The organism is Streptomyces sp. NPDC002306 (assembly GCF_053593435.1).
The window spans coordinates 1-55,600 of record NZ_JBSFCK010000033.1; the positions used below are offsets into that span (position 1 = coordinate 1).

The 55,600-nt window shown below is 68.9% G+C and carries 54 protein-coding genes and 6 pseudogenes (1 of these 60 cut by a window edge); 32 read left to right on the plus strand and 28 right to left on the minus strand.

Features of this window, described 5'->3' with window-relative positions:
• Nucleotides 1-524 precede the first annotated feature (524 nt).
• Nucleotides 525-731: a hypothetical protein gene (locus tag ACWCQK_RS34290; RefSeq protein ID WP_451161828.1), complete on the minus strand. Its 207-nt coding sequence runs from the start codon at nt 729-731 to the stop codon at nt 525-527.
• A gap of 661 nt (nt 732-1,392) precedes the next feature.
• Here ACWCQK_RS34290 and ACWCQK_RS34295 point away from each other — a divergent pair.
• Nucleotides 1,393-1,584: a KOW motif-containing protein gene (locus ACWCQK_RS34295; protein WP_451161830.1), complete on the plus strand. Its 192-nt coding sequence runs from the start codon at nt 1,393-1,395 to the stop codon at nt 1,582-1,584.
• Nucleotides 1,585-1,779: 195 nt separating this feature from the next.
• Here the strand turns inward: ACWCQK_RS34295 and ACWCQK_RS34300 are convergent, their stop codons facing one another.
• Nucleotides 1,780-2,700, minus strand: a complete 921-nt coding sequence (locus ACWCQK_RS34300) for an LmbU family transcriptional regulator (protein WP_451161832.1) — start codon at nt 2,698-2,700, stop codon at nt 1,780-1,782.
• A 96-nt stretch (nt 2,701-2,796) separates the two neighbouring features.
• The gene (locus ACWCQK_RS34305) at nt 2,797-3,336 is read right to left on the minus strand and encodes a winged helix-turn-helix domain-containing protein (protein WP_451161834.1); all 540 of its coding nucleotides are present in this window, start codon (nt 3,334-3,336) and stop codon (nt 2,797-2,799) included.
• Between the two features lie 2,267 nt (nt 3,337-5,603).
• On the opposite strand from ACWCQK_RS34305, the gene ACWCQK_RS34310 reads away from it, so the two are divergent.
• Together ACWCQK_RS34310 and ACWCQK_RS34315 are read left to right on the plus strand one after the other, a co-directional pair.
• Nucleotides 5,604-6,272 (plus strand): TetR family transcriptional regulator, encoded by a 669-nt coding sequence (locus tag ACWCQK_RS34310; protein ID WP_451161836.1) that lies wholly within the window; start codon nt 5,604-5,606, stop codon nt 6,270-6,272.
• Nucleotides 6,191-7,399, plus strand: coding sequence for an acyltransferase family protein (locus ACWCQK_RS34315; RefSeq protein ID WP_451161838.1), 1,209 nt, complete (start codon nt 6,191-6,193; stop codon nt 7,397-7,399). The genes ACWCQK_RS34310 and ACWCQK_RS34315 overlap by 82 nt, the downstream gene beginning before the upstream one ends.
• 426 nt (nt 7,400-7,825) lie before the next feature.
• Here ACWCQK_RS34315 and ACWCQK_RS34320 read toward each other — a convergent pair whose 3' ends face one another.
• The gene (locus tag ACWCQK_RS34320; protein ID WP_451161840.1) at nt 7,826-9,409 is read right to left on the minus strand and encodes a SpoIIE family protein phosphatase; all 1,584 of its coding nucleotides are present in this window, start codon (nt 9,407-9,409) and stop codon (nt 7,826-7,828) included.
• 444 nt (nt 9,410-9,853) lie between these two features.
• Nucleotides 9,854-10,065: pseudogene (locus ACWCQK_RS34325) on the minus strand (VOC family protein); the annotation flags it as partial.
• Between ACWCQK_RS34325 and ACWCQK_RS34330 the strand changes: the two are divergent.
• The 3 genes from ACWCQK_RS34330 to ACWCQK_RS34340 all read left to right on the plus strand — a co-directional run bounded on the left by ACWCQK_RS34330 (nt 10,064) and on the right by ACWCQK_RS34340 (nt 11,499).
• A complete protein-coding gene (locus ACWCQK_RS34330; RefSeq protein WP_451161842.1) occupies nt 10,064-10,213 on the plus strand; it encodes a hypothetical protein in 150 nt (49 codons plus the stop codon). The pseudogene ACWCQK_RS34325 and the gene ACWCQK_RS34330 overlap by 2 nt on opposite strands.
• Nucleotides 10,214-10,278: 65 nt before the next feature.
• A complete protein-coding gene (locus ACWCQK_RS34335; protein WP_451161844.1) occupies nt 10,279-10,860 on the plus strand; it encodes a dihydrofolate reductase family protein in 582 nt (193 codons plus the stop codon).
• Between the two features lie 414 nt (nt 10,861-11,274).
• Nucleotides 11,275-11,499, plus strand: a complete 225-nt coding sequence (locus tag ACWCQK_RS34340; RefSeq protein ID WP_451161846.1) for a LexA family protein — start codon at nt 11,275-11,277, stop codon at nt 11,497-11,499.
• 344 nt (nt 11,500-11,843) lie between these two features.
• Here the strand turns inward: ACWCQK_RS34340 and ACWCQK_RS34345 are convergent.
• Nucleotides 11,844-12,190: pseudogene (locus tag ACWCQK_RS34345) on the minus strand (aldehyde dehydrogenase family protein); the annotation flags it as partial.
• A gap of 198 nt (nt 12,191-12,388) precedes the next feature.
• Nucleotides 12,389-12,457: pseudogene (locus ACWCQK_RS34350) on the minus strand (SDR family NAD(P)-dependent oxidoreductase); the annotation flags it as partial.
• A 251-nt stretch (nt 12,458-12,708) separates the two neighbouring features.
• Here ACWCQK_RS34350 and ACWCQK_RS34355 point away from each other — a divergent pair.
• Both ACWCQK_RS34355 and ACWCQK_RS34360 read left to right on the plus strand, forming a co-directional pair.
• The gene (locus tag ACWCQK_RS34355; protein WP_451161848.1) at nt 12,709-13,230 is read left to right on the plus strand and encodes a hypothetical protein; all 522 of its coding nucleotides are present in this window, start codon (nt 12,709-12,711) and stop codon (nt 13,228-13,230) included.
• Nucleotides 13,231-13,654: 424 nt separating this feature from the next.
• Nucleotides 13,655-14,137: a hypothetical protein gene (locus tag ACWCQK_RS34360; RefSeq protein ID WP_451161850.1), complete on the plus strand. Its 483-nt coding sequence runs from the start codon at nt 13,655-13,657 to the stop codon at nt 14,135-14,137.
• A 172-nt stretch (nt 14,138-14,309) separates the two neighbouring features.
• On the opposite strand, the gene ACWCQK_RS34365 is transcribed toward ACWCQK_RS34360, so the two are convergent.
• Together ACWCQK_RS34365 and ACWCQK_RS34370 are read right to left on the minus strand one after the other, a co-directional pair.
• Complete coding sequence (locus ACWCQK_RS34365; protein WP_451161852.1) at nt 14,310-14,834, minus strand: GNAT family N-acetyltransferase; 525 nt, start codon at nt 14,832-14,834, stop codon at nt 14,310-14,312.
• A gap of 139 nt (nt 14,835-14,973) precedes the next feature.
• Entirely contained in the window at nt 14,974-15,528 is a 555-nt protein-coding gene (locus tag ACWCQK_RS34370) for a YrhB domain-containing protein (protein WP_451161934.1), read from the minus strand.
• Nucleotides 15,529-16,285: 757 nt separating this feature from the next.
• On the opposite strand from ACWCQK_RS34370, the gene ACWCQK_RS34375 reads away from it, so the two are divergent.
• Nucleotides 16,286-17,020 carry an alpha/beta hydrolase gene (locus tag ACWCQK_RS34375; protein ID WP_451161854.1) on the plus strand — a complete coding sequence of 245 codons (735 nt, stop codon included), beginning with the start codon at nt 16,286-16,288 and terminating at the stop codon, nt 17,018-17,020.
• An 863-nt stretch (nt 17,021-17,883) separates the two neighbouring features.
• Here ACWCQK_RS34375 and ACWCQK_RS34380 read toward each other — a convergent pair.
• Nucleotides 17,884-18,315: a DUF6281 family protein gene (locus tag ACWCQK_RS34380; protein ID WP_451161856.1), complete on the minus strand. Its 432-nt coding sequence runs from the start codon at nt 18,313-18,315 to the stop codon at nt 17,884-17,886.
• A 1,068-nt stretch (nt 18,316-19,383) separates the two neighbouring features.
• Here ACWCQK_RS34380 and ACWCQK_RS34385 point away from each other — a divergent pair.
• The 4 genes from ACWCQK_RS34385 (at nt 19,384) to ACWCQK_RS34400 (ending at nt 22,051) form a co-directional block, all read left to right on the plus strand.
• Nucleotides 19,384-20,220 carry an alpha/beta fold hydrolase gene (locus ACWCQK_RS34385; RefSeq protein ID WP_451161858.1) on the plus strand — a complete coding sequence of 279 codons (837 nt, stop codon included), beginning with the start codon at nt 19,384-19,386 and terminating at the stop codon, nt 20,218-20,220.
• A 22-nt stretch (nt 20,221-20,242) separates the two neighbouring features.
• Nucleotides 20,243-20,776, plus strand: coding sequence for a TetR/AcrR family transcriptional regulator (locus ACWCQK_RS34390; protein WP_451161935.1), 534 nt, complete (start codon nt 20,243-20,245; stop codon nt 20,774-20,776).
• A gap of 143 nt (nt 20,777-20,919) precedes the next feature.
• Entirely contained in the window at nt 20,920-21,204 is a 285-nt protein-coding gene (locus ACWCQK_RS34395) for a hypothetical protein (RefSeq protein WP_451161860.1), read from the plus strand.
• A 160-nt stretch (nt 21,205-21,364) separates the two neighbouring features.
• The gene (locus ACWCQK_RS34400; RefSeq protein WP_451161862.1) at nt 21,365-22,051 is read left to right on the plus strand and encodes a class I SAM-dependent methyltransferase; all 687 of its coding nucleotides are present in this window, start codon (nt 21,365-21,367) and stop codon (nt 22,049-22,051) included.
• A 235-nt stretch (nt 22,052-22,286) separates the two neighbouring features.
• Here ACWCQK_RS34400 and ACWCQK_RS34405 read toward each other — a convergent pair whose 3' ends face one another.
• Entirely contained in the window at nt 22,287-22,820 is a 534-nt protein-coding gene (locus tag ACWCQK_RS34405) for a 2'-5' RNA ligase family protein (protein WP_451161864.1), read from the minus strand.
• A gap of 293 nt (nt 22,821-23,113) precedes the next feature.
• Between ACWCQK_RS34405 and ACWCQK_RS34410 the strand changes: the two are divergent.
• A pseudogene (locus ACWCQK_RS34410) lies at nt 23,114-23,542 on the plus strand (transposase); the annotation flags it as partial.
• 41 nt (nt 23,543-23,583) lie between these two features.
• On the opposite strand, the gene ACWCQK_RS34415 reads toward ACWCQK_RS34410, so the two are convergent.
• The 6 genes from ACWCQK_RS34415 to ACWCQK_RS34440 form a co-directional block, all read right to left on the minus strand.
• Nucleotides 23,584-23,889 carry a barstar family protein gene (locus ACWCQK_RS34415; RefSeq protein ID WP_451161866.1) on the minus strand — a complete coding sequence of 102 codons (306 nt, stop codon included), beginning with the start codon at nt 23,887-23,889 and terminating at the stop codon, nt 23,584-23,586.
• A 9-nt stretch (nt 23,890-23,898) separates the two neighbouring features.
• Nucleotides 23,899-25,194 (minus strand): HEAT repeat domain-containing protein, encoded by a 1,296-nt coding sequence (locus tag ACWCQK_RS34420; RefSeq protein WP_451161868.1) that lies wholly within the window; start codon nt 25,192-25,194, stop codon nt 23,899-23,901.
• Between the two features lie 957 nt (nt 25,195-26,151).
• Nucleotides 26,152-27,174, minus strand: a complete 1,023-nt coding sequence (locus ACWCQK_RS34425; RefSeq protein WP_451161870.1) for a DUF5914 domain-containing protein — start codon at nt 27,172-27,174, stop codon at nt 26,152-26,154.
• Complete coding sequence (locus tag ACWCQK_RS34430) at nt 27,171-28,199, minus strand: phytoene/squalene synthase family protein (RefSeq protein ID WP_451161872.1); 1,029 nt, start codon at nt 28,197-28,199, stop codon at nt 27,171-27,173. Before ACWCQK_RS34430 ends, ACWCQK_RS34425 begins: the two co-directional genes overlap by 4 nt.
• The gene (locus tag ACWCQK_RS34435; RefSeq protein WP_451161874.1) at nt 28,196-29,728 is read right to left on the minus strand and encodes a phytoene desaturase; all 1,533 of its coding nucleotides are present in this window, start codon (nt 29,726-29,728) and stop codon (nt 28,196-28,198) included. Before ACWCQK_RS34435 ends, ACWCQK_RS34430 begins: the two co-directional genes overlap by 4 nt.
• Entirely contained in the window at nt 29,725-31,074 is a 1,350-nt protein-coding gene (locus ACWCQK_RS34440; RefSeq protein WP_451161876.1) for a polyprenyl synthetase family protein, read from the minus strand. Before ACWCQK_RS34440 ends, ACWCQK_RS34435 begins: the two co-directional genes overlap by 4 nt.
• Before the next feature lie 665 nt (nt 31,075-31,739).
• On the opposite strand from ACWCQK_RS34440, the gene ACWCQK_RS34445 reads away from it, so the two are divergent.
• The 7 genes from ACWCQK_RS34445 to ACWCQK_RS34475 all read left to right on the plus strand — a co-directional run bounded on the left by ACWCQK_RS34445 (nt 31,740) and on the right by ACWCQK_RS34475 (nt 38,767).
• Nucleotides 31,740-32,933, plus strand: coding sequence for a lycopene cyclase family protein (locus ACWCQK_RS34445; protein ID WP_451161878.1), 1,194 nt, complete (start codon nt 31,740-31,742; stop codon nt 32,931-32,933).
• Nucleotides 32,934-33,193: 260 nt separating this feature from the next.
• Entirely contained in the window at nt 33,194-33,925 is a 732-nt protein-coding gene (locus ACWCQK_RS34450; protein WP_451161880.1) for a methyltransferase domain-containing protein, read from the plus strand.
• 53 nt (nt 33,926-33,978) lie between these two features.
• Entirely contained in the window at nt 33,979-35,490 is a 1,512-nt protein-coding gene (locus ACWCQK_RS34455) for an FAD-dependent oxidoreductase (RefSeq protein ID WP_451161882.1), read from the plus strand.
• A gap of 536 nt (nt 35,491-36,026) precedes the next feature.
• Nucleotides 36,027-36,242, plus strand: coding sequence for a LexA family protein (locus tag ACWCQK_RS34460; protein WP_451161884.1), 216 nt, complete (start codon nt 36,027-36,029; stop codon nt 36,240-36,242).
• Between the two features lie 616 nt (nt 36,243-36,858).
• Nucleotides 36,859-37,404 (plus strand): DUF4142 domain-containing protein, encoded by a 546-nt coding sequence (locus tag ACWCQK_RS34465; RefSeq protein WP_451161886.1) that lies wholly within the window; start codon nt 36,859-36,861, stop codon nt 37,402-37,404.
• Between the two features lie 355 nt (nt 37,405-37,759).
• Nucleotides 37,760-37,951 (plus strand): KGG domain-containing protein, encoded by a 192-nt coding sequence (locus ACWCQK_RS34470; protein WP_451161888.1) that lies wholly within the window; start codon nt 37,760-37,762, stop codon nt 37,949-37,951.
• A gap of 255 nt (nt 37,952-38,206) precedes the next feature.
• Complete coding sequence (locus ACWCQK_RS34475; RefSeq protein ID WP_451161890.1) at nt 38,207-38,767, plus strand: hemerythrin domain-containing protein; 561 nt, start codon at nt 38,207-38,209, stop codon at nt 38,765-38,767.
• A 289-nt stretch (nt 38,768-39,056) separates the two neighbouring features.
• Here the strand turns inward: ACWCQK_RS34475 and ACWCQK_RS34480 are convergent, their stop codons facing one another.
• From ACWCQK_RS34480 to ACWCQK_RS34490, 3 genes are all read right to left on the minus strand, one after another.
• A complete protein-coding gene (locus ACWCQK_RS34480; protein ID WP_451161892.1) occupies nt 39,057-39,440 on the minus strand; it encodes a hypothetical protein in 384 nt (127 codons plus the stop codon).
• On the minus strand, nt 39,440-39,886 hold the full coding sequence (locus ACWCQK_RS34485) for a hypothetical protein (RefSeq protein WP_451161894.1): 447 nt from the start codon (nt 39,884-39,886) through the stop codon (nt 39,440-39,442). Before ACWCQK_RS34485 ends, ACWCQK_RS34480 begins: the two co-directional genes overlap by 1 nt.
• 212 nt (nt 39,887-40,098) lie before the next feature.
• A complete protein-coding gene (locus tag ACWCQK_RS34490; protein WP_451161896.1) occupies nt 40,099-40,674 on the minus strand; it encodes an RNA polymerase sigma factor in 576 nt (191 codons plus the stop codon).
• Between the two features lie 154 nt (nt 40,675-40,828).
• Here ACWCQK_RS34490 and ACWCQK_RS34495 point away from each other — a divergent pair, with 154 nt between their 5' ends.
• From ACWCQK_RS34495 to ACWCQK_RS34530, 8 genes are all read left to right on the plus strand, one after another.
• Nucleotides 40,829-41,317 carry an Asp23/Gls24 family envelope stress response protein gene (locus tag ACWCQK_RS34495; RefSeq protein ID WP_451161898.1) on the plus strand — a complete coding sequence of 163 codons (489 nt, stop codon included), beginning with the start codon at nt 40,829-40,831 and terminating at the stop codon, nt 41,315-41,317.
• Nucleotides 41,318-41,371: 54 nt separating this feature from the next.
• Nucleotides 41,372-41,539: a hypothetical protein gene (locus tag ACWCQK_RS34500; RefSeq protein ID WP_451161900.1), complete on the plus strand. Its 168-nt coding sequence runs from the start codon at nt 41,372-41,374 to the stop codon at nt 41,537-41,539.
• Entirely contained in the window at nt 41,536-41,928 is a 393-nt protein-coding gene (locus ACWCQK_RS34505; RefSeq protein ID WP_451161902.1) for an Asp23/Gls24 family envelope stress response protein, read from the plus strand. The genes ACWCQK_RS34500 and ACWCQK_RS34505 overlap by 4 nt, the downstream gene beginning before the upstream one ends.
• Before the next feature lie 52 nt (nt 41,929-41,980).
• The gene (locus tag ACWCQK_RS34510) at nt 41,981-42,634 is read left to right on the plus strand and encodes a DUF6286 domain-containing protein (protein ID WP_451161904.1); all 654 of its coding nucleotides are present in this window, start codon (nt 41,981-41,983) and stop codon (nt 42,632-42,634) included.
• A gap of 29 nt (nt 42,635-42,663) precedes the next feature.
• Nucleotides 42,664-43,269 carry an alkaline shock response membrane anchor protein AmaP gene (locus ACWCQK_RS34515; RefSeq protein WP_451161906.1) on the plus strand — a complete coding sequence of 202 codons (606 nt, stop codon included), beginning with the start codon at nt 42,664-42,666 and terminating at the stop codon, nt 43,267-43,269.
• Nucleotides 43,270-43,356: 87 nt separating this feature from the next.
• Nucleotides 43,357-43,512 (plus strand): DUF6131 family protein, encoded by a 156-nt coding sequence (locus ACWCQK_RS34520; protein WP_451161908.1) that lies wholly within the window; start codon nt 43,357-43,359, stop codon nt 43,510-43,512.
• Between the two features lie 151 nt (nt 43,513-43,663).
• On the plus strand, nt 43,664-44,053 hold the full coding sequence (locus tag ACWCQK_RS34525) for a hypothetical protein (RefSeq protein WP_451161910.1): 390 nt from the start codon (nt 43,664-43,666) through the stop codon (nt 44,051-44,053).
• Between the two features lie 270 nt (nt 44,054-44,323).
• Nucleotides 44,324-45,310: an SDR family NAD(P)-dependent oxidoreductase gene (locus ACWCQK_RS34530; RefSeq protein ID WP_451161912.1), complete on the plus strand. Its 987-nt coding sequence runs from the start codon at nt 44,324-44,326 to the stop codon at nt 45,308-45,310.
• A 1,513-nt stretch (nt 45,311-46,823) separates the two neighbouring features.
• On the opposite strand, the gene ACWCQK_RS34535 is transcribed toward ACWCQK_RS34530, so the two are convergent.
• Together ACWCQK_RS34535 and ACWCQK_RS34540 are read right to left on the minus strand one after the other, a co-directional pair.
• On the minus strand, nt 46,824-47,129 hold the full coding sequence (locus ACWCQK_RS34535) for a DinB/UmuC family translesion DNA polymerase (RefSeq protein WP_451161914.1): 306 nt from the start codon (nt 47,127-47,129) through the stop codon (nt 46,824-46,826).
• Nucleotides 47,130-47,381: 252 nt separating this feature from the next.
• Nucleotides 47,382-47,582, minus strand: a complete 201-nt coding sequence (locus tag ACWCQK_RS34540) for a hypothetical protein (protein WP_451161916.1) — start codon at nt 47,580-47,582, stop codon at nt 47,382-47,384.
• Nucleotides 47,583-47,834: 252 nt separating this feature from the next.
• Between ACWCQK_RS34540 and ACWCQK_RS34545 the strand changes: the two genes are divergently transcribed.
• From ACWCQK_RS34545 to ACWCQK_RS34555, 3 genes are all read left to right on the plus strand, one after another.
• Nucleotides 47,835-48,455 carry an SMI1/KNR4 family protein gene (locus ACWCQK_RS34545; protein ID WP_451161918.1) on the plus strand — a complete coding sequence of 207 codons (621 nt, stop codon included), beginning with the start codon at nt 47,835-47,837 and terminating at the stop codon, nt 48,453-48,455.
• Nucleotides 48,456-48,700: 245 nt separating this feature from the next.
• Nucleotides 48,701-48,916, plus strand: a complete 216-nt coding sequence (locus ACWCQK_RS34550) for a DUF6243 family protein (protein WP_451161920.1) — start codon at nt 48,701-48,703, stop codon at nt 48,914-48,916.
• A 574-nt stretch (nt 48,917-49,490) separates the two neighbouring features.
• A complete protein-coding gene (locus tag ACWCQK_RS34555) occupies nt 49,491-49,772 on the plus strand; it encodes a hypothetical protein (protein ID WP_451161922.1) in 282 nt (93 codons plus the stop codon).
• 8 nt (nt 49,773-49,780) lie between these two features.
• Here ACWCQK_RS34555 and ACWCQK_RS34560 read toward each other — a convergent pair whose 3' ends face one another.
• The 6 genes and pseudogenes from ACWCQK_RS34560 to ACWCQK_RS34585 form a co-directional block, all read right to left on the minus strand.
• The gene (locus ACWCQK_RS34560; RefSeq protein WP_451161924.1) at nt 49,781-50,194 is read right to left on the minus strand and encodes a HEAT repeat domain-containing protein; all 414 of its coding nucleotides are present in this window, start codon (nt 50,192-50,194) and stop codon (nt 49,781-49,783) included.
• 689 nt (nt 50,195-50,883) lie between these two features.
• Nucleotides 50,884-51,291 (minus strand): hypothetical protein, encoded by a 408-nt coding sequence (locus ACWCQK_RS34565; protein WP_451161926.1) that lies wholly within the window; start codon nt 51,289-51,291, stop codon nt 50,884-50,886.
• 256 nt (nt 51,292-51,547) lie between these two features.
• A pseudogene (locus tag ACWCQK_RS34570) lies at nt 51,548-51,869 on the minus strand (IS110 family transposase); the annotation flags it as partial.
• A gap of 314 nt (nt 51,870-52,183) precedes the next feature.
• Nucleotides 52,184-53,041, minus strand: a complete 858-nt coding sequence (locus tag ACWCQK_RS34575; protein WP_451161928.1) for a helix-turn-helix transcriptional regulator — start codon at nt 53,039-53,041, stop codon at nt 52,184-52,186.
• A 268-nt stretch (nt 53,042-53,309) separates the two neighbouring features.
• Nucleotides 53,310-54,743 carry an aldehyde dehydrogenase family protein gene (locus ACWCQK_RS34580; protein ID WP_451161930.1) on the minus strand — a complete coding sequence of 478 codons (1,434 nt, stop codon included), beginning with the start codon at nt 54,741-54,743 and terminating at the stop codon, nt 53,310-53,312.
• Nucleotides 54,744-54,986: 243 nt separating this feature from the next.
• Nucleotides 54,987-55,600 (minus strand): annotated as a pseudogene (locus tag ACWCQK_RS34585) (N-acetylmuramoyl-L-alanine amidase); it runs 1,316 nt beyond the window's last position.

Sequence of the window (55,600 nt, forward strand, 5' to 3'; positions counted from 1 at the left end):
GCCGGCTGACCCCCGTCGAATTCGAGACCGTCATGATCACATCGGCCCTCCAGGCCGCGTGACCGAACCTGTCACCTGAACCTGCACCAGACCCCTCTTCCGGCGCCCTACGTATCGCCGGGCTACCTCTTCCAAGACTGTGAAGCCGACGACCGCCAGCACCCCTCGCCACCCGAACGCCACCGAGATGCACAAAGCTATGCCAGTGGCGACCATCTCTACTTTGCTCGACAAAGCTCTACCTTGGTTCCTTGGGTGCTGCGGATCCCTGCGTCCGTTGCTGCACGGCTCAGTATGGGGTCGTGGTGGCGATCAACCCTCGGCCCCCTACGGGTCGAGTCAAGCCGACGGGGCGCCGCCCTGCGGCCGAGGACGGCACCTCGTGGTAGAGACCAGCTTTGAGGTGTGGCCTCATCTTTCTCAGGTCGATCACGCGGAACTGCCGACGCTGGTCAACACGTGCTGTACTCCGGCTGGCCGGTCGCTCAGGTTCGGCCTCGACCGCTCGTTCGCGGCTGTTGGTGTCAGCTGCTGATGTCACGGGCGGAGGCGGCCTCGTCACGCGTCCACCTTGCCAAGTCGCGTCCGTACCAGATAGCCGCCAGCGTGAGCCCTGAAGCCAGGAGGCACCGCGTGATCCGGTCGTCTTCGGTGGTCAGAAAGACCAGAAGCGGAATCACGAACGTCAGATGCCAGTGCGGGTGATTCCGCCAACTGTTCTTGTCTGCCATCTCACCCTTCCCTCACGCGGCACCCTAGCGACAGTTGTGTGGGGGTTCGTGGGTGCCCCCCGTTCTACCTCAACCCACGACCCACCCCAGCTCCCATCCCGTCCGCCGTCGGCCCACACACCGTGGAGCGGGCGTGGTTCATGGCGTCCAGGTGGAGCGCGCCACTGTACGAACGACGGTGAGGATTGGTCGTGGCATCGCTCGGCGGTCTGACCCACCGAACGATTGACGCTTCGGGCTGTCCTTTCAAGGAATCGTCGGCCGGCCGGGCGGTGCCGCTTTGCGCGCGGCCCTTGGGTCAATTCGGGCGTTGTGGGCGAACGGCCAGGATGCGGGATGGCCGGTGGCGCTGCGGGCACCATGATTCCCCGCTGTTCCCCGCTCTGCCTGGTGCGTATGCGGTGCGCTCCCGGCCGATGCCAGCGGCTGCCCGTACGCTACGAAGCGTTGGGCCGCTCTGCTGTCGCGGTAGGGCGAGAGCGCGACCAAAAAGGGGCGGCTCAGAAGAGATCCCCGAGCCACATCGGTCCGGGAGCTCGTGCAGCTTCGACACCACCCCTCCGCACCATGCTGTTGAGGGACTCCGGGGCGGCGCCGGCACCACAGGGTCCTGGCCGACCACCATCAAGTTGGGGCTGGCCTACGCCGTCAGGGAGGGACCATGTCGAGCGCCCCGGAGCTACAGCCAGGGGACACCGTCCTGGTGACCGACGGCCCCTTCGCGCAGTTCACGGGGCCGATTCGCGGTATTGACCGGGAGCGCCACCGCGTACAGCTGATGGTGCAGATCTTCGGAGACGACACCCGCATCGATGTCCCCCTCGACGCGGTCGAGAGGGCGCCCAACGCCTGAGTGCCGTCCCTTTGGTCAAGGTGGTCGGGTGTGGGGTCGCCCCCGTCTGTGACACCCCGGCCCGGCCCGCCCCGACCGGACAGAGGGCCCTACACCACGGACACGGACGGCACCCGACCGGCGCCGCCCGCACCTGCGCCCGCCCGCGCCCATGGCGGACGGGGAAAGGCGGGGCAGGATGCGTACGGTGTGGCGTCAGGGCGTGCCGGACGAGAGCCGGCCCGCCGGCACCGCGGCCGGCACGGCACCCGGCGCGGTGACAGTGACGGCCGGCGCGGCAACCGCCTTGACGGCTGCGGCCGGTGCGGTGACGGCCGGTGCGGCAACCGCGTTGACAGCGGCGGCCGCCGCGGTGACAGCGGCAGGCGTGGTGACGGCCGGTTCGGTGGCCGCGGTGACGGCGACGGGTGTGGCGGCGGTTGTGGCCGCGGTGACGGCGGCCGGTGCGGTGAGAGCTGGGATGATGAGGTCGGCGGCCGAGTCGAGGGTGGTGAGTACCCAGACGTCGATGGCGACGCCGCTGTGCTCGGCGGCCTGGTGCCAGCGTTCGTAGCGTTCGCGTGGGACGGCCAGCTGGCGCAGGCCCGCACGGTCCGGGGCTTTCACCGCGTCGGGGCCGCGGGCCTCGCGCAGCGCGGTGCGCAGCTGCTTCGTCGTCCACGGTGTTTCCTCGGCCCGCCGCAGCCAGCGGTCGGCTTCCCCGGCGGGCAGCGAGGCCACCTCGGCGTGGTGCTGGAACGTCAGGCGTGCGTGGCGGCGGCTCATATCGAACCGGCGGGCCACCCAGGCGTAGTTGCGCAGGGTCTGGTACTGCAGTCCGGCGCCGCGGATGCCCTGCTGGTAGCGGTCGGCGTAGTGGTTCTTGCCGTAGGTCAGCCAGTCGCCCAGCCACCAGGCGGAGGAGTCCACCACACCCGCCAGCTGGCGTCCGGCCCGCTCCCATTCCTCGAACGAGAGCACGTCCGGGATCTGCAGTCCCACCCGCGTGGTCAAAACCTGCTCGGGCCGCATCCGGTGCGCACCGCGCTGCGGGGGCGGGACACTGCGCGCCACCCTGGGCGCGGGCGCGGGTTGCGGCAGGGCCGCCGTGGCGCTCTCGGCGCCGGTACTCACCATCACAAAGACCCCCGTCTCGATCAGTTCCGTCTACGCGTCCAACGAGCCGCTCGGGTACGCGGCCGGGCGGCGGTGCGCCGCGGCCGGCGAAAAGGATCAGAACGTCGCCGCGGCCGCCTCGGCGTCCAGGACATAACCGCGGCCCCACACGGTGCGGACCGTCAGCCCCAGCGCGTTGATCCGGTGCCGGATCCGCATCATGTGCAGATCCAGCGCGTTACGGCTCATCGGCCCCTGCCCGCGCCCCAGCCGGGACCCCAGCGCCTCCCGCGGCACCACCTGGGCGAACTGCGCCACCAGCAACGCCAGCAACGCCGCCTGCATCGGCGAGAGCGTCACCGAACGCGAGGCGAAACGCAGCACACCGTCCTCGTCGAGCTGCGGCGCACGGCTGCGGCGGTAACGGTGCACCAGCGCGTCACTGCGCGCCTGCAGATCGAACGAGGTGACCGGAGTACGCACCCAGTCCTCGAAAATGTCCTCACACACCGGCGCCCGCAGACCCGCCTCGACCACCAGGATCCGTGGCATCCCCCGCACACGGCACTCCTCCCGCAGCTCCCGCTGCGCCGGCCAGCGCACCAACTGCACCTCCCCCGCCACCCCGGCACGGGAACCCGCCTCATGCGTGATCATCCCAACCCCGCCTCCTCAGCAGCCCACCCCACACAGGACCCGGCGGCTGCGACACCTCCCGTGGACACGAGCGCGACACCGGCCCGCCCACCAGGACAGAACATCCCGCCCCACCCCCACACCACCCAAAAAATACCAGCAACCAGGTTTCTTTACAACGGATCCAGCCACCCACCAACACCCCGCCACCACATTCCGCCCTTCACACCGCCACACCCCCTCCCCGCCCCGGCACCCGCACCCGCACCACCGCAGCCCCGAAGCGGCGTCACCGAGGACGTCCCGGGGGCGCGCCGACAAGCCGCGGCGACAGCCGCACGAAGAAGCCCCGACTCACGCCTGCCTGCCTGTCCGCCCCGGCCCGGCTTGGCTTGATCCGGCCTGGTGGGGCTCGGGCCTGGCGGGGCGCGGGCCTGGTCGGCGGTGCGGTGCCCGTACAGGCGGTGTCCCGGCCGCGCGTTCTGGTCGTGGGGCGTGCCCGGCGCCGGGCCTGCGCGGGCCGCTGCTGCCGGCGAGTGTGGCCGGCCGCACGGTGGGGCCTTTGCTGCCCGGTCGGGGGCGTGCACGACCGCCGGCCGCCGGACCGCGTCCTGGGCAGCCCTCTCGCGGACTGTGTTGCGTGCGACGCCTGCCGTCCCCCGGAAGACCCTTCAGATGCGGCTTCTTGCGGGGCCGCGGCAAGGCTGCCGCCAGGGCCCGGAGCGCCGGCCGGGTCCACGCGGAGGGCTCTTTTCGGGTGGCCGTCGTGGACTGCTGTCGCGTTCGGGGAAGTCCCGTGGTGGGGCTTCTTCTGACGGTGCGGCGGCCCGTCGCCGGGGCCTGCCCGGGCGGGCGGCCGGGTCCGTGGGCAGAAGCGTGGCATCCGCACAGGCGAGGTCTGTGTGGACGGGCTCTGTGCGGGCGGGCTCTGTGCGGGGCCTGTTCACCTGCGGCGGGTCTCGAGAGTGTCGGCGAAACGCAGCCACAGCCCGGCACACTCGCGTGCCGCCCGCGCCAGCACGTCCCTGCGGTGTTCCGGCACACCGTGCGCCAAGACGCTCCCAGCGGGCCTCGTCCCCCAGCCCATGCGCCGCCAGCAGCTGCAGCCGTACGCAGCGAAGGATCCCCGCGCATCCCGGCCAACACCTCCCCCACACCCGCCCGGCCAGCAGGGGCCGCCAGGCCCTGCGGCAACGCCCGGTCCTCCCGCACCGCCGGACCTCTCGGGGGCACCGGACCCTCTCGCACCGCCGGACCCCTCGACGGCACCCGCCCCTCCGGGGCCATTGGGCCCTGTGGCAACGCCCGGCGTCACGCCCGCGCCCCGCCCCCGGACGCCGCCCGCCGGCACCCCCGCCCTCACCCAGCCCCCCGGCACCTCACGCATAGCGTTCACCCTCAAACCATTGCAACGAACCGGACAGTGACCGTTGCATTAGACGCAAAACCATTGCAACAATTTCTCGGCCATCAGCTGCAGTGACAGGAAACATGCGCAACAGATCCGTTGCGTGATCCATAAATGCAACGTAGCGTTTCCACCATCAGAAACAACACACAGGAAAGAACACCCACCACCCACACCGCACCAGGCCCACGCCAGGCAGGTCATGCAGGCCATGCAGGGCATGCGGAGCCACGCAGGCAGCACTCGCCACCGCACACCCCCGAAACCCCCGACCAACCCGGCACCCGGCACCCGGCACCCGGCACCCGGCACAACCAGGCCCCGGCCTGACCCCACAGAGCCCGACCCGGCACAGCCCCGCCCGGCTCCACAGAGCCCGACCCCCGCCCGCCCCGGCCCATGCCGACACAACCCGACACGGCACAACCGGGCACCGCATGACACGGCCCGGCATGACACAGCCCCGCCCACCTGGCGCTCCCCGGCACGACCCGACCCAGCCGACCTGGCCCCGCACGACCCGGCCCGGCACGGCCGGCACACCACCCGGCCGGCCGCACCGGTACGACCCGGCCCGACCCAGCTCCGCACGACCCGGCACAACCGGCGCCAACCGACCCGGCACCACTCGACCGACCCGGCCCTGCCGGACCGGACCGGACCGGTACGACCCGACCGGCCCCGACCCCCGGCCCGGACGGGCCCGGACCCACGGACATGCCGTTCCGGCTGCTGCAGGGCTCCCCCGCGGACTTGACGCCGCCACCGTCACACAGTGGCCAGGGACGACTCCGCCCGGTTAGATAATACAGAACCAGCAACCCGGTTTTCTATCGCCAGGCTGCAGCACACACCCCGCCGCCCCGAGGAGCCCCCGGCAATGAAACAAGAACGTGCCGCCCACACCCGCCAGGCGCTCATCCACTCCGCAGCCCAGGCATTCGAACAGCACGGCTACACCCGCGCCAACCTCACCGACATCAGCACCAACGCCGGCGTCAGCACCGGCGCCCTCCACTTCCACTTCACCAGCAAAGCCGACCTCGCCACCACCCTCGAAACCACCGCAGCCCACCTCCTACGCACCACAGCAGCCACCGCCCAACAACCAGACACCGACCCCCTCCAACAACTCATCAACACCACCCACGCCCTCGCCCACACACTCCGCCACAACACCATCGCCCGCGCCGGCTACCACCTCAACAGCGAAACCCCCCACCACACCACCCTCGACCTACGCACCGAATGGCAACAATGCATCCACCACCACCTCACCCAAGCCACCACCCACCACCACACCCACCACACCAACCCCCACCACCTCACCACCACCACAACACCTAGGCCACCGCTAGGGCGCGTATCGAAAGTTGATCTTCGATGTGAGCGGACTCCGTTCCGGGGGTGGCGCCCAGCGGCCGCCTTTCCAACACTGGTGACGTACAGGCGACGGGGGGCACAGACATGGCGACGCGCGCAGAACCGGCGCAGGCACCGCTACCGGAGCGGCGGCCGGAGCTGGACGCGATCCGGATGCTGGTCGTGATCGGGCTGGTCTTCTTCCACTCGGCGCTCGTATTCGCTGCCGACGACGACTTCTACGTCAAGAACGCCGAGACCACCGAAGCCATCATGATCATCGCTGGGTTCGGGGTCGTCTGGGCCATGCCGCTGCTGTTCCTCATCTCCGGCCTCGGTGCCTGGCACTCGCTTCAGCGCCGCGGCGCGGGCGGCTTCGCCAGAGAGCGACTGCTGCGGCTCGGCGTTCCGCTGGTCTTCGCAACCCTCGCCCTGAACCCGCTGCCTCAGTGGCTGCGGCTGCGCTCGGCCGACGCCGACCACCACGAGTCGTACCTCGGCTTCCTGCCCCGCTTCTACGACGTGCACCTGGAGCCCGAAGAGTTCCCCTTCCTCGTCCAGGGCGAGCACTTCGAGACCGGCCATCTTTGGTTCGTCGTGCTCCTCCTGGCGTTCTCCCTCATGCTGGTGCCGTTCCACCGGTGGTTGCCGCGCGAGCGCGTCCGCCGCATCGGCGACCGGGTGGCGGAGGCGACCCTGCACCGGCGGGGCGTCGTGTTCCTCCCGGCCCTCGCCTTCGCGGCGATCTGTGCCTTCGCACGGCTGGAGGAGGACTACGCGGGCTGGCACCGCTGGTCGTACCTGCTGTTCTTCGTTGCCGGCTTCGCGCTCGCCGCCGACGACCGCTTCCGCACCGCGATGCGGCGCGACGCCGGGACCGCAGCCTGGCTCGGCGCCCTACTGTTCGCGGCATCCGGCCCCGGCTTTGCCCTGGCCGACGAGCCCTTCACGGAGATGACCGCCCTGGCCACCGCCTCACGGGCGCTGTTCGGTGCGGCCGGATGGTGCCTGGTGGTCGCCATCCCAGGCCTCCTCGACCGTCGGCGGCTGGAGCAACCGCGTGCGGCGCCCAACCCGACCCCGACGACGCGTCGGCGCCTCTATGCCTATCTCGCCGCAGCCGTGCTGCCGCTGTACGTCCTGCACCAGCCGATCGTGGTCGCCGTCGCATACTTCGTGATCGGCTGGTCCGCGCCGATCCTGGTTGAGTACGCCGTGCTCGTGGTGATCGCCCTCATCCTCACCCTCACCGCGTACGAACTACTGGTCCGCCGCACGCGGGCGACCCGCTTCCTGTTCGGGATGCGACCCTAGGGGCGTCTCGAATGTGCTGGCCACAGCCACTCGTTGATAGCTGCTACGAGGACGATCGCCTCGCAGCGGACAGCGAGCCTGTCGTGCCTTGCGGCCACCGCACGGTGCCTTTTGAGGCGATTGACGGGTGGCGCCGTCCTCGCGGTGATGTACCTGCTCCAGGGAACCCCGGCGGTGGGGGCCTCCCCGCAGCCGCGGCGTTTTCCTGGAGCACCCACGCGACGCAGCACAGCGCAGGCGGCGCAGCCACCGGTGCCCACACGGCAGCCGTCCCGCCAGGCCGGGTGACAGCACGGGGCCGGGAGTCGTCGATGGAGCACGCTGAACCAGGCTGCGGGACGCCGGGCTGATCGCGATCGTGATCTGGCAAGCAGGCAACGCCTTCCCAGCTCACGCTCGCCCGCCGCGTGATCGTCCACCGCGTGATCAGTGAAGCGAGTCCACCATCACCGAGGAGAGGTCCTCCGGCATGCCTTGAGATGTCAGCGATTGTTCGGCCCAGATGATCTTTCCTTGGTCGGTGTAGCGCACACCCCAGCACCGCGAGCACTCGGCCACGAGGAGCAGGCCGCGCCCACCCTCGTCGGTGGTATTCGCCAGACGGATGTGCGGCGCGGCGCTGCTGCCGTCGAGTACCTCGCAGATGAGGGCCTTTTCGTGGATCAGCCGCAGCCGCATCGGGTCGCGGCCGTAGCGGATGGCGTTGGTGACCAGTTCGCTGGCGATCAGCTCGGTGGCGAAGTCAAGGTAGTCCAGGTCCCATTGGTGGAGTTGCCGGACGATGAGGGAGCGCATGTCGGCGACGGCGGCCGGGTCGCGTGGCAGGTCCCAGGTAGCCACTCGGCTGTCACTGAGCGCACGTGTCCGAGCGACAAGGAGTGACAGGTCGTCGTCGGCCGGCAGGAGCGGCGTCGCGATGTCGGCGGTGGCCCGGCAGACGTTTTCGATCGAGGGGTTACCGCGCTGGATGACTGTGCGGAGCAGCTCGGTTGCGGCATCGTTCGTGCTGCACGCGCGGGCCAGACTGCCACTGTGGAAGAGCAGGGTGCTGCCTTCGGCGAGTGTCACGTCCACGGGTTCGAAGACCGGCTCGCCCCTTCCCAGGGGTCTGCTGTCGGGCAGCTCGGGCACACGGACGAGCCCGTCCAGATCGACGATGGCGGGTGGGGGGTGCCCGGCGCTCGCCATGACACAGCGGCGCGTAATGGGGTCGTAGACCGCGTAGAGGCAGGTTGTACCAACCAGCCGTTCCACAAACCACAGGGACCATTCGTCGGACTCGCCCGCGGCGTAGCGGGACACGATGTCGTCCAGCCGGGCGAGTACTTCCTCAGGGGCGAGATCCAGTTCCGACAGAGCCCGCACGGCGGCGCCCATCAAGCCGATGCACACGGTGGCCTGCATGCCGGAGACGGGGATGTCGCCGGCGACGAAGGCGAGACGGGCACCGGACAGGGGGATCACATCGACCCACGAGCCGTTCACCCCTGTGCCGCTGCGGGCGGGCAGATAGGAGCGAGTGATCTCAGCCGCACTGTGCTGCTGCGTGTCCGTGGTCTCCAGGCGCCTTCTCATGGCAACCGCTGCGAGGTTCTCGCCGCGGTGCAGCCGGCTCTGTACCGTCTGGTCCTCACCGATCGACGGTCCGCCGGGCATGAGGCCGACGGTCGCCAGGATCACCGTCTGCTCGCTGCCGGGCGTGGAAGACGCTACGGAACAGGCCGAAAAGGTGACGGGCACAAGATGACCCTGCCGATGCAACAGGACGATGCTGTCGCCGGAAACGCTGCCGGTCGCGGGCGGCAGCAGGCGCTGGTGGGAGTCCCACGAATGCGGCGGACTCAGCTCGGCCACCGGCCGGCCCACGACCTCCGCCGTCGCGTAGCCCAAAAGGCGCTCGGCCGCCGGACTCCACGCAGACACCAGACCCCGGGCGTCGACCAGGAAAGCAGCCGGGCCACCCAAGACATCCGCTACACAGGTGGAAAGCGCCCCATCCATAGTGCCCATCCAACCGACCTCGTCGGGCGAGGGAACTCGTACCTCAACGGTACGACTTTGCCGGAGCAGGCGCTTCCCACCGGCTCGCTACTTCATCCGGCGCCGCCCGCCCAGCCCGTACGGGACGCATCGGCGCATCCTGCTCCCTGGCGCTCACGTAGTCCTGGACAGACCCCTACTGCGGCGCCTTCAGGGAGGTCCCGACCTTGATCGCGGTGGCAGCGCAGATCCTGGCGGTAGATGTCGGATCTCTGCCGGTTGCGGTATCAGCAGGTGATCTCGTGCCGTGGATCCCAGCGGCCGACGGCGGTCGCTCCGGAGCTTGCGTGGAACGGGGCGGCCGCCGCTTTCAGGCGCCGGTGTTACCGGACATCGACGAAGTCACCCGCGGACGCGACCGGGCTGGCGACCGTGACGCCCTCGTACAGGTAGCGGAAGTCTTCGTCGATCGCCCTCGGTGGAGGCGACCTCGACGCCGAGGCGGTCCGGGCGGGTGTTCTCGTCGGCTTCGCCCCCGATGAGGATGAGCTTGAGCGGCGGCTCGGTGACGGCGAAGTGGGCGTAGTCTCGCGGCGCTTGGCCGGCTCGGCGCCGAACACCTCGGAGCAGAAAGCGATCGAGGCTTCGAAGTCGGCAACGCGCAGGGCGAGCTGGACACGGGACATGGCAGGCCACTTCGACCAGGCCCCCTTCGACCACAAGTTCCGGGCGTACACCGGGCTCACGCCGACCCGGTACGTCGAAGTCCGGCGGCGGTTCCTGCGCGAAGATCCCGGCCACGCACTGGACGGCCGACCGCTGCCAGCCGATTGATTTCTTACGGGAGCGACAGCTCACGACGCGCTAATTTGAGGCACCCCGAAGCAGAGGAGAGCCCCGTGGGCAAGGTGGTCATGTACAGCTCGGTGTCGGTGGACGGCTTCGTCGCGGACGAGAATGACCAGCCCGGACCGCTGTTCGACTGGTTGTCCAGCGGTGACGTCCCGTTGGACGAGAGCGGCGCACTGAAGGTGTCGCAGACGTCCTACGACTACACCCGGCCGTACTGGGACCAGATCGGAGTCACGATCGTCGGCCGCCACGTCTTCGACCTGACGGATGGCTGGGACGGGAAGCCTCCGGGCGGGATCGACCACGTGGTCGTCGTGTCGCACCGACCGATGCCCGAGGGCTGGGACCGCGAGGCGCCGTTCCATTTCGTCGACGGCGTCGAGGCAGCCGTGGCCAAGGCGCAGGACCTTGCGGGTGACCGCATGGTCGAGGTCGCCGCGGGCGACGTCGGTGGCCAGGTGCTTGCCGCGGGCCTGATCGACGAGGTGCGCATGGACGTCGTACCCGTCGTGTTCGGGTCGGGCAAGCGCTACTTCGGGTCGGTCCACGCACAGCACCTGTTGGAGGATCCTGACGTGGTGATTCAGGGCAACCGGGTGCTTCACCTGCGCTATCGGGTGCGCCGTTGACCGACGACACGGACAACCTCGCCGTGTCCGCCCACATCCTCCGCCCCACCCTCGCCACCAACCCGCTGCGCGCCGGCGCCGACATCGTCGTCGCCGAACTGGCCAGAGGGCATCGCCCGGGAGCAAAGATCTTCGCAGTTCGGGCACTGTCGCTTTGCCCAGTAAATCGAACATGCGCCCCGATCATGAACATGGACACCTCCCCCTTCCCCCACGATCTCGCCCAGGCCCAAACCGCCTGGTACGCCACTTACCGGGCTCTCGCCCACACCCCGGCCGCCCACGGCACCGCCGCGCAGAGGCGGCATCTGCAGGAGCTGTCCCATCTGATCGCCGGGCACCCCTACTGGCAGTCCGGCCGGAACCGGCGGCCCGCATGGCGCTCAAGGAACTCGCGCAGCGACAGGCACGTGCATGACGCGCGGTCCCCACCGGCAGCCCGCCACCGAGCGGCCCGGTGCGCTGCTGCGCGCCCACCGGGAGTGGGTCACCGCGTACGGCGAAGACCCGTCGTTGCGCGAGTTGGCCGACGCCGTCGGACTGTCCCCTTCGACAGTCAGCCACCACCTGACCCCGCCGGATGCGGGCCGCACCGAGATCGCGACACGGGGGTGGCGCAGCCGCCAGTGCCCGCGCTGAGGCCGCTGACCATCACCCGTGACGATGTGAGTCTGGCGTCGTTGACAGGACACCCCCGAACCGGGCCCCGGGACGCCTGACCCTCCCGGAGCCCGATGAATACCCAGGCCTGTAGTCGGGCTCGTGGCCGGCCCTCCACGACCGTGGCCCGGCCATCCGTCCGGCCAGTCAGCGGCCACGCTTGAACGGTACGGACAACAGGCTCGGGTGCTCCGGGGAGATGTCCAGCCGGCAGATGTCACAGTGATGGCCGTCCTCGGGCGGCGCCAAACTCTGCTGAACCGTCGCAAGGAAGGTACGAGACGGGCCTTTCGTTCTCCGGAGCCCGTCCCGCTGCAGTGTGGTTATCGGGTACGGGTGATCGACTTGTGCTCGACGTAGCCGGTCAGGCCGACCTTGCCGCACTCGCGGCCGGGGCCGCTCGCCTTGTATCCGCCGAAGGGGTCGTCGAAGCTGATCGGCGATCCGTTCAACGTGACCGTCCCGGTGCGCAGTCGGCGGACGATGTTCAGGGCCCGGTCGGGATCAGAGGTCCAGATGCCGCCGGAGAGGCCGCACTCGGAGTCGTTGGCGATGCGGACGGCGTCGTCATCGTCGTCGGCGATGACGACCAGGACGGGCCGAAGATCTCCTCCTGCGCGATGCGCATGCTGTTGTCGACGTCCGCGAACACGGTCGGCTCCTCGGCGTTCACGGCGCCGAGGATTGCGCGGGCTCTGCGGTCCCGGTCACCGGGCTCGTTGCTGGCGTACTCCGCGAACCGGGCCAGCCATAGGCCCACGGTCTGCTCGTAGTCGAGGGTAATGGGACCCGACGGTTCCGCCGCGACCGCAGCCCAGCCAGTGCGGATGCCACCCGGCTCGACGATGGTGACCTCGACGCCGGACGGTGCCACCTCGTTCGCCAGGACCTCGGAGAAGCTTTCGACGGCGAACTTCGCGGTCTGATAGGCGCACAGACCGGCGTACCGCCCACGCGTCCGCCGATCGAGGAGATCTGCACGATGTGTCCCACCACCTCCGCACCCAGCAGCGAAAACGACCCCTGACCAGGTTCATGGTCGGGGCCGTCCTCTTGCCTGGTCACCATGGCTCCCCTGTGTTCCCCGTGGCTCCCTACACGATCGGGCGCACATGGCACACGGATAGGCCTGCCCTGCTTACAAAGGCTTGCGTCCGCGGACGTAAGGTGCGGCGCGAGGGGGGTTCGGTGAAGCGTGACGTAGTGATGCGAGGTCTGCGGTTCGGCCTGGTGGTCGGAGGGGGCTGCGCGCTGGGCTGGGGCGCCCTGTGGACGGCCGGCATGATGGTGGCGCTGGTGCTGAGGGAGTGGCACGACGTGCCTTCGGCTCTCGTCTCGGAAGTGATCCTCGTGTGCGGCAGCCTGTTCGTGGGTGCGGTGCTGGGTCTGGTGCTCGGCGCGACATTGGCGCTCGTGCCCGGCTGGCTGACCTCTCATGGGCTACTCCGCCGGCTTCTGGCGGGAGTTGTCGCCGGAACGCTGTTCGTCGGCGAGGTCGTGGTCAGCGTGGAGGGCGGCATTCTGCCGGCGCTGGTGATGCTCATGGGCATCCCGGCCGTTGGCGTGCTGGCGGCTGCGTGCAGTGGTGACATTGCGGGACGGAGCCGGCGTCATGCCTGGTTGTGGCCGCGCACGCTTCTGTGGGCTGATGTTCGAGCACTCACCTGGCGCGGGAGGCTCCGTGCTGTGGTTGACCTGCTGTGGAACTGATACCTGCCCTGCCACCTGAGAGGCCGAGCCGCCTCCGGTGCGGGTCCGAGGGGTCTGCGGAGTCCCAGCGGGTCTGCGGGGTCTTGATGACCCAGTCAAGTGTCGCTGCCCAGATCCCGCCGGGCCGGCACCCGGAGGGCCGGCTGCCGCTGGCCACCGCATTCAGGAGCGAGGTTGGGCGTTCGCCGGCGTGACTTGCTGGTTCCCCGCCTTGAGCCGATCTCCTGCGGCTTCCCCACGGTGCCGTGATTCCCCGTGGTTCCCAGCCTGTTCTGGCACGAAGGTGGCACGGCCGGGAACGGCACTGAAGTGGACCCAACTGGAACGGACCTCCGACGCGGACTCGCCTGGCGTGGCCTGTTACGGACGGCTTCCGCCGAAACGGAGTAGCGGCCAGGGACTGGCATTCCGCAGGATCAGCCTCGTGGAGACAGTGGTGCAGTGGGTCCGCACGACATGGACCAAGCAATCCCGTGGCGGCCTCGGAGCCGTGCGTCGGAACGCGACCCCGATGGCCTTTCCGCTGCCGCTCGGCTCGCCACCCTTCATGCACGAGGTCCGGATGCGCGAAGCCGAAGACTTCCAGCCCCGGTCTGTGATGCACGACAGCATGCCCGACTCCAGTACGGACGCCGGCGTGCTCTTGCGGGAAGTCGACGGACTGCTGCGGGTTCAGCTGGTCGCGACGCCCTTCGGTATGCCGCGCCGATGGCGGCGTCCCCCGGCCGTTCGCCTCGCCCATGGCGAGTGGCTCCGCTGGCAGATCAACTATCGCTTTGCTGGTTCAAGCGGCGGCGAATGGACCTACCGTCTCGACACGCTCAACATCGCCCACGGCCCGGCACGGCTCGACCTCTTCCTCGGCACCCCCACCCATCAGGTCAACGAACTTGCCAGTTTGCGCTGACGCACCTGACAGCAATCTCATCAACCTTCTGACGTGCATGAACTCCACCTTCACAGGCTGAGACCGTTGATGACGGGCGGGGGTCGGCAAGACCCACATCGCCCGTCCCTGGGCCACCTCGCCGTCCGCCAGCCGGGGCTGCGGACGCAGCGACGGCTGTTCGCTGACGACGCTACTGGATCTTGATCCAGTAGCGTCGCACGGCGCCGAACTCGGTTTCTCGGATGCCGTCCGGCACGCCGGCATGGCGCTCGATCGTCTTGGCCGAGGCGACGTTGTCGATCGCACAAAGCATCAGCACCCGGTTCAGCCCCAGCAACCGAGCCTCGTCGAGTATCTGATCCAGCGCCCATGTGGCCAGTCCGCGTCGGCGCGCGGATGGCCGGATGCCATAGCCGATGTGCCCGGTCTCCAGCACGTCCTTTTCAAGCCCGTGTCTCAGTGCGATCCCACCCAGCACCTTGTCGTCCTCGACGATCCATCGATAGGTGCAACTCACCTCACGGGCCTGCAGCGATGCTCCCGGGCCCGACTCGGCAGCCAGCCGTGTCAGCCAGGCCGCGAACCCGTCAGGCGAGGCGACCTCGTCGGAGGACAACAGCCCGAATCCATCCTCATGCAGACCAGGCCCCCACTCTGCATGTGCCTCAAGCCAGGCGGCGTGCAGGCGGACAGTCGGTGCGATCAGTTCAGGCATACGGCGACGGTATCGATGCACATGATCACGATCTACATCAGGAATCCGTTGCTGAGACTGTCGCCGTGCCGCGGATAGCCAAAAGGACAAGCCCTCTGCGCCGGCGAAGCGGGATCCGGAGCGGACTGGCGGCCCACAGTCATCTCAATCCGGGGCGAAGCGTCCGTACGGCGAGGATCGGGTCGATGGGTTCTACGAGCTTGTCGGAAGCTACGGCTATGAGATGCGCTGGAACATCACCTTGCAGCAGCGCGCTTACGTACTCGATGGCCTCCGCAGGCGACAGTTCGGGCAGCTTCTGGCGCAGATCCCGCACGGCGTGCATGCGTCCGCGCGTAGCGGCGATCCCGCGCAGCACATCATGCAGATCATCTACTGCGGTGCGCACCGGCAGCCCACGTATCCGGGCTCGGTAGTCGGCTTCCCACTCCCCCATCTTCGAGGAGACGATGCCGATCTGGTGTAGTCCACCGTCGACGCGGTCGACCAGGTAGGGCCCTTCGCCGAGGACCATGTGTTCCTTTTTCCGGGTGCGCGCGAACTCCTCGGACTGGCAGAAGACGATCCACACCAGCTCGCGCTCCTCGACACGGACCACAGTCATGCGCACCACATCCACACCTGCGGGCCGCCACCTTCGATAGTCGCGCTCCAACTCTTCTTCGACAGTCCGAACTGCGGCTCCTCGCTCCATCACGGGTGCAGCTTCCCGTACGGTGCCCCCTCTCCGCCAGCGAGTTCGTACGGTCCAGTTCCGCGTACACAGGGCGTGACGAACTCTTGATCATCGTCGTTCAACGCGCTCCCTACCAAGACGGTCGCAGCCTCGAACTCATGCGCCCGGTCCGCGAGAGCCCGCTTCAACGTCTCGGTCACCACGTCGTCGGGCAAAGCCGGTGGGTTCGCAAGGCGCCAATGTGAATGCAAGTCGCGAGACTACGTACTCCAGCACGACGCCAACCCGGCCCGCGACTCGACAGGGCGAACGATGCTTGATGCGGCACCAGCTTTGACGTCAGCCACCCCCTACCCGGATCCGGGCCACAGGCACCGAGGCATCGACGCGGGGGCGCATCCAGCGGTGCCCGCGCGGTAGCCACTGCCCCTCCCATTCGGTGCGGTTGGCTTCGTTCGCGAGGGCCGAACCAACAGCACCTGTAGACGAGTTTGGGAAGCGTCGGCGGTGCGTCGTGTTCGACGTTCATGAGGAGCGGAAGTGCCAGCGGACCCCACTTCCCGAGTGGTCGCTCTTCGGCGATGCCGCCGAGACAGCAAAAGCCGTTGGCGGACGAAGGCGTCCCCTGCTACGTTTCCGGAAGCCGTGCGAGAGATCGAGGAGGTGGTACCCGTGAACGCAGTATCGACATGGGTGCTCCCCTTCGGGGTCACGGCCGGACGATAGACAGGTCGTCCGGGAGCGCCATCCCAGTGCACTCCCGAAAGGCACGACCATGCATTTCACTTCTGAGCAGCGCCTCGACGACGGCGTCCTCGAACGCGAATTCACCCTCAGCGAGATCCCCGGCATCCTGTGGACGCCCGGATCCTCATCCGCACCAGCGCCACTGATCCTGCTCGGCCACCCTCCCCTCGGGCTGCGCAAGATGTACCCCCGATTGGTTGCCCGGGCCCGGCATTCCGCGGCAGAGGGCTTCGCCACGGCCACCATCGAGCTCCCCGGAAGCGGCGATCGGCCTCGCTGGCCCGCCGCCGAGCAGGCCCGTGCTGACTTGCGCCGGGCGATGGAGGCCGGCGAGCGGGTCAGCGCCGAAATCATCGACGCCCTCATCCTCCCGCTGGTCGACAAGGCGGTCCCGGAGTGGCAGGCCGCCCTGGACGCTCTCCTGTCACTGCCCGAGATCGGCGGCCCGGTCGGGTACTCGGGGGGAGTGATCTCCATCGGCATCCGACTGGCAGTGGTCGAACCGCGCATCGTGGCCGCCGGCTTCTTCGCCGGGAGTTTGGTGCCTCGCGCCATGTTCGAGGAGGCCCGGCAGGTCACCATTCCGCTGCATGTCCTGCTGCAGTGGGACGACGAAGGCAACGACCGGCAGGCGGCCCTCGACCTGTTCGACGCCTTCGGATCGAAGGAGAAGTCCCTGCACGCCAACATGGGAGGGCACACCGGTGTCCCCCAGTTTGCGGGGGACGCATCGGCCCAGTTCTTCACCCGACATCTGAAGTGAGGCCGGGCCGTCGGATCGGCAGCAGACGGCAGTTGCTGTCGCGGGCACTCACTCCGCTCATCGAAATCAGGCACCGGCCCTCCAAGTCTCTCGGCACGTGGGTCCCTTGCTGAACTCTCGACTGTTCTGCCTAAAGTCATGAACTGGGTTATTTCTGAGGAGCTTTCGAGTGCTGCTCAGACTCGCGTGCCAGTGCTGCTCGTGAACAAGACCAGTGCGGTCCTCGCGGCCCGGTCCCCGGTACTGCGGGACGGTGCGACCTGGCGTCGCTGAACGGTGCACCCCCCGGGCCGCGCTCCGGGGGGGGGTGCCAACCCTTCCGGGGCTGGCGGGGCCGAACGACGGTTCGGCCTTGGTCGCTCACCCGGGAATCGCCGGGCACCTCAGTCGCCTCGGCCTGATCCTGTGCTCCGACCAAGGAAACACCTGATCAGGCCGAGGTCATGAAGATGCCGCGTCTGCATCCCGGTCCGGCGTGCGGTCTGCAGTCGGAGTAGGAGTCCAGGTCGTCAATGTGAGGTCTCAGGAATTCCTTGACGGTGCTGCCGGATGCCGATGCCAAGGACGTAGAGCCTGGTTCAGGCGCATTGACAACGCAAGGTCAGTGCATCGTCAAGCAAATCCCCCGTGACGTCCGTCGTCACGAGGCGCCTTCGTCATGGGCCGGGCGGCCCGCACGGCAACGTGGCCAGTGCGGGTGCTCACGCCCTTGACCCACGACGACGGCCCTCCGGCACCACTGACGCCAGCCGGGTCGCACGCATTGGAGCAGGCTGTCATAGATGACGGGTCGGACAGTACGACCTGCGATCGAGGCCTCCGCATGCGCGAAATCCCTCGTGTCCACCTGGTCAGCAGAGTGTCTAGCCTCGTGCCAGGGCCTTGACCTCCGGAGGCATGCTGCCACCGGGTTGGACGGCAAGGAGCATGACCTCGTCCGAGGTGTACCGCAGCGCGATGGCGATTCGTGGATTCAAGCCGTCGACGGCATAGGCCGTGGTCGGTTCGGGCCCTGCCCCATAGTCGTTGTGGCCCGGTGTGTCATCGCAGGGCGGGAACTCGGCGGGACCGAGCGCTTTGCCTACGGTGAAATCGACGTTGGCCACCTGCGTATAGGTGCGTCCCCCGTACATGGCAGCGATCGCGCATGACCCTTCGGCCTCCCCGCCACCGCCCTGCGCCGAACAGGCGGTCGCCAGCACGGCCACGACCACGATCATGCCCGAGTACAGCGGCAGCCGCCGCGACCGCGTCGACATATCGGCGCCGCGTCGGCGTGAAATGCTGATCCGCATCAGTGGCCTCCTTCTGGAGCGTGCGCGCTCCGTCTCGCCGGGTGCCACGTAGCCCCTGGGGAGTTCGGACCCCGGGCGCGTCTCCCGATCAATTCATCAACATGACGGAGCTCGGGGCGAACTCGTTCGTTCCGCTTTCGGTGCGATCTCTGGCCTTCGTGTCAGCACGTCACCTGGGCGTCTCTCACTCGACGACAGTGAAGGGGCCCGGATCTCTCACCCTCGTGACAGTGCGCACGACCGGCGGAACGCTCCACTGGCCCGCGCCCACTGGCATCGGGGAGGCCTCGCGCGTGCGGTCGGGTGCGCGCGTGCGACCGGCCGCAGGGAAGGTCCCCGGTCCGCCAGCCGCTGGGCCTGGAGGCTGGGTAGACGGCGTAGTCGCGGATCTACGCGTGGTCCGACCTGCGGATGACCGTTCCGTACACCCACCACGTCTTCTTTGCGCTGTTCAGATCCGATGGGAAGCGACAGCGCCAGGTGAGACTGCCGGGCTGCGGTCCGCTCTCCCGCCGGCCTCGATCTGCGTCCCGTCCCGGTTGTTCCGGCCCTCCTGGTCTGCCGCGCGGTGCGAACGACGACCACGTCGACGGCAGACACCTCCCGCGGGTGGGGTGCCAGGCGCGGATCTACGGCATCGATGCCCGGCTGCTCGAGTCACGGGTGCCCACACGGGCGCACAGGCCGCCAGGCGGCGAACGCGTGGCCTTGAAAGGCATGCTCCGTCCGGCGCCGACAGCACCTCGGACGTACGGGACGGGGACCAGTCAACGGCTGAGGCCTTGCGATTCCCGTGAGTGCCGACCGGTTGCGGGGCGGCCCCGACTCGGACAGGGCAAGGTCCGGCCCGGTGTGCTGCCCCGTCCGGTATTGACCGGTGGCGCTTGCCACGACGGCGCTTCGGCCCTCGGAGCACGACCGGCGGACTGTTTCCTGTCGAGCGAGCGCAGATCTCCCCTCAACCTGCCCTGGGCATCCGGCTGTTGACACCGCAAGCTAATGACACTAGCTTTCAGCTAACGACATTAGCCACGTGGCTGACGCGGCTAACCAATCTTGGGAGACATCATGACCGAGCACCTCGCCGTCGACGGTGGCACGATCGCCTACGACGTGGCGGGCTCCGGCCCGCTGGTCGTCCTTGCACACGGCATGGGCGACCACCGCGCCGCCTACCGCGCCGTCACCCCGCAACTGATCGCGGCGGGCTACCGGGTCGCCGCCGTCGACCTGCGCGGCTGCGGCGAGTCCAGCACCAACTGGCCGGACTGGAACCGCTCCGCCATCGCCGGTGACCTGCTCGCCGTGATACGGCACCTGGGCGGCCCGGCGGTGCTCGTCGGCCACTCGATCTCCGGCGGCGGCGCCACCATCGCCGCGGCGCGGGAGCCGGAGCTGGTCACCGCGGTGGTCGAGCTGGGGCCCTTCACCCGCAAGCAGTCGACGGGTCTGGGCGATCTGCGCAGCAAGCGCCTGCGGCAGGGCCTGCTGCGGCTGATGCGTGCCATCATGCTGGGCAGTGTTCCGGCGTGGCGCTCCTATCTGGAGGTGGCCTACCCCGGCGTGAAGCCGGCCGACTTCGACGAGCGGGTCGGCCGCGTCGAGGCGATGCTGCGCGAGCCGGGTCGCATGAAGGCGCTGCAGGGCATGGGCCGCACCACGCCCACCGATGCCGGCGCCCAGCTCAGCAACGTACGCTGCCCGGTCCTGGTCATCATGGGCACCGACGATCCCGACTGGGCCGACCCGCATGCCGAAGGTGTTGCGATCGTCGAGGACCTGCCCACCGGCCTCGGCCGCCTCGAAATGATCGAAGGTGCCGGGCACTACCCGCACGACCAGTACCCTGAGCAGGTGGTTTCGCTGATGCTCTCCTTCCTGCGAACGGACGCCGCCCGTGCCTAGGGCGGGCCTGGATTCCGCGACCGTGGTCGCGGCCGGCGCCGACCTCGCCGACGAGGTGGGCCTGGGCCGCCTGACCATGGCCCTGCTGGCCGAGCGCCTGGGCGTGCGCACGCCGTCCCTGTACAAGCATGTGGGCGGACAGGAGGACCTCGTCCGGCGCATCGCGGCGTTGGCGACGGTCCAGGCCGCCGACGCCGTCGGCGCTGCAGTTCAGGGAGTCGCGGGTCGTGACGCCCTGGCCGCCGCGCTGCGCGCCTTCCGCACCCTCGTGATCTCCCACCCCGGCCGCTACGCCGCGACGACCGGCATGGAACCCACAGGTCCGGACGACCCCATGGCCCTTGCCACCCAACGGCTGTTCGATGTGTTCCGGGCCGTTCTACGCGGCTACGGAATCGACGAGTCCGACATGGACCACGCCCTGCGTATGTTCCGCAGCCTCTGCCACGGCTTCGCCACCCTGGAAGCGGCAGGCGGCTTCAAGTGGAGCACCGACATCGACAAGAGCTTCGAATGGCTGATTGCTTTCACCGACCGGGGCTTGCGCGCCATGTGACAGCGTTGCGGCCGACAGGGCGATGTCGTCCCCGTACCGGGCGAACTCCTCTACGCCACGGCTTCCTTTGGCGTGAGGTAGTGCGAAGCCCGTACCAACATCGTGTGCTGCACGAAGTCGTACTCCGACATCGCCCGCATCCCATGGCGATGTGGGCTGCGGCGACGGTTCCCTTACCCGGCATCTGCACGCCCAGCGCCATCGCCCTCGCCACAGGTACCGCCCTGGCGGCCGACCGCCCCCACTTCCAGGCCATGGACTTCGCCACCGACCGCATGGACGAACTGCCGGACTCGGCATACGTGGTCATCACGCGCCGGCTCGCCTTCCGGCCCATCACGCACAAGGACATTTTTTGGGACCGAGTCCGTCAACTCCTCGTCCCTGGCGTCACGTTCTGGGTGGTCACCGAGCTCGCCGACCGATGAGCCGACGGCAATCCCCTCAAGGGCCTGGGCATCACCGCCCCCGGCGTCGAGTTCCTCACCTCACGCTGGTCCGCCGTGACGGCCGTCGACCTCGACCGGCTGTCCTGCTTCGCCCTACGCCCTACGTCCGCGACACCGCACTCGAACGGAGGAGACGCCTTTGAACAGCGAAGAGACCAACCTTTCGGCCTGGACCGCGTACGGACGGCATCACATCGGCCGTGCAACGGAGATCCCCGATGCCGACCGCATCTCCTGGGGCTTCTGGCCGAACGGGCCGGGGTCCGAGGTCCTGGGCGACCTGTCCGGCAAGCGGGTCCTCGACCTCGGCTCCGGGATCAGCAAATACGCCGCCCACCTGGTGCGGGAGCACGGCGCCGTGGTCGACGCCGTCGAGGCCTCCCCCACCCAGCACGAACGCGCCCTCGCCCGGTACGGCGCTCTGCCAGGACTCAACCTCATCCACGCCGACGCCGTCGAGCACCTGGGGCGGGCCAAGCCGTACGACGTGATCTACTCGATCCACAGCTTCGGTTACATCGATCCACACCGCCTGCTCCCGGCTCTGAGTATCGCGTTGAAGCCCGGCGGGCTGCTGATCTTCTCCATCCTTCACACCAACTCGGACGGCCGCGTGCCATCACCTACCGTCGCCGCACGACCGGAAGGCTTACCGCTCGCCGGAGGTGACCCGTTGTCCGTCCACATGTGGCTGCTCTCACCCACGTTGTGGGAAAGCCTTCTCGTCAACAACGGCCTCCTCGTCGACGCAGTCGAAGTCCTCGACGCGCCCGATGAGAGCAGTCCTGTCTCCGTCCGTCTCTTCCGAGCTCATCGGCGCCCCTGAATCAGCAACACTGGTCACGTACGACCGCTGTCCGGCCGAAGGGCTGAGCAAGCGACGAGACACCCGCCGGTCAGGCGAGGGCCTCGTCAGGCGGACGAATCAGCGGTCGTGAGGATGCGTCGTTCCTGCTGTAGCCGCCTTGGCTGGAGAGCCCTCGCCCCGGCCGTCCGCCGACACGACCGGCCCGGGCGCCGCAGCAGGGTGTGCACTGAGCATCCGAGGGCGCGGCCTCGTCTCAGGTACGGGGCTCCAGCACCTCCAGGGCACCGGTCTCGGTGTCGTAGCTGCGCAAGGTGGTGAGCCGGACCGACACGGGAGGCGCCGGCAGCAGCTCGGGAATCCGCCGACCCGCGAAGGCGCCGGCCCGCCGGGAACGACCGAGGGTGACGTGCGGTCTCCAGCGCGCGGGAGCATGGAAAGGGTTGAGGGTCTCAGGCGGACTGTCCGAGACCACCGCGTCCCACACCTGCTCGTGCAAGGCGGCCAGAGCAAAGTCGAGATCAATCGACCACGCCAGTACCGAGGTCGGCCGCTCGAAGCGGACCACACCGGTGAACCGCACCGACAGCGGCAGGGCGGCGGCCACCGCGGCAAGTTCCCAGCGAATCGGAGCGGTCAGCTCCGGGCAGGCGACCAGAGTCAGGTGCGGGCTGTTGGTCGGCGAGCAATGGCGCGCCTGACTGGGCAGCCCAGCATCCGCGAGCCGTCGCCAAGCCTCCCGGACCACGAGGTCCGCCGCCTCGTCCAACAACACCTCGACCGTGCGCACCGGCGCAGCTTACCGGCGGCGGCCTGCGGTGCGTGCCGCTCGCCAGCCGGGTCGTCGTGCGAGGAGCGCGACGGCACGCCGCGGTGGGGGCACAGTCGAGGGGGGTGCGGTTCCTGGGTCCTCAGCCCGCACCGAGCGCCCGGACGCGTTTCACAGACCAAGACTTGGAGGATGGCTCTCCCACACCCGCACAAGACCCGTGGGGCTCAGCCTCGGCGGTCAGTTCCAGTGCTGCCTACCGCGGGCAGCACCTCAGGGATCAGGGCCACCATTGCCGACGCGGACTCCTCGGTCATCTGGCGGCTGGCATCGAGGCACGGCCGTTGGCCCTCCACGTCACCTCAGGCCACGCCGGTATGCTCACGCATTCGACGCCGTCATGGTACGAACCCGGGTTCCACGCAGCGGACTCGGCAGCCCCAGGACCCGGCCGGAGGCCGTTCTCGCGGATCGCGCGTATTCCTCCCGTGCAATCCACGGACATCTCCGTCGGCGCGGCATCCACGCAGTCATTCCGCGACCCGCCGACCAGGTCGGACACCAGCTGCGGCGGGGCCGTGTCAGAGGCCGCCCGCCGGGGTTCGATGCCGCAGCGCATAAGGAGCGCAACTCCGTCGAGCGGTGCATCAACTGCTGGAGGCAATGGCGTGGTTCAACGTCGCACCAATGAGCTCGCCCGGGTCTATCACGCGGCCCTGCACCTGGCGGCCATCTTGATCTGAGCCCGCCGTTGAGCCGGGATGACCGGCCCACAGCGCGGCCATCAGGTCGGCTCGTGCACGACCAGTCGCGACTGCGGCCCCGCAAACGCGCTGCGCAGCGCCCGGGCGTCACGGTCACGCGCGGCGAAGATTCCCTGTCTGTCTACGTGGACGGCCAGGACGTCGTAACTGTCGATGATCTCGGAGATACCTCGGGTCTGGGTCGTGTCCCGCCAGGCCTCCGTGTTCCGGCCGAACCATTGGGGCAGGCCGCATGGTTCGGTGACGGCGTCCCAGAAGTTATCGAGCGTCTCGATCGACCGACCCCGTAGGTCGATCACTAGTTCCGATTCTGTCTTCTTGGGCATCGCAGCAGACTAGCCAACCTCACCCAGGCGGGGAGCGGTCGCAGGAGAGGGGCTCGAGGCGTACACCTCGACCGACCGCAGCAGCCGGTTCGCCGCGACCCGCTGGTGGCGCGGACGGTCGGCGGCCAAAAGGGCGCGCAGCAGTTCTTGCGGTACGCGGTCGGCCCACGGCAGCAGAGCCGCGGTCGCCTGCCGCACCACTGCCGCTGACGGGTCGTTCAGGAGCGGCCGTACGTCGTCGACACGCACCGCCTCCATCGCCCGCAGTCCGGCCACCGCGCAGGCGCGTACCCTGGGGACCGGGTGCGCGAGCAGCGTCCGGAGCAGGTCCGCGTCCTCGGGAACCCCGCACTCGCCGAGGCCCACGGCGACGGCGGGCCGGGCTGCGGGGTCGGCGCACAGCGCGCGGTACAGCGGTGCCGGGTCGGTGCCGCCTTGCCGCAGCATCCATCGGGCACACGCCCGCACCACGGCGGACCGGTCGGTGAGGTACGGCTCGGCCTCGGCGTGCCGCCCGGTGCGGCGTAGCGCGGTCACCCCCGCCGACCTGACCCGTGGCTGCCGGGACCCGAGCAGCGGTGCCACGATCTCGGTGAACTCCTCGATGGTGCCTGCACGCAGGGTAGCCACTGCCGCATCGGCGCACAGGTCCTGCACGACGATGTCGCGGTGGCGGGCGGCGGTCTGAGCGAGCCGCGCTGCGGGGAGCAGCCGCCGATCGAGGGCGACGCGATGCGCGAGGCGGGCCGTGGCCCGGTCGCCGCTGTCGAGCAGCGCCTCGACTTGCGCGGCTGGGCCCGCGCGAAGCGCCCCAATGAGCAGTTCCTGAGCGAAGCCGCCCCGGGAGCGGCGGCCGACCCGCAGGATCAGCGCGGTGTGTGTGGCCAGCCGGTGCGGGGGTGTCGCAGCCAGGAGCGCGCGAGCCCGTTCGCGTACCGGTTTCGACCAGTCCGCGCAGCGGATGACGACCAGCGCAAGCAGAGCGGGCCGCTCCTCGGCATGGTTCAGCGAGGCCTCGCGGATCCAGCCGTCGGGATGACAGAGGGCGACAGCGAGTTCGGCATCACCGGGCGTCTGGGGCCACATGACGCGGGGCATCGACGCACCCGGATCCCAATTCATCCGCCGTCCGGACGGCGACGCATGCGAGTGGAACAACTCCGGCAGCCGCCAGGCCAGTTCGCGGACCCCGAAGTCAAGGTTGATCCAGGAGTCCGGGTCCATCACATCGAGCGCCTGCTCCAGAGCAACTCCCGCAGCCAGTCGCCTGACGGCCTCGTACAACTCGTCCTCGCTGGTCAGCATGGGTGAAGCCTAAACACTGTCCAGCAGATCCCGTTGCCTGGGATGGCTCCCCGTATAGCCGACGAAGCGGCGCGGCTTGCGGATCGTCCCAGTACGCCTGGAAGCAGGGCTCACCAGGGTGGCAGGCAATGTGCCGGGGCGGCACATCAGCCACGGTGTCGCGTGGGTCTGACATCGCCACGCCGCTGGAAGCCCCCTGGGGCCGGGCCGCATTGGGCCGACTCGTTCACGGTGGGCTGGGCCGCCAGCACGGGCGGTCGCGGGAACCGAGCCTGTCAGGGTAAGCGCGCCCCTCCAGTTACACCTGCAAGTTGGCCAGGATGCATCTCGCGCCACTGTGCGTTCGACCGGAACCGCCATATCACCCCTCGAACTGCTCCCGCAGCCCGGAACGGGCCCTCCGCCTGCTCCGCGCGCGGGAGCCGTCGCCGACGGGCGGGTCCCGGTGGCGCTGCCGGCCGCCTGATGCCGCGCCTGGCAGGTGGACGCAGTTGCCGCGGGATGAGTAGGCCTCGTCGGCGGCAACCGCGTCCAGCGGGGTTCGGGGGCGGCCGCCGGGACCCCGGCCCTGGAACTTCCCGACCACCGGGATGAACCGCGAACTGTCCGCGGCTTGCCCCGCGGTCAGGACGAACACCACCACCGTCGGCCGACACTGGCGAGCTGGATTGACCCCAAAAAGGACGACGGCACCGTGACGGGCGCTGCGTTCAGCCCGCCGACTGAGCACCGCCGCCTTGTCATCGCAGGCAGGGCGCCGGGTTGCTGGCCGGGTGACCGACCAGGCCCGTTCTCGTTGAGCAGTCCTTGCAGGCCATGGGGCTGGAACACGCCTCCGGGACCGGCTGGCCTCGGAGGGCTCGTCGTTCATCAGCGTCAACAGGGCGCCGTACGGCCCGCGAGTCACGCCAGCGTGACGATGCATCACGGCCCCTCCGTAACGGGCATGCGAATGCTTCAGCCAGGGAAGCGGCCCGTGGAGCGCAACTGCCAGCGCCGCTCGGCGTACGCGAGGTCGTCGCGCCACAGTCGTCCGGCTGCGGCCCGCATGAGCGGCCGCAGCAACGGGGCCAGCGCGCGCGCCACGACGAAGCCTCGACGATCGGAGGCAGCTACCACCGCTTCCACTACGGCCGTCCGCGGCCTGCCCCGTTCGTCGAGACCGAGCGGGGTGGCATGCGTCTCGACAACGGATCCCTGCCCCTCGCCTTCCACGATGCGCATGACGACCGTACGCGGGTCGGGAGCGGTGAAGACAGCCCGCACCGGCACCACCAGCCGCCCGGCCAGTCTGAAGGAGACATCGACGGCAAAACTGTCCTCGACCTGCGCGTCACTCTGTCCGAACTCAGGTGTGTCAACGACCGTGAGATCGACGAAGGAGTACGGGTGCAGCCAGGCGCCGTGCCACGGATCCAACCGATTGGCGACGACATCCTCCGGTTCGCAGGTCCCGATGCCCACGTAGACGGCCGGCACTCCGCCTGCCAGCGCGGGTCTGACCGGGACGACCGGCGCGACCAACGGCGGCTCGCCGCCTTCGCTGTCGAGCCTCACCCATGTCAGCAACCCGTCATCGTGTACGGGCAGCGGGTCCCAGCCCGGAAATGGCTTGCCTGTCAGGGCGAGTCCGTGCCAGTGGCACACGAGCGTGCCGCAGCGCACGGGGCTGTCCCGCAGTGGCGCGCCAAGGTGCGGGCACGCCCCGGGTCCAGCGACGAGCCGGCCTTCAGTGTCGCGCCATACGACGACTTCCTGTCCGGCGACAGTCCGTGCGAGGGGCTGGTCGTGAGGGACGCTGCGCGTGGCGCCGATGACGTACCAGTTGCCGGAGGGGCGGGCCTGCGCCCGCTTCAATGCCTGCGCGATCACAGCGGGTCTGGCCTCGTGCCAGGTGGGACGCTGGCGCTCCCAGGGCACCGGACGCGAACGCAGCGACAGCGGCCAGCGTCCACGCGGGGCGGGACGGTGGGAACTCACGCGACCTCCTCATGGACCCGCTCGGACGAGGGTCGGGACGTGCCGGTTCGCAACCGGCTCGAAGCCGAGTGTGCGGCCCGCCGGGGGTCTGCACGCAATTTCGTGCGGGCCGCAGACGCGCGCACCAGGCCGTCCAGGGCAACCGCAACGCGTCGCCGACGGGGGACCACGGCACGGCGATGCACCACGGCATACCCATCGACGGCGATGGCGTCGAGGATTCCTCCGTACAGTACGAAGGCCGTCCGGATGCACGGGCGGCACAGCGGGTCGAGTATCGCGAGCCCGGGCGCCGCCTCACGGTAGACACCGCGAGTGAGGTGCTCGGCCGCCCTCAGCACCTCGGTGATCCGGCGGTCGCGGTGTCCGGTGCTTCTGCTCCAGTGGAGCAGGTCCCGGTCTACGTCGTGCGCCCTCAGCAGGTCGGCGGGCAGGTAGACGCGGCCGCGGTCCAGGTCTTCGCCGACGTCCCGCAGGAAATTGGTCAGCTGGAAGGCGACGCCGAGGGCGGCCGCGTGCGGTGCGGCCTCCTCGCGTGGGACCGTCGTGCCGAGGACCGGCAGCATTTGCAATCCGATGACCGCGGCGGAGCCGTGCATGTACTTCCGCAGGTCGTCGTAGGTGGCGTAGTCGGTGACCTGGAGGTCGCTGCGCATGGATGCCATGAAGTCGGTGAAGTGCCGGTGGTCGATGGCGTAGCGCCGGGCTGTGTCGGCGAGCGCCAGGACCACGGGTTCGGTGCTTTCTGCGCCCCGGAGTCCCTGTTCCAGGCCCGTCTGGAGACGGGTGAAGGCCGCCGAGCGCTTGCCGGCTGTGGCGGTGGCGTCCATAGAGTCGACGATGTCGTCGGCCCAGCGGGCGAAGCCGTAGAGCGCGTGGACGGCCGGTCGGCGGTCGATCGGCAGCAGCCGGGTGGCGAGGAAGTAGGTTTTGCCGTGTTGGGCGTTGAGCTGCCGACAGCGCGCATAGGCGTCGCGTAGTGCCGGTTGGGTGATGCCTGCTGCGTCGAGTTCGCGGTCGGTCACGAGGGTCCCACTTCCGATGTGGCCTGTGTCCTGCGGGCAGGGCGGGCCGTGCGACCGGTGATCCGCGCCGCAGCGAGTTTGCCGGACAGCACTACGGTTGGCACGCCCACGCCTGGCGTGGTGCCGCATCCGGCGAGCACGGCGTTCTCGGTGCCTCGGATGAGGTTGCGGGGGCGGAACGGGCCGGTCTGCGCGAAGGTGTGGGCTGCTGAGAAGGGGGTGCCCGCCGCGTGTCCTTGTGCCTGCCAGTCGGCCGGGGTGACAAGGCACTGCTCTTTGATGCTGGAACTGATGCCGTCGAGGCCGCGCCGTTCGAGTTCTTTCAGGATGCTGTCGCGGTAGCGCGGCGCCAGGTCGCCCCACTCGGTGGCGTCCGGTCCGATGTCGGTGTTGGGGCAGGGCGCGAGGATGTAGTGCAGGTGATGGCCGGGTGGGGCGAGGCTTGGGTCTGTGGCCGTCGGGCGAGTGATGAGCAGGGAGGGATCGCTCATGAGTTGGCCGCTGCGGGTCAGTTCGTCGAAGGTGCGGTTCCATGCGGCGCCGAACGACAGTGTGTGATGGGCGAGTCCGGGCCAGGTTCTGTCGGTGCCCGCGTGCAGGACAACGGCCGATGGCGAGTGCCGCAGCCGCAGGGGTCGACGGGGCACGTGGCCGAGGAGTCGGTAGGCGACGGGCAGGTCCGGGGTGAGGATGACGGCGTCGCACGGAATGCGGTCTTGGCTGGTCACTACGGCGGTGATGCGGTTGCCGCAGCGTTCGAGCCGGGTGACTTCCTGTCCGAAACGCAGGTCTGCTCCCGCATCGGCAGCAGCGTCTGCCATGGCCTGCGGCACAGCGTGCATGCCGCCGCGGGGGAAGTACACGCCAGCGACCGTGTCCATGTAGGCGATGACGGCGTAAGCAGCCAGCGCACGCGCCGGCGGCACGCCCGCATACAGGGCCTGGAAGGAGAAGACGCGACGCAGACGCTCGTCCCGCAGGTAGCGTCCGATATGCGCGTCCAGCCTGCCAAAACCACCGAGTGCTACGAGCCTGCCAAGGTCCGGGGTCAGCAGATGCAGTGGGGAGTCGAAGTTGGCGTCGATGAAGTGCCGCATCTGGGCCCGGTAGAGCCGTTTGAGCCAGTCGCGCAGCCGCCGGTAACCTGCTGCCTCGCCGGCGCCGGCGAAGCGCTCAACCTCCGCCTCCATGGCTTCAGCGTCGGTGTGTACATCAAGGCTGCTGCCATCGGCGAACCGGGCCCGGTAGGCCGGGTGAAGAGCAATGAGGTCGACGCGCCCGCGCAGGCTGTCGCCGACCGCAGCGAAGGCCTCGTCAGCGAGGTCGGGCATGGTCAGCACGGTGGGGCCGGTGTCGATGTGGTAGCCGCCGCGCACCAGGCGTCCGGCTCGGCCTCCGGGCAGCGGGTCGCGCTCGACAATGGTGACCCGGCGCCCGGCGCCGAGCAGGTGCAGCGCGGCTGAGAGCCCGGAGAGCCCGGCGCCGATGACTACAACGTGGTCCGTACGCCCGAGGATCGTCTTGGTCATGGAGAAGCACCTTCCCCACCGGAAATGGACGGCAGCGGCCCAGGCATTCCGTCCGCGGCGCCGTGTGAGCCCACAGACCACCACGGGGCACGGGGTGGCGCGGTGGTGGAGTGCAGCAGTTCACGCAAACGTCGGCGGCCTTCGGGCTCAAGCTCAGCAGTGTCGAGATGGCGCATGCCCTGCGCGACCAGCCGCTCGATCTTCGCCTCGACCGTCTCCTGTGCGCCGGTGCCGACGAGGACGCTCCGCACCTCGGTAAGACCGTCCTCGGACAGGTTGGCGCAGCCAAGTGCCCTCTCCAAAGTCGCGAGGGCGCGGTGGTCGTCGGTCGCTGTGGCCCGGGCCCAGGCCACAGCGACCAGGTAGGTGGGTTTGCCTGCGCGGATGTCCCCGCCCGAGGGCTTGCCGGTGTGGCGCGGACTGCCGAACACGTCGCGGAGGTCGTCGCGGAGCTGGAAAGCGATGCCGGCACAGCGGCCCGCCGCGCACAGGGCCGCGGTCGTCGCGGTGCTAGCGCCGGCGAGGGCGGCGCCGAGAGCCAGTGGCCGCTCAACGGAGTACAGAGCGCTCTTGAGACAAGCGGCTCGGATCGCATGGGCCATGGAACGTGACGAAGTGGTTTGGCCCTGGATGTCCAGGTACTGCCCGGCCACCATCTCCGTGCGCATGGCACTCCACAGGCTGCGTACCCGACCCGCGGTGTCCAAGGCGAAATCGGTGTCGGCGAACACGTCGTCCGCCCATGCCAGCGCCAGGTCCCCGGCGAGAATCGCCGCCGCCTCGCCGAAGCGCTTGTTTGGCGCGGACGAGGCCGCTTCAGCGTACTGGGCTTCGACATCAGCGTGCAGGGCGAGCCGCCCGCGACGCAACCGGGAGCCGTCCATGACGTCATCGTGCACCAGTGCGCAGGTCTGGATCAGTTCGAGAGCGACGCCGACACGCAGGGCCGCCTCCGCGTCTCGGGTTGCGCCGCCGCAGGCCCGCAGTGCCCACCACAGGAACTGTGGCCGAGTGCGCTTGCCACCTCCCAGAGTGAAGTGCGTGACGCGCTCGGCGAGGTCGCAAGCGAACACAGAGTCGAGTGCGGCGGCGTGTGCAGTGCGCTCGGCCAGAAGTCGGTCGAGCAGACGTCCCACCGCCGCTGAGACGTCGGCATCAATGATGTGGAGGTCGTCCACGTCAACACATACAGGGCCGGGCGTTTCGTCTTCGGGACGCTGGTTGCGGTGATGAGCGGCTGCCTCAAGGTCCTGGTGCTCCACGGACAGGACGGGATGCCCGGACGCGCGGGTCGGGCCCGGCGACACTCCGGCCGCACTGCCGTCCGTCGCCTTGCTGGGGGGCATGCCGATTCCTCTCGTCGTAATCGCAGCTGACTTGTCGATAGGCTTTCCGCACCGACGGCAGACTGGGATGCTCCAAACGGTGGAAAGTGGATCAGTCAGTATCCGGACAGGAACCCATGGCACGGTAGAACCGTGTCACGCAAAGCCGGTATCACTCGCCTGACAGGCCGATTCGCCCCTGCTTCGCGTGGTGAGAGAACCGACGCTGCGACGATCGATGGCATGGAATACGTGGGCGAGGCGCTCCTACTCATGCCGCCCGAGTCGCCGGCCGACAAGGATTTCGGCGCGCACCTTCTGACGGGTCGCACATCTCCTGACCGCCGCCGCCTCCAGCGGTAGGGTCCCCAGGTCACGCCCTGAGGCTGCGCCGGACTCCGAGCCATAGCGCGCTGAGCGCGTGCAAGCGTCAACGCCGACCTGATCCGGCTTCACAGTCCGGCGCTGACCGGCCGGCCTCAGCCACTGTCACGCCACCCGCAGCCCCTTGACGGCACGGCCCGCTGTCTGCCGGAAACGTCCTTCGCCACGCGGTCGCCCCGATGTCAAAACCAGCAATGGCAGCAAAAAGAATTGCCGCGTGTTCAACTGCCCAGCGTGGCCTGCATTCGGGAGGTCACACAAGCAGCAATACTTCCAACAATGCATAGCGGGAGGGAACACTCGTGCTCCAGGCGGACGTCGCGATCGTGGGGGCAGGAGCCGCGGGACTGTCCTTGGCCCATCTCCTGTCGTACTCCACGCCCGGGATACGCCCACTGTCGGTGGTCTTGGTCAACGCCCCACCGGGACCACTGCGTCCGCCCCACCGTACGTGGTGCTTCTGGGAACGCGGCGGCGGACGGTATGACGCGGCCATGACCGCGGCCTGGAAGAGCCTGCGGGTGCGCACCCCAGACGGCCGGGTTATCGAGGACGATATCGGGCCGCTGCGGTACAAGATGATCCGCTCGAACGATTTCGAGAACCTGATCGCGTACGACCTCACGCAGAACGCAGAGGTCCAGCGCCTTGAGGCTACCGTCGACATGCTTGAGCCCGTCACCGACGGAGCCCAGGTCTATGCCCGAACCGCCGCCGGGCTTCCGCTGACCGTACGCGCGCGCTGGCTCTTCGACTCGCGACCGCTGGGCAGTCTTCCGTCGGCCCGCACGACGTTGCTGCAGCACTTCCATGGATGGTTCGTCCGCTCGGAACGGCCGGTCTTCGACCCCCGCACAGTCGAGCTCATGGACTTCCGCGTGCCGCAACCATCACGGGGCCTCTCGTTCGGATACGTGTTGCCCATCAGCCGCCGTCAGGCTCTCGTGGAGTACACCGAATTCTCCCCGTCGGTTCTGTCCCGGCACGGTTACGAAACCGCGCTCCGGCATTACACCGAAGACGTCCTCGGCCTCCTTGACCTTGAGGTCATCTCGACCGAAACGGGCGCCATCCCCATGACCGATGCTCCGTTCGCCCGGCAGATCGCGCCGTCAATCTTCCGCATCGGCGCCGCCGGGGGCGCGACCCGGCCGTCGACGGGCTACACCTTCGCCGGCTTGCAGCGTCAGACGGAAGCCGTCGCCAGCGCGCTGCTGTCGGGGCGGCGCCCGCTGCCGCCACCAGCGCATTCCGCGCGCTCTCGCGCCATGGACGCTGTGATGCTACGCGCCCTGGATAGCGGCCGGGTGGATGGCGCCGCCTTCTTCGCACACCTTTTCACACGGGTTCCAATGGAGCGGCTGTTGCGTTTCCTTGACGGTCGTACCCGCCTCCACGAAGACCTTCTTGTTGGTCTTCACACCCCTGTGCTGCCGATACTTCGCGCCGCAGCGGAGCTCACATACCTGCCCCGCCGCCCCTTTCCTGCACAGTGACCGCCTTGCAGATCCGGCCCACTGACCGACCGCGTGGCACGTCTCGGGATGAAACCGGTGAGCTCGAGGAAGTACTCGCCGCCCTAGTCGGCGTAGCCGGCATCGCTTGCACGCCTGCGTGAGATCGCTGATAGGTGGTGGGGGAAGTGACCGCTGCCTTCATGCCGCGCCTTACCGGAACCTGGGACGCGGACGCAGACCTTCGTCTCCGCCTACCGCAGCCCTCCCGGGCCGCCCAACACTTAACGCACGGAGCCCGCATGATCCTGCTGCGCGACGAAACCCTGGCCGCCGCGTTCGACCACGCCGCGCGTACCTATGACGTGATGGTGGCTGCCAATCCCGGCTACCACGCCCATCTTCGACGCTCCGCGCGGCGCCTTGGCCTGCCGGACGGAGGGCGCGGCAGGCGAGTGCTCGACCTCGGCTGTGGTACAGGGGCTTCCACCGCCGCACTTGCCGCCGTGCTCCCCGATGCGGACATCACGGCTGTAGACGCTTCCTCCGGCATGCTGGAGCGGGCGGTCGCCAAGTCCTGGTCAGACAACGTCAGCTTTGTCCACTCTCCAGTGGAGCGTTTACCGGAAGCGGGCGTAGGGGAAGCGTTCGACGCGGTGTTCGCCGCCTACCTGTTCCGCAACACGGCCGACCCCGACGACGTGCTCGCAACCGTGCACGATCTGCTCCTACCGCGCGGGCGGCTCGCGGTGCACGAATACATCCTCAGTGGCCGGGTCACCCATCGCGCGGTTTGGACAGCGGTATGCGGCGGCATCGTGCTCCCCATTGCCAGCGCACTGGGGGACGGTGCGCTCTATCGCCATCTGTGGCGCACCGTCGTCGAGTTCGACACGGCGCAGGAGTTCGGCGGCCGAGTCCGGTCGGCGGGGTTTGACCGTGTACGAGTTCTGCCTCTGCCAGGGTGGCAGACCGGCATCACCCATACTGTCGTCGCCAGACGTGCAGTCCACGATGCGGTCACCGACCGATGAGTTCGCCTCAGCGTCAGGATCTGGCCCGTCGCGGCAGGGACCGGAGGGCTGTGATGCTGACCCCCGTCCCCGGGGCGCTGCGGGTCGCCGGTGACCCGCCCCCGACGACCGCTGTCGTGGGCGGCGGCATTGCCGGGCTCGCGGCCGCAACAGCCCTCGCGGAACGAGGCGTGCGCGTCACGCTTTACGAGCGCGAACCTCATATCGGCGGGCGTCTGGCCGGCTGGCCGGCGAGTCTTTGTGACGGAACCACGGTGACAATGGGCCGAGGCTTCCACGCCTTCTTCCGTCAGTACTACAACCTGCGCGGACTGCTGCGGCGCACCGATCCAAGGCTGCACGGAATGGCAGCTCTCCCCGACTATCCGCTGCGCCACAGCGGGGGGCTGCAGGACAGCTTCCGCAGGGTCCCGCGCACCCCGCCCTGGAGCGCGCTCGGATTCGTCGCTCTGAGCCCCACCTTCGCCCTCCGCGACCTGGTCCGCATGAACGCGGTCGCCGCCCTGCCCCTCCTCGACGTCCGCGTCCCCGAGGTGTACGAGCACCTTGACGCCGTCAGCGCGTACGACTTCCTCGAGTCGATCCGTTTCCCGGAAGCCGCACACCACCTCGCGTTCGAGGTCTTCTCGCGCAGCTTCTTCGCGGACCCAAGAGAGCTGTCCGCAGCGGAAATGGTGCTGATGTTCCACATCTACTTCCTCGGCTCGGCCGAGGGACTGCTCTTCGACGTGCCCGACGCACCCTTTCCCGAGGCTCTTTGGAAACCCCTGGCCGCCTATCTGTGCGCTCACGACGTCGATGTCCGTGTCTCCACATCTGTGGAGAGCGTCATGCCCACGGCCGACGGCGGCTTCATCATCGGCACTGAGGATACGGAGGAGCGGCACGACACGGTCGTCCTGGCCCTGGACACGTCCGGCCTGCGGTCCGTCGTCGGCAACTCTCCACACCTCGCCGACGCACCATGGCGGGACCGGGTGGCACGCTTGCGCAATGCGCCGCCATTCCTGGTCTCGCGGCTCTGGCTCGACCGACCAGTCGCCCGTGACCGACCAGGCTTCCTGGGTACCAGCGGCTACGGCAGCCTGGACAACGTCAGCGTCCTCGAGCGATGGGAGGGCGAGGCGTCCCGCTGGGCCGCTCGCACCGGCGGATCAGTGGTGGAGCTTCACGCCTACGCCCGGCCGGAGGACGCGGCCCGAAATGCGGAGCAAAAGCGTCTGGTCTCGCACTTGCATGCCGTCTATCCGGAGACAAGCGCGGCGAAGATCGTCGACGAGCGGCACGAATGGCGGGCCGACTGCCCACTGTTCCCAGTCGGCGGATACAGCGACCGCCCGCCCGTCCGCACTTCCGACCCGGGCCTGATGGTGGCCGGCGACCTAGTCCGCACGGAATTGCCCGTGGCCCTGATGGAACGAGCGGCGACGAGTGGCTTCATGGCAGCCAACGCCCTGTTGGAACGCTGGGGTGTCCGAGGCGAGACCCTTTGGGTCGTACCCAACCGGGGACGCAACGCAGTCCTGCGGAGCATGGCGCGATGGGGACGTAAGAAGGTGCCGTGAGTCGCGACCCCCTACCTGCAAGGAATTTAGGGCGCGGCAGTCGGCGCGCCACCCGGCGCCAAAAGAAGAGGATCTTCGCACCGCCCCCGCAGGCTGCCCCGCGTGCCTTTCCGTCTGCCAGTCTGCTTGCCAACAGCTTGATCAGCCGATCCGGCCCTTGAGCGGGCGCGGCGGTCGGGCTGTCCTCGTCGACGAGCACCTGACCCGATGCGGGCTGCGGGTCCGAGGCCTCCGCCCGCTCCATGTGGACACGCGGACAGCACGTCCGCACTGCCTGCGGCCACCACTCGCTCGCCCCCTGCTTTGATTACCGGTGGCCGCACCTCACCCCGCACCTCACTCCGACCAGTGGACGCTGCCACGTTTGGGCGCCATCGCCTTCTCCCACGCTCCGGCCGCACAGGGCACCGCCATGCAGCGGCGGCGTCTGCAGAGGTGTCCCGCCAAATCGCCGCACATCCGTTCTGGCAGGGTCCGGCCCGGACGCCGGCGGCCCGCATGACGTCGAAGGAACTCGCCCGGCAGGCGGCCCACGCATGACATCCGGCGCCGAGTGGCGCGGGGCGCTGGCGCGTGCTCATCGCGAATGGATCGCCGCGTACGGCGAGGACCCGTCGGTGCGGGAGTTGGCCGACGCGGTCGGCTTGTCTCCGTCGACGGTCAGCCACCACCTGATCCGGATGCGGGCCGCGGGCACCGAGGTCGCGATCCGTGGGTGGCGCAGCCGCCGGTGTCCGCACTGCGGCCGCTGACCATCGCCCGTGACGGTACGGGGTCTGGCGTCGTTGACAGAGCACGCCCGATCCGGGCCTGCAGGGACTCCTCACGACCGTCGACAGGGGCAGCCCGACCGCTGCGGCGAGTTCGCGCACCGAGGGTTCCTCACCGTACGCGGCGACCCTCTGCGATGGGAGCGCAGTAAGGCACCGCGCCGCTCTTCGCGGGCTGCCGTCACGCGTTCCGGCACCACGCGTTGCGTGCGCCTGCTGCCGTGCGCCACACCTGTGGGGCCCGCGTCGGCCTGTCGGCGACGGCTGACGTGCGTGGCAGTTGCCTGCATTGACGGCTCATCAGGGCCTGCCGGGCAGAATGGACCGACGTCACTGCAGCACACAGTCAGGGCACGCCAGCAGACCGCCGCCCCGCTGCTAGGACTGCGCGAAGCCGTACCGCTCTTCACGGCCCATGGCGGGTTCACCCCCGTTCGAAGCCGGCCGCCGGGCCGTCACGAGTCAGAAATATCCCCTTTTGAAAGGTGTCGGATGTTCAGGATGTGGCACCCGTAGTCGCGACTCAAGCGGGGCGTCCATGTCCGACTATCAGACGGCCCGTGCCCCGCGGGCCTGATCGAACCGAGGAGTTGATCTCATGCGCCGTTACACCCTCGTCACCCTTGTCGCGGCAGCGTCGCTGGCGGGCCTTTCCGCCCCTCAAGCCATCGCGGCAGCCTCTCCCGCGAGCCAGGACCATGCCTTCCTCATGCAGGTTCACCAGGGCAACCTCGCCGAGATCGCCGCCGGTAGAGATGCCGGCAAGCACGCCACAACCGCGTGCGTGAAGAACGCTGGACAGACCTTGGTTCTCGACCACACCAAGTTGGACGCTTCGGTGCGCAAGCTGGCGGACAAGACGCACACCAAATTGCCGTCGGCACCATCTGCGGCACAGCAGAAGGCTCTGAAGGCGGTGCAGTCGAAGGCCGGAAGCTCCGCCTACGATCAGGCGTGGCTCAAAGCCCAGGACGGCGCTCACCGCAAGGCGCTGGCCGCCATCGACCAGGAGATCGCGCACGGAACGAACGCCGGTGTGGTCGCCGCGGCCCGAACGGCCCGGCCCGTGGTCGCTATGCACCTGAACATGGTCCGCGACGGAGTCTGCCACCAAGCGCCACACAGCACTCATCACAAGGGCTGAAAGGGACACGCCCTTCTCCGGGAAGGCCCTTCATGTGTTGCAGCGGACGGCCGCATACGCCTGTCGCACTCCGAGGTATTCAGGGACGGCGCGCGTGCACAAAGGTCAGGACCGGGTGGCAGAAGGGTTGTTCGGATGTAGCGGAAGGTGCTGCAGGCAAAGGTCAGTGTCAGGTTCACATGGTGCGCCGCCTCGAGTCGCGAAAGCACTCCGATGCCCGGGCAGCTCCTGTGCAGGCGCCGATGGTCGGGAGTTTGCGAACGAGTTACTCACGGTGACGATCCAAGATGCCGCCCTTTTGGCAGCGTGTGACTCTGAAGTCACCCAGAGTTCCGACTTCGCAGGAGGCGTCACCATGGCTGAGCACAAGAGCGGTCGCACCGGCAAGGACGCGGACCCCGACAAGCAGCGCGAGACGCGTCAGGCTCCGTCGAAGCGCGGCCCTGAGACCGAGGGAAAGGGTACGGCCGGCCAGTTCTCGTCTGAAGAGGCCCGAGAAGCGGGCCACAAGGGCGGGAAGGCGAGCCAGGAGAAGCGTCACCACTGACCTCACTTCCCCGGTCGGACGCGGCGAGCCGTCGAGCATGAGCGGGCGATCACTCATGCGCAGCGTCGTGCAGGCAACAACACGGGCTCCGGGGATCACCCAGAGATCCCCGGAGCCGAGTACAGAGTGCACCGTTCGACGACAACGCCTCCGGGGCCCAACCGTCCCTGGAGACGTCTCTCATCGGTGCCTTGCAACAAGTTCTCCTGGGCCGAGACCCCGGCCCAGGGGTGACCAGCGAGAGGTGGATGTGCGATGGGGCACGGCGGAAATGTGATCGAGGAACTGATGGCCGACCACCGAGAGGTCGACGAGATGTTCGGCCAGATCCAGGCGATGACCGGCGGTACGCAGGAACTGCGTGATCTCGTGGACGAGGTCACCATCGAAATCGTGCGCCACTCGGTCGCCGAGGAGCAGTATCTGTACCCGGCGGTGCGCGAGCACATCGAGGATGGCGACCGGATCGCGGACAAGGAGATCGCGGATCACGGCCGGGTCGAGAAGATCCTCAAGCAACTCGAGAAGACGGACACGGATGACCTTGTGGGGAGCCCGCTACTGCCGCAGCTCATGGACGAGGTGAGGGCCCACGTGCGGGACGAGGAGGACAACCTCTTCCCCCTGCTGCGCCAGGCCTGTTCCTCCGACATGCTCGACGATCTCGGGGACAAGGTCCGTCGCGCCAAGTCCATGGCCCCCACCCGCCCGCACCCCTCCGCCCCCGACACGGCGCCCGCGAACAAGCTCCTCGCTCCCGGGATCGGCCTGGTGGACCGTGCCCGTGACTTCGTCACCAGCCGCGGCAAGTCCTGACCCACCCGCAGATGCCCGCGCGGGCGGAACACTCTGCACGACGGACCCGGATTCGTGTACGCGCGGTCCGGGCCCACCGTCTGTGCCCAGCCCAACACGTTCACCAGCACGTGAACAAGGTCAGTGATCGCTTGGTCCTGCAGCGCATTGCTCCCTGGTCCGGATCATCGTTTTCCTGACGTGCTGGACCAGGGCGCACGGCGCGCCCATCACGGAGGCGTTGCCGAGCGCGACCGCCCGGGCCACCCCACACCGCTGCCGGTAGCGCCGGAGCGAGGAGCCGCCACGGCTATTCGGCAGGGCGGCCGCACCGGCCCGCGATACGAGTCACCGTGACCACGACGGTCACTTGCTGCGCGGCATCGAGGGCGGCGAGGTGAGCGATGACGGCGGCCCTCACCCGGTCGTGTACGTTCTTGGCGGTGTCCAGCGTCCGCAAGCCTTCGGCCATGACGCAGCGCACCTCGATGTCCCATCCCGAACCGTCGGGCGCTCGGTCGGCGCGGATGCCTGCCTCGGGCGGCGTGCGGTGTGAAGCGGCGCCCGCTCCGGTGGGTGTGACCACTGCCGCGAGACGGTGGGCGAGGCGCGGCTGCAGGCCCGCCACGCCGGGCACGGCGAGGGCCGCCTCGGCCGCGACGCTGAGCAAAGTGGTCGTGCGGACAGTCGTCATCACGTGCCACCACCGGTTGGGAGGCCGGGGAGGAGGTGTTGCGGAACCGACTCCAGCACGTCGACCACGGTGAGGTCGACGGCCGTGACCGTGAGCCCCAATTCCTGTCTGGCCGAGTGGAGGACCGTTCGGCGCACCTGGTCGGCCCGGTCGGGCAGGGGGTGGTCGAGGGTGACAGCAAGGGTCATGGTCACCCGCACGCCCGCGCCCTGGCCTTCGGGTACGAGCTTGCAGGCTGCGGCCCTCGCGCCGGGAACTGTGTCTGCCGCCTCCCGCAGTACCTGCGCGGCGGCGGTTTCGGCGATCCGCAGGTCACGGTCCGGGTCGGCCAGGGGCAGCAGCCGCCCGAGGCGGGCCTCTGCCCTGACGGCGTCCATGACACGGTCGGTGAGGGCGCGCAGGCCGGGAGGATCCTCGGCACGCAGCGCCTGGGCGGCTGCGTTCACGGCGGCGAGTCCCTCTGCGGCTTCGCGGCAGTGAGGGCAGGACGCCGTGTGCGGCTCCACGGCCCGGGCCTCGTCCGCCTGCTCCCAGACCCGGCTGAGCAAGCGACCACAGGGCAGCACCTCATCGTCAGCGAACGGCCGCGCCCCGGCGGCCGGGCCGGCACCGAGCCTGTCCGCTCCGGGCGGCGTGCACGGCCGTGTGTGCGGGTTGTTCAGCGCCATGGGCCCATCGCCTCCTGCAGGGATCGGCGCGCCCTGAACAGTCTGCCGCGCACTGTCTGCTCGCTGGTCCGTGTCACGTGGGCGATCTCCTTGTACGGCAGGCCCTGCAGTTCGCGCAGGATCCAGCAGATTCGCTGTCCCGCGTCCAGTCCGGCGAGCGCGCGGGACAGTGCGGCGGTGGCCGCGTCCTGCTCGGCGGCTCGGGCGGGCTGGCACGATGCGTCGCCCGCCGCGGGTTCGCCGGCGGTGTTCAGGGGGAGGGCGGGCGGTCGGCGTCGGCGCATGGTCAGGCAGCGGTTGACGGTGATCCGGTACATCCAGGTCCGGAACTCGGCGTCCTGGCGGTACTCGGGCAAGCGCCGCCAGGCGCTGACGAAGGCGTCCTGAACGGCTTCTTCGGCGTCCTGGGGGTTGCCGAGCATGCAACGGGCCAGGGCCAGGAGGGGCCGGCTGTGCCGCTGGACGAGAACGGCAAAGGAGTCTTCGTCTCCTTCGGCCGCCCGTACGGCCAGCAGCCCGTCCGGCAGGTCGCATCCTGGCCACGCTGAAGCAGTTCCTTCGATCATGGTGTTCCCGCGCAGGGCTCGGAATGTGCGCGTACCCAGACTCGAATATGTGATGCACGTCACACCTAATGTGTGTGAGGAGTCTGCTGCCGCTGGTGTCCAACGTTCGACGGGCACCACGCAGGTGCCTCTCCAACCGATCGAGGCGACAGCCATGACGGACAACATCACCAGCGTCGGCGCGGGCAACGGGCCCGGCACGGGCGTGAGCGCGCTCAGGAGCCGTACCGGGGCCACGGCTCCGGCCGAGACACGGGGGAAGACCACCATCGCGGACGGCGTGGTGGCCAAGATCGCGGGCACGGCCGCCCGCGAGATATCGGGCATCCACAGCCTGGGAGCGGGGATGGCCCGCGCCTTCGGCGCCATGCGGGAGCGCGTTCCCGGCGCGGGCGAAAACGTCACCCAAGGAGTGAAGGTCGAAGTCGGCGAACGCCAGGCGGCCGTGGACCTGGACGTCGTCGTCGAGTACGGCGTCTCCATCGTCGACGCCGCCGGCGACGTACGCGCCAACGTGATCAGCGCGGTGGAGCGAATGACGGGCCTGGAGGTCGTCGAGGTGAACATCACCGTCGACGACGTCCACCTCCCCGACGACGACGAGGAGGAGCAGCCCGAACCGGACCAGGGCCGCGTGAGGTGATCCGCCGCGTCCCTCGGCGACACGGACGACGCTCGTGAGAGGGGTGAGTACACGATGAACAGAGCAACCACGGGCCTCGCGGCCGGGATGGCTCTGGGCTTCGCCGCCTACTTCGGCGGCTTCTGGGCATTTCTGCTGGTCCTAGTCCTGGGCGCGGTGGGGTTGATCGCCGGCCTTGTCATACAGGGCGACCTCGACCTGCATGCGCGGAGGCAGCGGTGAACACCCGGCCCGGTTCCCCACCCCTGGGCGGACAGCCCGGCCTGTCGCCCCCGGCCGAGCGGGGCGCCACCGTCATCCGGGACAGGGCAGTCGCCCGTATCGCGGCCCACGCCGCGCACACGGCCCAGTCACGGCGCGCCGCCATGCCGTCCGACCGGAGCGGACCGAAAGCACCTTGCGCCTCCGCCGCCGTCGCCACCGGATCGGCCCGTCTGCACCTGGAGATGGACCTGCCGTACCCCATCGACATCCCCCGCGTCTGCGAGGGAATCCAGGATGACGTCGCCGAACGGGTGGCTCAGCTGACCGGCTTCGACGTAGGGGAGGTCACCGTCACCGTCCGGCGGCTCGTAACCGCCTTCGGCGCGAACCGAGGACGGGTCCAGTGAGCCCGCGCGCGGCCCGGGCAGCCAAGCGCGCCGCGCAGGAAGAGGGACCCTCATGAGACCCGACCTGGACCTTCCCACCCGCAGACTCGCGCGTCACGTCACTATGCCGCCGTCCGAGGAGGACCCGCCTCCTTCAACGGAGTCGAGGGCCGGCAACCATGGCAAGGGGTATCGGGCCCGCCGCCCGTGGTCCGCACGCCGCCTCCCCTCGGCGCTGGTCGCCACGCTGATTCTTCTGGGGGCGGCCGTGGCGCTGTTCGACGTGGTCGCCGTACGGGCGGGCCGCAATACGGCAGCCTGGCGACGGAACCTGACTGCCGAACTGGCCACCCGCCCAATGAATGACATCTGGATGCTCACCGGAGCAGCCGTGGCAGCCCTCGCCGGCGTCTGGCTGATCGTCTTGGCCCTCACCCCCGGCCTGCGCCGCTGGCTGCCCCTGCGCTCACCCGTGCCCCGGCTGCGCGCCTTCCTGGACCGCAACGGCGCAGCCAGCCTGCTGCGCGATGCCGCTATGCGGGTACCCGGGGTCAGCAGGGCGCACATCACGGTGCACCGCCACCACGTCAGCGCCCGCGCAGACGTCCGCTTCGGCGACCCCCGACAGGTGAGGGAGGACCTCACCGCCGCCCTCGACGATGAGAGCCAACGCCTCGCCCTCGCGAGCCCACCCCGCATCGCCGTCGCTCTACGGCGACGCAACTGACCGAAAACCTCAGGACCGGAGCCTCCTCCATGACGCCGCGACCCGTAGCCAACCGCATCCTGCTGGCTCTCGCTGGACTCGTCCTCCTCGGCGGTGGCATGCTCATCCTCTTCGCCGGGCTCGACGTCTACCGGCAATACAATCTGGTCCCACCTCTCGGCTGGCCCCTGACGAACAAGAACGACGTCCTGCTCAGCTCCGCCGAGCGGGTCCGCTGGAGCAACCAGGACTGGTGGTGGCCGGCTGTCATCGCAGCGCTCACCCTCGTCCTCCTGCTCGCCCTGTGGTGGCTGCTCGCCCAACTGCGCCAATGCCACCCCGGAGCGCTGCCCGTCGGCGGCACAACCTCACGCAATGGCAGCATCGAACTGCGCGACGACGTGCTCAGCAACGCGATCGCCGCCGAAGCCGGCGCTTTGCCGGGGGTCAAACAGGCAGCCGTACGTATCACCGGACGACCTGCCCGCCCCCGGACCCGCGTCAGGCTCACTCTCACCCCCCACGGGGCACCCGACGCGGCCCTCGATGCCCTCTGCAAGGGGCCACTGCGCACCGTCCAGCATTGCACTGGCTCCGACATGCCCTTTGAGGCCCGCCTGCGCGTAGCCCGCCACAAACCACACCGCACCGAATAGGGAGACGACCGGCCGCACCCGTGCCCATACCCTCCCGCCCTTCATCGCAGTTCACTGCGGAAGGCCCTGCTCCCCGAAGGAGAGGCCATGATCATCCTCGGCGTTGTTCTGCTCATCGTCGGCTTCCTCACCGGGATATCCATCCTGTGGACAATCGGGATCGTCCTTGTGGTTATCGGCGCCGTCCTATGGATCGTCGGCGCAACGGGACACGCCGTTGCCGGCCGACGCCACTATTGGTGATCCCCCTGCAGCCGATGGATCGCTCCGCACCTCCGGGGCCGAACCGCACGCCTTCGCTCCGGACCGGCATCTGCCGCACCACTGGAGAGGACCATTTCGCCCAGGTCAAACACTCGCGCGTGTGCCATCCCGAGAGACAGCAGGCAAGACCATGACCAAGAAGCCGAATACGTCCCGCACTACGCAGGGCAAGGCTCAGAGCCGTCACGAAGGCACCGAGCAGCACGGCTGGTCGCCGGATGTAGATACGACTGACCAGCAGGAAAACCCCAGCGCCCACCGTTCCTTCCACGCAGACAAGTACGCGCCGCCCAAAGGCTCCGGACGGACGGTCTCCAAGGAAGAGGCGGGAAACCCGCACGGAAAGCCCACCAAGAGCAGCAGCAGGCGCGGTGAAGATCAGAGTAAGAGCTCAACGGAGAAGGGCATGCACGACACCGGCCCCCTAGGCCGGTCCCATCGGCCCAGCGGGACGAAGGACGCTTCCGCCACCACTGGCGTGGACCCTCAAGAGCCGCCCGGAAAACGCAGCGGAGGATAGCGCGGGACCTGAGGATTTCGCATGCCGTCGGACCGGCTGCACCGAATCCGGTGCCGGGTGACCCGCATGCTCACAACGATCCGCAGGCGCGCCGCCGCAGCCGGTCTCGCCACCCGGTCGGGGTACTCGGCGTGGTGGCGCGGGGCGCGATGGCTTGCGGACCAAAACCCGTGGCTAGACCGCACCAGGCCTTCCCGAATGAAGTTCCTGACCGAGTGGCCAGTCGAGTAGCGAGGTGACGACATGCCGGCGACGTGCCGATTCCGATCCGTGACCGACGGGCTCTCGGCCTTGGTGACGGGCGGCTCCCGTGGTCTGGGGCTGCTGATCGCGGCCCGGCTGGCTGAGCGGGGCTACCGGGTGACCGTGCTGGCCCGGGATGCCGACGAACTCAATCGGGCCGTGACCTGGGTACGGGACCACACCAGCAGCACCGCGCGCCCGATCGTTTGCGACGTACGGGACGAAAACGCAGTGACCGCCGCGATCAGGCAGACAGCAGAGGAGGAGGGCGGCCTCGACCTCGTGATCGCCAATGCGGGAGTGATCCAGGTGACGCCCGCCGAGTCGGCGGGGACGAAGGCGTTCAACGACGCCATGGAGACCATCTTCGACGGCACCCTCCACACCGCGCTCGCAGCACTGCCCTACCTGCGGAGCAGTCCGGCGGGCGGTCGTCTGGGCCTGGTGGGCTCGGTCGGCGGGCTGCTCGCGGTGCCTCACCTGGTGCCGTACTCCTGTGCCAAAGCGGCAGTGCGCGCGCTCGGCGAGGGCCTGCAGGAGGAAACCGCAGGCAGTGCGGTCAGCGTCACCACGGTCCATCCCGGGCTGATGCGGACCGGCTCACACCTGCAGGCGGCGTTCGGCGGCCGGCCGGAGGCGGAGTTCGCCTGGTTCTCGGCCCTGGCGGGAATGCCGCTACTGTCGATGGACGCCGAGCGCGCGGCGGAGAAGATCGTGCGCGCCGTGGAACGCAGGCGGACCCGGCTGGTGATGACCCCGGCGGCCCGCGTCGGCTCGCTCGCGCACGCGGTCGCGCCCCGCCTGGTGACGCGGGCGAGCGGGCTGGCGGCCCGTGTCCTGCCTGCGGCGCCCGAGCAGACCGAGAAGGGGGCGCCGATGAAGCAGGGGCACGCCCTAGACGCCTCCGCCGGGGGCGCCTGGGCTCGGGCCCTGCGCCGGGCGGGCAGTGCACTCAACGACCGGGCGGCACGCCGCTACAACCAACACTGGGCGGGTCCGCCCACCAGCGCCTGATCAACCAAACTCGGCGGTAGCCAAGACCCGTAGGTCCCGCGTCCAGAACCACCCGACAGCCAGCCGGCCACCGTGAAGGCGGCGGCAGACGGCCCGAACCGCAACGACTTCGCGGGCACGAGCCTTGCGCGGGCCCCGGCCGGCTCGGACGTGAAACAAGCTCAGCCCGGTAAAGTGACCGTCGCCCACGAGGGCAAGCGGCCGCACTGGCTCACCATCAACGCCTGCAGCACCCAGCAGGCAGCGAGGTGGTCGGGGCGTTTCAGGAGGAACCTGGCAGCCAGGATCAGGAACTTGCCAGGTCAAATGGGGCCTGCAACGACACTGCATGCGGACCGTGAGGCGGGCGGATCCGACTGAGCCAGCGGCAACACCCCAGGTGGCCGCAGCTTTCCGAGGCTCGCGACGCCTGCCGCATCCGCAGGATGTGTCCGCATGAGGGTGATCAACTCGACGAATTCAGCGCACAGCGCCCTGCCGTCTCCGTACCAACTGGTCATGCCACCTCGCCGTGATGCAACGCGTGTCCTCAGCAGCGGCCGCATTCGCCGTGCCACTCCGTCTCTTCGGGAACGCGCAGCGTGCTGTCGCGGCACTGGAAGCCACATCACGGCCACCCTGATGGCCCAAAACGGCGCAAGGACCAGGCCGCTCAGCGCCGTTCACGGAAACGCATGCTCAGCGCAGAGTCCGTCGTCATGGCGCACAAACGCTGTCAGCGTCCAGGGCCAGGTCACTCCTGGCGAAGCCGACGTGCTGAACGACGGCGAGAGGCGAGATGTGTATGAACCGCGGCTCCTTTGTCGGCTACCGCTCACCGTTGGCCGCAGGTTTACGGCGGCACCACCGTGCCACCCCTGTGGTCCGCCCGGCCGACGGACAGGATATTGCCGACCGTGTGCCGGTGAAAGGCGTCGAGCGCGGTGCGCGCCTCGCCCGCTGTCTCCCATTCCGCTGCGAACTCCCCACCGGGCGGCGCCAGTTCCGCACCAGGTCAGCGGCCACCTTTCCGACGTCCTCGGGCGTGGCGAAGACGCGGCGCACGGCGTGAGCGGGCGGATCGGCCTGGGGGTGCGGGAGCTTCAGTTCAGGGCGGCGGCCCAGCCGGTGTCCCCGCTCCAGTGCAGGCGCATATCGCCGGGACCGCAGTATGGCTGACATCCCGCGCCAGGACGATGTACATCCGCTCACGCCCCGTACGGACAGCTCGCACACTGCCCGGTGGGATGCCTCGGGCGGTCACGACGTCGTCGACTGCCGCTCACGTACGGTCAGTGCGGCAGCTCGACGGCCAAGTGGTGATCGATCCGGGTGGTTGAAGCAGCATGCGCCACGCCCCTTTCACGGCGCCCGGCAGGCGGGCGGGCTCATGAGGCACGCCGCTGGACGGCGGCGGCCCGATGACACCGGGGCCGAACTCGTCCCGGATCCGGTCGCCGGCCGCTTCCGCGACCAGGCACACCTCGCGCACGTTGTCGAAGCTGATCTGCTGCGCGACATGGCCGCCGTCGGCCTAGTCCTCGCCCTTGAGGACCAGGCCGGTCAACCGTCCGCGCTGCAGTCCGGCCCCGTCCATCAACTGGTAGGCAAGCATGCGCAGGTCGTCGTCGTGCGCCGACGGCTCCTTCAACCGGCGCGTCCGCTCCCAACTACTGCCGCCGACAAAGATGAGCGCCAGGCTCCAGCCGCGGGCGGCTTGCCCGCGCCGGCGCAGCCGCATCCCGAGCAGCACCACCAGGCCGAGCAGAGCGGAACGGACGGCGGCGCCGTCCAGAGCGTGGCGGTCGAAGGCGCAGCGGACGGTCGCGGAAGCAGGCACAGCACGAGCCACGACCGGCTGCGGGTCAATGCCGCGGGCACGGTCGGCGGCCAAGCACCCGGCCTTCCCGCCCAAGGGGCCGCTGCACGGTCGCGGCCGGGACAGCGGCGAGCAGCCCGACCGAATGGATGCCGTACTCCCTCAGCACCGCGGCCTGGCGGGGCCCGATGCCATGCAGCGCGTCGACCCGCAGCCCGGCCAGGCAGTCGACGGCCCGGTCGGAGATGATGTGACGCCGCCAGGCTCCGGGATCTACGCGGAAGCGGTGGCCGCGACAGTCACTGACGGCCCGACGCCGACGCGGACATCGACACCAAGCCGCGAGACCGTGCGCACCCGCAGGACCTCTCCCAGGTGGTGCGGGTCGGTGCCGTAGTAGGGCAGGGCACCCTGCAACTCCACCAACGCCGCGATCGACGGCAGGGCCTGCACCACCGGAGACAGCTGCTGCACCTGCCCACCGCCCGAAGCGGCACGCTATCCGGCGGTGGCCGGCGTGGCATCCGGACGAAAGGCCCGCCGGGTGGAATGCATGAGGCGTGATGTGGACGCTTCCGGAACCGATGCTCACCTCCCCCACTCCCAGGCTGACTCTGAAGCCGGCCTGGGCAGCGGTGCCGAAGTGGGACGGTTCTCCAGACATCTGGAGCTGTGTCATTCGGGCGGGCCGGTAGAGTGGCGGCGGACGAGAGAAGAGATCCTCCGATGGACTCCCGCATATCGCGCATTCGCTCCAAGCTGGCGAAGGTCCCGTACCAGGTGCAGCGCAGCCACTCGATGGGCGCCGAGCGTCACGTGTTTCGCGTTGGCCCACGCATCAGTTCCGCGCAGGCGGACGTCTTCGAGGGCGAACACGACATCGAATTGCCGTCGGCCTACCGAAAGTTCCTCGTCGAACTCGGGGGCAGCGGAGCCGGCCCCTTCTACGGCTTGCTTCCGCTCCAGAAGTGCAGGCTGTTCACCATGGACCGGCAGCCGCCGGACGGCTCCCCGCGGGGATTCCATCACGTGAACCACCCGGACGCGCTGCAAGGAGACCGGTTTCTCCACATCATCGAGATGGGCTGCACCGACCTCTGCCTCATCGGCGTGACTGGCCCCCTCGCGGGCCGCATGCTCACCGGTAACGCGAACGGCTTCTGGCCCCCGAACGTCTCCTCCGCCCAGGACTTCCTCTCCTGGTACGAACGCTGGCTGGACCACATGCGGGACGGCAAGGACAACGACGCCCTGGGGCTCACGTCCCCGGCGACCGTCGCAAGCGCCCCCTGGGGCCCCCGGGCCAGGGCCCGGAACGCTCTGCGGTCGCAAGCCGCCGAGCGTTGAGGCAACGGAACTGGGAACCGAGGCTCTCACAGCGCCCTGGTCTCGCCAAAGGCCCCGCCGACGCCAGGACAGCGAAAAGGTTGGTATGCGAGGCCGACGGAAGCAGGTAATGTCTTTGTCATGTTCTTCCAGACGCCGATTTACGAGTGAGAGCGTGATGGGCCCCTGCTGACGTCCTTCGACGTCGCCGCCCGTCACCCACCGATGAATCCGCAGATCACTTCAAATCATTACCGGGAGAACCCGTGACCGTGAGCAAGAACATCAACAACCCCGTGGGCATGGGCGGCGGCCAGCGCAAGAAGCTGTCCCGCGCCGAACGGCAGAACAACGGCCCGCACCGCAACCGCGACCGCCAGGCCGCAGCCGACCAGAAGGCGGAGCTGGTGCGCAAGATGCGCGAGAAGGCAGGCGCACCTGAGGGCGCCGCGCAGACGGGCGACGACACCGGGCAGAGCTGACGCAACAATGCCGCAGCGCGGCACCGCACGGGGCAGGCCCGGACCGCGACGCGCGGTCCGGGCCTGCTTGCGCCCGCGCGCCACGCTGTCGCCTCGTCACGCCGCCGGGCTGGAGCAAGCCCGTCTCGCCTGCGCGGAAATCGCTCAGACTTACAACCTCGCTCGCACATTCACAGACCTGGTTCGACACCGCCGCAGCCACCTGCTCGGCGAGTGGATCCGCCAGGCCGAGCGATGTGGCCAGCCGTCGATCCGCTCCTTCGCCAGCTTCCTCCGACAGGACTTCGACGCCGCCACAGCACTTGGACAGCCGCTTCACCGAGAGCCTTGGCCAGGTCAGCGCCAGCCGACTGTGCCTCGAGATCCGCGAACGCGGCTACCAAGGGAGCCGCCCGGGTCGTCCGCAGGCACCTCGCGGCCCTCCGCGCTGGCAACGCCGAACAAGTCCGCGCCGACATCCCCACCCCCCGCAAGATCACCGGCTGGATCGTGCGACCACAGGACACCCTGACACCCGACCTCGAACGCCGTCTCCTGGACGTGCGGCTCGCCTGCCCGGACATCGCCCGGGCTTGTGACCTCGCCCCGGGCCTTCGCCGAACTCCTCCGCCAGCGGCGCGGCTTCCTGCTGACTGAATGGATCCCCCAGGCCGAGGAGGACGGACCCAAGTCCATCAGCGAATTCGCCGGCATCCTCCGCGGAAGCCTCGCAGCCGTCACCGCCGGACTCACCCTGGACTGGAGCTCAGGCGTCGTCGAAGGGCCTGCCAACCGCGTGAAAACACCCAAGAGAGCGATGTGCAGCCGGGCATCGTTCAGCTTTCTCCGGACCCGCATCGTCATCCAGGGTGGGTAGCGGTCAGGTCACCGCAGTGGTTCGAGAATCCTGCGAGCCTCCCCGCTCACGTCGCTATCCACATCCGATGTCAATGCCGAGCACAGTGCCGCGAGCCGCTCCCCGTCCTCCTCTGACTGACAGCAGACATTAAGGATCGCAGCATCCAGGTGATCGCCAGTGTCGTCATCCGCGCTGGCGAGTGCGGCCAGCACCATGCGCAGCCCAAGAACATCCCAGCGTTCGAGCAGAGCCTCCGCGGTCTCTTGAGTGACGAAAGTGTCGCGACCATCCAGCAACAGCCGGTGTAGGACCTCGGCTGCCTCGGGAACCTCCGCAACGGCTGCCAGACTCCGGCCTGAGGCTGCTCTCACGGAACATGACGCCGAAGTGGACCCCTGAAGGAGTGGGGTCAGCTCGTCATAAGACTCGGAATCGGTCATGGTTCTCACTCTGGCACACCCCCTTTCGCCCGCACTATCGGTCATCACGCACTCGCGGTCAGAGCGAAACTTCGAGATCGGCATCACTCACGGCCGCCTCCCGCTGCGCCCTGGACACCAGGATCAGTGGCCTGCAGGCCGTGGTCGTGCAACAGCCGTCGTTGCCACTCTCTCGCGTCATGTGCCAATGGGCGACGCAGTACTGGAGGTCCCTGAAGAGAGGGGTGGTCTGCCAGCGAGAGTGGGTACCCCTGACGGGCAGCGGGCCGCAGCCGTGGACCGAAACCATGACTCGGCCCTGGTCGCGGCCGCACGTCGTCATCTCGTTACGGCCGCCGACAACACACGCTCCGTGCCGGGAGTTCTCTCTCAGAGCTTCGTAGAAGCACTCAGGACCCTTCCGCGTCCACTCTGGTGGCACCTCGGAGTACGTGAAAGGGCCGTCCAGCGGTGGTGCAATCCGCCGAACCCGTTGCTCAGCTCGAGCGCGTCTTAAAGTTTTCGGTGGCGGCGGCCACCTCCAAACGGTAGCGGTCGTCGCACCGTTCCTCTGGATCACTGCGGGGTTGGCATAAAGGCCGACCCCCTTCACTGCCCGAACGTCAACATCCGCCGCTTGCTACACCTCGACGGCTGCGCCCCCGCGCCAGGGAGAGTTCGGGGGCGCAGTCTGGGGCGGGGGCAGTCGGCTACAGGACGGCTGTCCAGGCTCCGCGGGTGATGGTGGCCTCGGCGCCGTACACAGGCAGGGAACCCACGGTGTTCAGCCGGTCCCGGATGGCTTCCAGTTCATCCCAGAGGCGGCGGGGCCCGCCCTGGTGGACGGCCGGCCGGTCCAGACGGCCTGAAGCGGTGGCGCGTGCCCAGGAACCGTCCTGGTGCAGCATCCAGCAGGTGCGGCCGTTGTCGGTCCTTTCGCGGCGGTGCTCGACGCCCGGGACGGTGAGTTCCAGCATTGACCACACGTCCCACGCGTCGGGCACGTAGAGCAGCGGGTAGCGCCCGACGCCGACCTCGTCGCCGGCGCCTTGCGCCTTGTCCCACAGGCTGGACCCGGGGCCATCGTCGTCGTAGTCATCGCCAGACCGAGCGTGCATGAAGGATGCGCCCTCAGCAGCGATGTGGCCCTTGGCGCCGCCATCGTCGGTTGCCCAACCTGTCCACCGAGAAGGACTTCGACGGGGAGTCGTTCTCGCCCATCTACACGACCACGGTGACCGTCGACGGCAGAGCACGGGCGGGCCTCTGGAAGGGCACGCTCGTCCGACGGCGTTCTGAACCTCGATCTGCGCATGCCCGCCGAGCTGGGTGGTGACGGGCGTGGCGACACTGCGATCCGGCGCCACCAGACCCTCGTGAACTGACCGCGTACTGTTGGGCACTGGCAAGTACCGCGATCGCTCGGGCGAGGCTGCCGTCGTCGGGCATCGGGCGGTGCATGGGCATGTCGGGTACGCAGGAGGTTCGCGGGTACAAGTGTGCGTCGCCGGGGTCGGACTTCTTGCGGGAGACGCCGTGCCGGTCCCGGTAGCGGGCGGTTGTGAGGGGGTTGATGGTCAAGATGGGCCGCTCTCCAGTACGCAGAGCGGCGACCAGCCGTCCGCGGCCCGTCTCAATGGCCACCGGTATCGGATCCTCAGCGGTATCGCCGGAACTCGGCGAGCACATCCAGCAGCAGCCGCAAGCGTCCCAACGAGCAAGAGCAGCATCCCGGAGCAGTGGAACCCGCCCACCCGAGAGGACACCCGGGAACTCAGCCTGCTCACCCTCGCCCACCGACAGCGTGATGGGTCCCCGACTCCGTCGGGGACCCATCACGAATGATCGAGACTAATCCACTGCCAGAAGCATCCTGTTAGGGCGTTGTCCCAACAGGACGCTCGAGCATCGGAGCCCGGCTCGTTCAGACGATGCGCTTGCGGGCGCGGACGAAGACGAACACCGCCACGGCCGCAGTCGAGGAGGACAGGTGTCCGGCCGGGGAGTGCCTCACGGCCCGCCGGGACCCGGTGTCTGGTTGGTGGTGGACAGGATCGTCAGGAGTTGCAGGTTGGTGTGGCTCTCCGTGCCCGGTACTGCGGTGTAGACCAGGAGCCGTTGGGATTGGTCGGGGTCGACGAGCGTCTGGCAGTGCAGCTCCAGCGCTCCCACCTCCGGATGCAGGAAGCGCTTGGTCGCGCAGTAGGGACCCAGTACTGGGCGCTCACTCCACAGGCCGGCGAACTCCGGACTCTCCCCGCGTAGTGCGTCGACGAGTTCCGCGGCACGCGAGTCGCCGCCGTCGCGGGTGTAGGCGGCGTGAAGGTCTGCTGCCATCAGACGGCTCTGTTCCGCGTGCTCGCTCTCGGGGTGGACCAGGCGCTGGGCGGGGGTGGTGAACCAGCGGTAGTGGGCGCTGCGTGCCAGCCCGGTGTAGGCCGTCTGCTCGCCCAGCAGTGCCACTGCGGAGCGCGTCTGCTTCAAGGTCTCGCCCAGGTGGTTCATCACCTGGGCGGGGGTGTCCTCCAGCCGGTCCAGGATGCGCATCATCCCCGGATTGACGTGGTCGCCGCGCCGCACTCGGTGGGGCAGGGCCTGTCCGGCGAGCTGAAACAGATGGTCCCGCTCCTCCAGCGACAGGTGCAGGCCGCGGGCGATCGCGGCGAGCATCTGCTCCGAGGGTCGGGGGCCTCGCGGCTGCTCGAGCCGGCCGTAGTAGTCGACCGACATGTCGCATAGCGCCGCGACTTCTTCGCGGCGCAGCCCACCGGTGCGCCTGCGGCGTCCACGAGGCAGGCCCACGTCCTCCGGCTGAAGCGCTTCACGGCGTGATCGAAGAAAGGCTGCCAGTGCGGCTCGGTCTCCCATGGCTGTCCAACTCTCGGGGTCGTTCCCGGTGAGGCGTGTCGATCCGGCCGTCCGCGACGTAGGCGCCTGTACGAAGTCCGCGCATCGGCAACACCGTCGCTGAGGGGGTGACAGCCGTTTCAGCGATGCGGCCGGGCTGCGAAATTCCCCCGTGGCTGTGCTGTCGGAGGAACGTCACAGCCCTGGAGAGGCGTACGCCGCCGAGGTCATCGTCGACGACGGCAGTGCGCAGGGCGTGATCGTCCGCGGACGCCGTCGTCGCGCTGTGTCAGCGGGTGATCGCCTTGGTCTCGAGGAACTCCTCAAGACCGGCACGGCCCATCTCCCGGCCGTTTCCGGACTGCTTGTAGCCGCCGAACGGGGCCTGGAAGTTGTGCTTTCCACCGTTGACGTCGATCTGGCCGACGCGCAGACGCCGCGCGATCGCCATGGCGTGCTCCTCGTCACCGGTGATGGCGCCGCTCAGGCCGTATACGGTGCCGTTGGCGATCTCGACGGCGTGATCGTCGTCGGTGTACGGGATGACGACGAGGACGGGGCCGAAGATCTCTTCCTGGGCGATGACCGAGCGGGGATCGACGTCGGAGAAGATCGTGGGCTTGACGTAGGCGCCGGCCGCGAAGCCCTCCGGCCGACCGGGGCCGCCGACCACGAGGACGGCGCCGTCGGCAATGCCGCGTTGGATGTAGGCATCGACGCGTCGGCGCTGGGTCTCTGAGGCGACCGGCCCGATACGTGTGGCCTCGTCGGCGGGGTCACCCACGGTGTACCCCTGAGCGGCGGCCCGGAGCTTCTCGACCACGGTCTCCTGAAGATCCGCGGGCACGAGCATACGGACGTATGCGCCGCAGGCCTGACCGCCGTTGGCCCACGCGTAGGCCAGTCCGCGGTTGACGGCGAAGTCGAGGTCCGCCTCGGGCAGGACGATGTGGGCGGCCTTGCCGCCCAGTTCGAGTGCGACCCGCTTGACCGTGCCGGAGGCCGCGACCGAGACGCTCCGGCCTGCGCGGGTGGACCCGGTGAAGGAGATCATGTCGATCTTCGGGTGCCGGGAGATCGCCTCGCCGACGACCGGGCCGGTGCCCTGCACGACGTTGAACACCCCGTTGGGCAGACCCGCCGCTGTGGCGATCTCAGCGAACATCCGGGCGCTGAGGGGAGAGATCTCCGAGGGTTTGAGAACAACGGTGTTGCCGGCCAGCATCGCCGGGACGACCTTGGTCACCAGTTGCTGAAGCGGGAAGTTCCACGGAGTGATGGCCCCCACGACGCCGATCGGCTCGCGGATGACGAGCGAGTTCTCGATCACCTCGGTCCACTCGAACTGCTCGGCCGCGGTGATCGCGGCCAGGATCGACGCCACCGGGAATCCCGCCTGCGCCTGCCGGGAGAAGGTGATCGGGGCGCCCATCTCCAAGGTGATCGTGGCCGCGATCTTCTCCGCGTGCTTCTGCAGGCCCTCGGACAGACGCCGCATGACGGCGATGCGTTCCTGCGCCGGTGTCGCCGACCATGCGGGGAAGGCGGCGAGCGCGGCCTCCACGGCCTTGTCCACGTCCTCGTCGGTGCCCTCGTGCACCGAGGCGATCACCGATTCGTCGGCCGGGTTCACGACATCGAACAACGCGCCGGAGCCTTGGACAGCCCTGCCGTCGATCCAGTGGGAAGGAGTGGGAAAGGGAACTTCACGGGTTTCGTTCATGCCGCCAAGAAGACCTCGTCCGACGCGGAGGATCCATGCTCCGCGATGCCCATGATCTGCGTCACTCACCTGCCTTCGCCCCGCCCTCCGTCGTCCAGCCTTGCCTCGCCTTGCCCTGGCTCGTACACAGACCGGGTATCAAGCCGGTCGGGTCGCCCGCCTCGTGCGGTTCGCGCCGCGTACAGGGGAGGGACCCGGCCGGGGCGTCGCCCGGCCGGGTCCCTCTCACGCGGCAGGTGCGCGTCAGTTCGCGCCGTCCTCCCAGTGATGGGTCGCGGTGGTCGCGGTGACGTCGTTCGCGTAGACCAACGCCACACGGTGGTTGTACTGGACCGTGTACATCTTCTTGCTGCCGATGACGACCGCTCCGGAGGTGAAGTAGTCGTCGGTGGCGGCGGGCGGCCGGGTGGCGACGTAGGCCTGGCCCGCCGGAACGGTGTACATGCTCAGCGGGGCCTGCGTGGACGCGCCCAGGCCGGCCGGGTACTCCGACTTGTCCGGGTAGCTCGACCCGTAGACGGCCGCCGCGGAGCTGCCCGCGGACTTGATGATCTTCACCCCGTAGGCGGTCCTGGCGTTCTTCCCGTCAGGGTTGTGGAACCACACCTTCGACCCGCTGTACCAGATGGCGGTCCAGTCACCCTGCACCTCGGCGACCACGAACTGCTGCCCGGCCTGCGCGGTACTGCCCCAGTCGCTGATCCGGTCGGTGCCCGCGCCGGTGCCGTGGATGGCCTGGTCGCCGAAGAGCGGGGCGGTCTCGTCCGGAGCGGTGCGCAGGAAGACGAAGTTCGATGCCTGCTGCTTGTCCGTGCAGGCGGGGGTGGCGCCGGTCGGGTCGTCGGCGGGGCAGACCT

Excerpts from the sequence above, each read along its gene's own strand:
- ACWCQK_RS34290 (WP_451161828.1), bottom strand. The coding sequence starts at position 731 with ATGGCAGACAAGAACAGTTGGCGGAATCACCCGCACTGGCATCTGACG.
- ACWCQK_RS34295 (WP_451161830.1), top strand. The coding sequence starts at position 1,393 with ATGTCGAGCGCCCCGGAGCTACAGCCAGGGGACACCGTCCTGGTGACC.
- ACWCQK_RS34300 (WP_451161832.1), bottom strand. The coding sequence starts at position 2,700 with ATGGTGAGTACCGGCGCCGAGAGCGCCACGGCGGCCCTGCCGCAACCC.
- ACWCQK_RS34305 (WP_451161834.1), bottom strand. The coding sequence starts at position 3,336 with ATGATCACGCATGAGGCGGGTTCCCGTGCCGGGGTGGCGGGGGAGGTG.
- ACWCQK_RS34310 (WP_451161836.1), top strand. The coding sequence starts at position 5,604 with ATGAAACAAGAACGTGCCGCCCACACCCGCCAGGCGCTCATCCACTCC.
- ACWCQK_RS34315 (WP_451161838.1), top strand. The coding sequence starts at position 6,191 with ATGGCGACGCGCGCAGAACCGGCGCAGGCACCGCTACCGGAGCGGCGG.
- ACWCQK_RS34320 (WP_451161840.1), bottom strand. The coding sequence starts at position 9,409 with ATGGGCACTATGGATGGGGCGCTTTCCACCTGTGTAGCGGATGTCTTG.
- ACWCQK_RS34330 (WP_451161842.1), top strand. The coding sequence starts at position 10,064 with ATGGCAGGCCACTTCGACCAGGCCCCCTTCGACCACAAGTTCCGGGCG.
- ACWCQK_RS34340 (WP_451161846.1), top strand. The coding sequence starts at position 11,275 with ATGACGCGCGGTCCCCACCGGCAGCCCGCCACCGAGCGGCCCGGTGCG.
- ACWCQK_RS34365 (WP_451161852.1), bottom strand. The coding sequence starts at position 14,834 with ATGCCTGAACTGATCGCACCGACTGTCCGCCTGCACGCCGCCTGGCTT.
- ACWCQK_RS34370 (WP_451161934.1), bottom strand. The coding sequence starts at position 15,528 with ATGGAGCGAGGAGCCGCAGTTCGGACTGTCGAAGAAGAGTTGGAGCGC.
- ACWCQK_RS34375 (WP_451161854.1), top strand. The coding sequence starts at position 16,286 with ATGCATTTCACTTCTGAGCAGCGCCTCGACGACGGCGTCCTCGAACGC.
- ACWCQK_RS34380 (WP_451161856.1), bottom strand. The coding sequence starts at position 18,315 with ATGCGGATCAGCATTTCACGCCGACGCGGCGCCGATATGTCGACGCGG.
- ACWCQK_RS34385 (WP_451161858.1), top strand. The coding sequence starts at position 19,384 with ATGACCGAGCACCTCGCCGTCGACGGTGGCACGATCGCCTACGACGTG.
- ACWCQK_RS34395 (WP_451161860.1), top strand. The coding sequence starts at position 20,920 with ATGGCGATGTGGGCTGCGGCGACGGTTCCCTTACCCGGCATCTGCACG.
- ACWCQK_RS34415 (WP_451161866.1), bottom strand. The coding sequence starts at position 23,889 with ATGCCCAAGAAGACAGAATCGGAACTAGTGATCGACCTACGGGGTCGG.
- ACWCQK_RS34420 (WP_451161868.1), bottom strand. The coding sequence starts at position 25,194 with ATGCTGACCAGCGAGGACGAGTTGTACGAGGCCGTCAGGCGACTGGCT.
- ACWCQK_RS34435 (WP_451161874.1), bottom strand. The coding sequence starts at position 29,728 with ATGACCAAGACGATCCTCGGGCGTACGGACCACGTTGTAGTCATCGGC.
- ACWCQK_RS34440 (WP_451161876.1), bottom strand. The coding sequence starts at position 31,074 with ATGCCCCCCAGCAAGGCGACGGACGGCAGTGCGGCCGGAGTGTCGCCG.
- ACWCQK_RS34450 (WP_451161880.1), top strand. The coding sequence starts at position 33,194 with ATGATCCTGCTGCGCGACGAAACCCTGGCCGCCGCGTTCGACCACGCC.
- ACWCQK_RS34455 (WP_451161882.1), top strand. The coding sequence starts at position 33,979 with ATGCTGACCCCCGTCCCCGGGGCGCTGCGGGTCGCCGGTGACCCGCCC.
- ACWCQK_RS34460 (WP_451161884.1), top strand. The coding sequence starts at position 36,027 with ATGACATCCGGCGCCGAGTGGCGCGGGGCGCTGGCGCGTGCTCATCGC.
- ACWCQK_RS34465 (WP_451161886.1), top strand. The coding sequence starts at position 36,859 with ATGCGCCGTTACACCCTCGTCACCCTTGTCGCGGCAGCGTCGCTGGCG.
- ACWCQK_RS34470 (WP_451161888.1), top strand. The coding sequence starts at position 37,760 with ATGGCTGAGCACAAGAGCGGTCGCACCGGCAAGGACGCGGACCCCGAC.
- ACWCQK_RS34475 (WP_451161890.1), top strand. The coding sequence starts at position 38,207 with ATGGGGCACGGCGGAAATGTGATCGAGGAACTGATGGCCGACCACCGA.
- ACWCQK_RS34480 (WP_451161892.1), bottom strand. The coding sequence starts at position 39,440 with ATGACGACTGTCCGCACGACCACTTTGCTCAGCGTCGCGGCCGAGGCG.
- ACWCQK_RS34490 (WP_451161896.1), bottom strand. The coding sequence starts at position 40,674 with ATGATCGAAGGAACTGCTTCAGCGTGGCCAGGATGCGACCTGCCGGAC.
- ACWCQK_RS34495 (WP_451161898.1), top strand. The coding sequence starts at position 40,829 with ATGACGGACAACATCACCAGCGTCGGCGCGGGCAACGGGCCCGGCACG.
- ACWCQK_RS34500 (WP_451161900.1), top strand. The coding sequence starts at position 41,372 with ATGAACAGAGCAACCACGGGCCTCGCGGCCGGGATGGCTCTGGGCTTC.
- ACWCQK_RS34510 (WP_451161904.1), top strand. The coding sequence starts at position 41,981 with ATGAGACCCGACCTGGACCTTCCCACCCGCAGACTCGCGCGTCACGTC.
- ACWCQK_RS34515 (WP_451161906.1), top strand. The coding sequence starts at position 42,664 with ATGACGCCGCGACCCGTAGCCAACCGCATCCTGCTGGCTCTCGCTGGA.
- ACWCQK_RS34520 (WP_451161908.1), top strand. The coding sequence starts at position 43,357 with ATGATCATCCTCGGCGTTGTTCTGCTCATCGTCGGCTTCCTCACCGGG.
- ACWCQK_RS34525 (WP_451161910.1), top strand. The coding sequence starts at position 43,664 with ATGACCAAGAAGCCGAATACGTCCCGCACTACGCAGGGCAAGGCTCAG.
- ACWCQK_RS34545 (WP_451161918.1), top strand. The coding sequence starts at position 47,835 with ATGGACTCCCGCATATCGCGCATTCGCTCCAAGCTGGCGAAGGTCCCG.
- ACWCQK_RS34560 (WP_451161924.1), bottom strand. The coding sequence starts at position 50,194 with ATGACCGATTCCGAGTCTTATGACGAGCTGACCCCACTCCTTCAGGGG.
- ACWCQK_RS34565 (WP_451161926.1), bottom strand. The coding sequence starts at position 51,291 with ATGCACGCTCGGTCTGGCGATGACTACGACGACGATGGCCCCGGGTCC.
- ACWCQK_RS34575 (WP_451161928.1), bottom strand. The coding sequence starts at position 53,041 with ATGGGAGACCGAGCCGCACTGGCAGCCTTTCTTCGATCACGCCGTGAA.
- ACWCQK_RS34580 (WP_451161930.1), bottom strand. The coding sequence starts at position 54,743 with ATGAACGAAACCCGTGAAGTTCCCTTTCCCACTCCTTCCCACTGGATC.